The sequence below is a fragment of the Klebsiella sp. D-Nf1 genome, assembly GCF_002810515.1.
Taxonomy (GTDB): domain Bacteria; phylum Pseudomonadota; class Gammaproteobacteria; order Enterobacterales; family Enterobacteriaceae; genus Klebsiella; species Klebsiella variicola.
On the sequence record NZ_PIOK01000008.1, the window covers coordinates 1 to 54,641 of the forward strand.

General features: G+C 58.7%; 57 protein-coding genes and 2 rRNA genes (1 of these 59 running past the window's edge). 15 read left to right on the forward strand and 44 right to left on the reverse strand.

The features are described from left to right. The 4 genes from CWM54_RS23500 to CWM54_RS23520 all read left to right on the forward strand — a co-directional run. Window positions 1–115, forward strand: a 23S ribosomal RNA gene (locus tag CWM54_RS23500); the annotation flags it as partial. Window positions 116–212: 97 nt separating this feature from the next. Beyond that, window positions 213–328 (forward strand): 5S ribosomal RNA (gene rrf, locus CWM54_RS23505). Window positions 329–722: 394 nt separating this feature from the next. Continuing rightward, the gene (locus CWM54_RS23515) at window positions 723–998 is read left to right on the forward strand and encodes a DUF2574 family protein (RefSeq protein ID WP_087652867.1); all 276 of its coding nucleotides are present in this window, start codon (window positions 723–725) and stop codon (window positions 996–998) included. Window positions 999–1,321: 323 nt separating this feature from the next. Then, window positions 1,322–1,639 carry a hypothetical protein gene (locus CWM54_RS23520; RefSeq protein ID WP_061155912.1) on the forward strand — a complete coding sequence of 106 codons (318 nt, stop codon included), beginning with the start codon at window positions 1,322–1,324 and terminating at the stop codon, window positions 1,637–1,639. Window positions 1,640–1,679: 40 nt separating this feature from the next. Here CWM54_RS23520 and CWM54_RS23525 read toward each other — a convergent pair whose 3' ends face one another. The 3 genes from CWM54_RS23525 to CWM54_RS23535 are packed head-to-tail and all read right to left on the reverse strand — an operon-like array spanning window position 1,680 to window position 6,612. Beyond that, entirely contained in the window at window positions 1,680–2,804 is a 1,125-nt protein-coding gene (locus CWM54_RS23525; RefSeq protein WP_012969040.1) for an ABC transporter permease, read from the reverse strand. Continuing rightward, on the reverse strand, window positions 2,804–5,548 hold the full coding sequence (rbbA, locus tag CWM54_RS23530) for a ribosome-associated ATPase/putative transporter RbbA (RefSeq protein WP_100698659.1): 2,745 nt from the start codon (window positions 5,546–5,548) through the stop codon (window positions 2,804–2,806). The genes CWM54_RS23525 and rbbA overlap by 1 nt, the downstream gene beginning before the upstream one ends. Then, on the reverse strand, window positions 5,545–6,612 hold the full coding sequence (locus tag CWM54_RS23535) for an HlyD family secretion protein (RefSeq protein WP_100698661.1): 1,068 nt from the start codon (window positions 6,610–6,612) through the stop codon (window positions 5,545–5,547). The genes rbbA and CWM54_RS23535 overlap by 4 nt, the downstream gene beginning before the upstream one ends. A 404-nt stretch (window positions 6,613–7,016) precedes the next feature. Between CWM54_RS23535 and CWM54_RS23540 the strand changes: the two genes are divergently transcribed. Further along, window positions 7,017–8,411, forward strand: coding sequence for a diguanylate cyclase (locus tag CWM54_RS23540; protein WP_100698663.1), 1,395 nt, complete (start codon window positions 7,017–7,019; stop codon window positions 8,409–8,411). A 48-nt stretch (window positions 8,412–8,459) separates the two neighbouring features. On the opposite strand, the gene trpS is transcribed toward CWM54_RS23540, so the two are convergent. The 18 genes from trpS to CWM54_RS23630 form a co-directional block, all read right to left on the reverse strand. Continuing rightward, complete coding sequence (gene trpS, locus CWM54_RS23545) at window positions 8,460–9,467, reverse strand: tryptophan--tRNA ligase (protein WP_100698665.1); 1,008 nt, start codon at window positions 9,465–9,467, stop codon at window positions 8,460–8,462. A 200-nt stretch (window positions 9,468–9,667) separates the two neighbouring features. Next, on the reverse strand, window positions 9,668–9,997 hold the full coding sequence (locus CWM54_RS23550) for a DMT family transporter (protein WP_004204123.1): 330 nt from the start codon (window positions 9,995–9,997) through the stop codon (window positions 9,668–9,670). A gap of 17 nt (window positions 9,998–10,014) precedes the next feature. After that, window positions 10,015–10,428, reverse strand: coding sequence for a DMT family transporter (locus CWM54_RS23555; protein ID WP_047043812.1), 414 nt, complete (start codon window positions 10,426–10,428; stop codon window positions 10,015–10,017). Between the two features lie 31 nt (window positions 10,429–10,459). Beyond that, entirely contained in the window at window positions 10,460–11,128 is a 669-nt protein-coding gene (locus CWM54_RS23560; protein WP_100698667.1) for a hypothetical protein, read from the reverse strand. Window positions 11,129–11,140: 12 nt separating this feature from the next. Beyond that, the gene (locus CWM54_RS23565) at window positions 11,141–11,761 is read right to left on the reverse strand and encodes a phosphate propanoyltransferase (protein WP_100698669.1); all 621 of its coding nucleotides are present in this window, start codon (window positions 11,759–11,761) and stop codon (window positions 11,141–11,143) included. After that, window positions 11,761–12,174, reverse strand: a complete 414-nt coding sequence (locus CWM54_RS23570) for a BMC domain-containing protein (RefSeq protein WP_074387182.1) — start codon at window positions 12,172–12,174, stop codon at window positions 11,761–11,763. Before CWM54_RS23570 ends, CWM54_RS23565 begins: the two co-directional genes overlap by 1 nt. A 12-nt stretch (window positions 12,175–12,186) precedes the next feature. Further along, window positions 12,187–13,134, reverse strand: coding sequence for a choline TMA-lyase-activating enzyme (gene cutD, locus CWM54_RS23575; RefSeq protein WP_032731573.1), 948 nt, complete (start codon window positions 13,132–13,134; stop codon window positions 12,187–12,189). Window positions 13,135–13,219: 85 nt separating this feature from the next. Further along, the gene (cutC, locus tag CWM54_RS23580) at window positions 13,220–16,606 is read right to left on the reverse strand and encodes a choline trimethylamine-lyase (protein ID WP_100698671.1); all 3,387 of its coding nucleotides are present in this window, start codon (window positions 16,604–16,606) and stop codon (window positions 13,220–13,222) included. 133 nt (window positions 16,607–16,739) lie between these two features. Further along, entirely contained in the window at window positions 16,740–17,921 is a 1,182-nt protein-coding gene (locus CWM54_RS23585) for a 1-propanol dehydrogenase PduQ (protein ID WP_100698672.1), read from the reverse strand. Window positions 17,922–17,938: 17 nt separating this feature from the next. Beyond that, window positions 17,939–18,196: a EutN/CcmL family microcompartment protein gene (locus tag CWM54_RS23590; RefSeq protein WP_004146127.1), complete on the reverse strand. Its 258-nt coding sequence runs from the start codon at window positions 18,194–18,196 to the stop codon at window positions 17,939–17,941. Window positions 18,197–18,220: 24 nt separating this feature from the next. After that, on the reverse strand, window positions 18,221–19,822 hold the full coding sequence (locus CWM54_RS23595) for an acetaldehyde dehydrogenase (acetylating) (protein ID WP_100681830.1): 1,602 nt from the start codon (window positions 19,820–19,822) through the stop codon (window positions 18,221–18,223). A 53-nt stretch (window positions 19,823–19,875) separates the two neighbouring features. Then, window positions 19,876–20,154: a BMC domain-containing protein gene (locus CWM54_RS23600; protein ID WP_004146125.1), complete on the reverse strand. Its 279-nt coding sequence runs from the start codon at window positions 20,152–20,154 to the stop codon at window positions 19,876–19,878. A 12-nt stretch (window positions 20,155–20,166) separates the two neighbouring features. Further along, a complete protein-coding gene (locus CWM54_RS23605) occupies window positions 20,167–20,451 on the reverse strand; it encodes a BMC domain-containing protein (RefSeq protein WP_002442227.1) in 285 nt (94 codons plus the stop codon). Window positions 20,452–20,468: 17 nt separating this feature from the next. Beyond that, window positions 20,469–20,747: a BMC domain-containing protein gene (locus CWM54_RS23610; protein ID WP_012542984.1), complete on the reverse strand. Its 279-nt coding sequence runs from the start codon at window positions 20,745–20,747 to the stop codon at window positions 20,469–20,471. Between the two features lie 446 nt (window positions 20,748–21,193). After that, a complete protein-coding gene (locus tag CWM54_RS23615) occupies window positions 21,194–21,712 on the reverse strand; it encodes a FidL-like protein (RefSeq protein ID WP_100698674.1) in 519 nt (172 codons plus the stop codon). Next, the gene (locus tag CWM54_RS23620; RefSeq protein WP_100698676.1) at window positions 21,709–22,512 is read right to left on the reverse strand and encodes a winged helix-turn-helix domain-containing protein; all 804 of its coding nucleotides are present in this window, start codon (window positions 22,510–22,512) and stop codon (window positions 21,709–21,711) included. The genes CWM54_RS23615 and CWM54_RS23620 overlap by 4 nt, the downstream gene beginning before the upstream one ends. A 21-nt stretch (window positions 22,513–22,533) precedes the next feature. After that, on the reverse strand, window positions 22,534–23,118 hold the full coding sequence (locus CWM54_RS23625) for a TetR/AcrR family transcriptional regulator (RefSeq protein ID WP_023322005.1): 585 nt from the start codon (window positions 23,116–23,118) through the stop codon (window positions 22,534–22,536). A gap of 141 nt (window positions 23,119–23,259) precedes the next feature. Next, window positions 23,260–24,042 carry an NAD(P)H-dependent oxidoreductase gene (locus CWM54_RS23630; RefSeq protein ID WP_100681831.1) on the reverse strand — a complete coding sequence of 261 codons (783 nt, stop codon included), beginning with the start codon at window positions 24,040–24,042 and terminating at the stop codon, window positions 23,260–23,262. A gap of 86 nt (window positions 24,043–24,128) precedes the next feature. On the opposite strand from CWM54_RS23630, the gene CWM54_RS23635 reads away from it, so the two are divergent. The 4 genes from CWM54_RS23635 (at window position 24,129) to CWM54_RS23650 (ending at window position 26,194) form a co-directional block, all read left to right on the forward strand. After that, window positions 24,129–25,037 carry a LysR family transcriptional regulator gene (locus CWM54_RS23635; protein ID WP_100698678.1) on the forward strand — a complete coding sequence of 303 codons (909 nt, stop codon included), beginning with the start codon at window positions 24,129–24,131 and terminating at the stop codon, window positions 25,035–25,037. Continuing rightward, window positions 25,031–25,450 (forward strand): FosA5 family fosfomycin resistance glutathione transferase, encoded by a 420-nt coding sequence (gene fosA / locus CWM54_RS23640; RefSeq protein WP_100698680.1) that lies wholly within the window; start codon window positions 25,031–25,033, stop codon window positions 25,448–25,450. The genes CWM54_RS23635 and fosA overlap by 7 nt, the downstream gene beginning before the upstream one ends. A 167-nt stretch (window positions 25,451–25,617) precedes the next feature. Next, window positions 25,618–25,905, forward strand: coding sequence for a BrnT family toxin (locus tag CWM54_RS23645; protein ID WP_012542979.1), 288 nt, complete (start codon window positions 25,618–25,620; stop codon window positions 25,903–25,905). Beyond that, window positions 25,892–26,194, forward strand: coding sequence for a BrnA antitoxin family protein (locus CWM54_RS23650; RefSeq protein WP_012542978.1), 303 nt, complete (start codon window positions 25,892–25,894; stop codon window positions 26,192–26,194). The genes CWM54_RS23645 and CWM54_RS23650 overlap by 14 nt, the downstream gene beginning before the upstream one ends. Before the next feature lie 78 nt (window positions 26,195–26,272). On the opposite strand, the gene CWM54_RS23655 is transcribed toward CWM54_RS23650, so the two are convergent. Further along, window positions 26,273–27,685, reverse strand: a complete 1,413-nt coding sequence (locus CWM54_RS23655) for a PLP-dependent aminotransferase family protein (RefSeq protein ID WP_008807600.1) — start codon at window positions 27,683–27,685, stop codon at window positions 26,273–26,275. A 177-nt stretch (window positions 27,686–27,862) separates the two neighbouring features. Here CWM54_RS23655 and CWM54_RS23660 point away from each other — a divergent pair, with 177 nt between their 5' ends. The 4 genes from CWM54_RS23660 to CWM54_RS23675 all read left to right on the forward strand — a co-directional run bounded on the left by CWM54_RS23660 (window position 27,863) and on the right by CWM54_RS23675 (window position 30,785). Then, window positions 27,863–28,027: a DUF1127 domain-containing protein gene (locus CWM54_RS23660; protein WP_008807599.1), complete on the forward strand. Its 165-nt coding sequence runs from the start codon at window positions 27,863–27,865 to the stop codon at window positions 28,025–28,027. Between the two features lie 165 nt (window positions 28,028–28,192). Then, entirely contained in the window at window positions 28,193–28,657 is a 465-nt protein-coding gene (locus CWM54_RS23665; RefSeq protein WP_100698682.1) for a MarR family winged helix-turn-helix transcriptional regulator, read from the forward strand. A gap of 6 nt (window positions 28,658–28,663) precedes the next feature. Further along, window positions 28,664–29,731, forward strand: a complete 1,068-nt coding sequence (locus tag CWM54_RS23670; RefSeq protein WP_008807597.1) for an HlyD family secretion protein — start codon at window positions 28,664–28,666, stop codon at window positions 29,729–29,731. Then, window positions 29,721–30,785, forward strand: coding sequence for a DUF2955 domain-containing protein (locus tag CWM54_RS23675; RefSeq protein ID WP_100698684.1), 1,065 nt, complete (start codon window positions 29,721–29,723; stop codon window positions 30,783–30,785). The genes CWM54_RS23670 and CWM54_RS23675 overlap by 11 nt, the downstream gene beginning before the upstream one ends. Here the strand turns inward: CWM54_RS23675 and CWM54_RS23680 are convergent. From CWM54_RS23680 to CWM54_RS23715, 8 genes are all read right to left on the reverse strand, one after another. Then, window positions 30,782–31,036, reverse strand: coding sequence for a DUF3343 domain-containing protein (locus tag CWM54_RS23680; protein WP_061155890.1), 255 nt, complete (start codon window positions 31,034–31,036; stop codon window positions 30,782–30,784). The genes CWM54_RS23675 and CWM54_RS23680 overlap by 4 nt on opposite strands. Further along, window positions 31,033–31,800, reverse strand: a complete 768-nt coding sequence (gene yjiL / locus CWM54_RS23685; RefSeq protein ID WP_100698686.1) for a putative 2-hydroxyacyl-CoA dehydratase activator YjiL — start codon at window positions 31,798–31,800, stop codon at window positions 31,033–31,035. Before yjiL ends, CWM54_RS23680 begins: the two co-directional genes overlap by 4 nt. Window positions 31,801–31,809: 9 nt before the next feature. Beyond that, on the reverse strand, window positions 31,810–32,961 hold the full coding sequence (locus tag CWM54_RS23690; RefSeq protein ID WP_100698688.1) for a double-cubane-cluster-containing anaerobic reductase: 1,152 nt from the start codon (window positions 32,959–32,961) through the stop codon (window positions 31,810–31,812). Window positions 32,962–33,058: 97 nt separating this feature from the next. Then, a complete protein-coding gene (locus tag CWM54_RS23695; protein ID WP_025713129.1) occupies window positions 33,059–33,298 on the reverse strand; it encodes a DUF2164 domain-containing protein in 240 nt (79 codons plus the stop codon). Between the two features lie 25 nt (window positions 33,299–33,323). Then, on the reverse strand, window positions 33,324–34,571 hold the full coding sequence (gene mdtM / locus CWM54_RS23700; protein ID WP_100698690.1) for a multidrug efflux MFS transporter MdtM: 1,248 nt from the start codon (window positions 34,569–34,571) through the stop codon (window positions 33,324–33,326). A gap of 53 nt (window positions 34,572–34,624) precedes the next feature. Further along, window positions 34,625–35,917, reverse strand: a complete 1,293-nt coding sequence (locus tag CWM54_RS23705; protein WP_008807587.1) for a DUF445 domain-containing protein — start codon at window positions 35,915–35,917, stop codon at window positions 34,625–34,627. Continuing rightward, window positions 35,910–36,572, reverse strand: coding sequence for a LysE family translocator (locus CWM54_RS23710; RefSeq protein ID WP_100698694.1), 663 nt, complete (start codon window positions 36,570–36,572; stop codon window positions 35,910–35,912). The genes CWM54_RS23705 and CWM54_RS23710 overlap by 8 nt, the downstream gene beginning before the upstream one ends. Before the next feature lie 47 nt (window positions 36,573–36,619). Then, complete coding sequence (locus CWM54_RS23715) at window positions 36,620–37,435, reverse strand: AraC family transcriptional regulator (RefSeq protein WP_100698696.1); 816 nt, start codon at window positions 37,433–37,435, stop codon at window positions 36,620–36,622. A gap of 217 nt (window positions 37,436–37,652) precedes the next feature. Between CWM54_RS23715 and CWM54_RS23720 the strand changes: the two genes are divergently transcribed. After that, window positions 37,653–38,603, forward strand: coding sequence for an Rpn family recombination-promoting nuclease/putative transposase (locus CWM54_RS23720; protein WP_100698698.1), 951 nt, complete (start codon window positions 37,653–37,655; stop codon window positions 38,601–38,603). Window positions 38,604–38,761: 158 nt separating this feature from the next. Further along, the gene (locus CWM54_RS23725; RefSeq protein ID WP_100698700.1) at window positions 38,762–40,132 is read left to right on the forward strand and encodes an NAD-dependent succinate-semialdehyde dehydrogenase; all 1,371 of its coding nucleotides are present in this window, start codon (window positions 38,762–38,764) and stop codon (window positions 40,130–40,132) included. Between the two features lie 96 nt (window positions 40,133–40,228). Here CWM54_RS23725 and CWM54_RS23730 read toward each other — a convergent pair whose 3' ends face one another. The 14 genes from CWM54_RS23730 to CWM54_RS23795 all read right to left on the reverse strand — a co-directional run. Beyond that, window positions 40,229–40,774 carry a YfaZ family outer membrane protein gene (locus CWM54_RS23730; protein ID WP_004204167.1) on the reverse strand — a complete coding sequence of 182 codons (546 nt, stop codon included), beginning with the start codon at window positions 40,772–40,774 and terminating at the stop codon, window positions 40,229–40,231. A 393-nt stretch (window positions 40,775–41,167) separates the two neighbouring features. Continuing rightward, a complete protein-coding gene (yjiA, locus tag CWM54_RS23735; RefSeq protein WP_100681839.1) occupies window positions 41,168–42,124 on the reverse strand; it encodes a GTPase in 957 nt (318 codons plus the stop codon). Between the two features lie 11 nt (window positions 42,125–42,135). Continuing rightward, a complete protein-coding gene (locus tag CWM54_RS23740; RefSeq protein WP_004204171.1) occupies window positions 42,136–42,339 on the reverse strand; it encodes a YbdD/YjiX family protein in 204 nt (67 codons plus the stop codon). 109 nt (window positions 42,340–42,448) lie between these two features. Further along, window positions 42,449–44,599, reverse strand: a complete 2,151-nt coding sequence (locus CWM54_RS23745) for a carbon starvation CstA family protein (RefSeq protein WP_012542965.1) — start codon at window positions 44,597–44,599, stop codon at window positions 42,449–42,451. A gap of 295 nt (window positions 44,600–44,894) precedes the next feature. Continuing rightward, window positions 44,895–45,407 carry a 4-hydroxyphenylacetate 3-monooxygenase reductase subunit gene (locus CWM54_RS23750; protein ID WP_012542962.1) on the reverse strand — a complete coding sequence of 171 codons (513 nt, stop codon included), beginning with the start codon at window positions 45,405–45,407 and terminating at the stop codon, window positions 44,895–44,897. Window positions 45,408–45,426: 19 nt separating this feature from the next. After that, window positions 45,427–46,989, reverse strand: coding sequence for a 4-hydroxyphenylacetate 3-monooxygenase, oxygenase component (gene hpaB / locus CWM54_RS23755; RefSeq protein WP_002887473.1), 1,563 nt, complete (start codon window positions 46,987–46,989; stop codon window positions 45,427–45,429). A 225-nt stretch (window positions 46,990–47,214) separates the two neighbouring features. Beyond that, entirely contained in the window at window positions 47,215–48,105 is an 891-nt protein-coding gene (gene hpaA / locus CWM54_RS23760; RefSeq protein WP_061155881.1) for a 4-hydroxyphenylacetate catabolism regulatory protein HpaA, read from the reverse strand. A gap of 9 nt (window positions 48,106–48,114) precedes the next feature. Then, window positions 48,115–49,491: a 4-hydroxyphenylacetate permease gene (hpaX, locus tag CWM54_RS23765; RefSeq protein ID WP_100681840.1), complete on the reverse strand. Its 1,377-nt coding sequence runs from the start codon at window positions 49,489–49,491 to the stop codon at window positions 48,115–48,117. A gap of 118 nt (window positions 49,492–49,609) precedes the next feature. Beyond that, on the reverse strand, window positions 49,610–50,401 hold the full coding sequence (gene hpaI / locus CWM54_RS23770) for a 4-hydroxy-2-oxoheptanedioate aldolase (protein ID WP_100698702.1): 792 nt from the start codon (window positions 50,399–50,401) through the stop codon (window positions 49,610–49,612). Between the two features lie 10 nt (window positions 50,402–50,411). Continuing rightward, window positions 50,412–51,215, reverse strand: a complete 804-nt coding sequence (gene hpaH / locus CWM54_RS23775) for a 2-oxo-hept-4-ene-1,7-dioate hydratase (protein ID WP_071033992.1) — start codon at window positions 51,213–51,215, stop codon at window positions 50,412–50,414. 163 nt (window positions 51,216–51,378) lie between these two features. Continuing rightward, a complete protein-coding gene (locus tag CWM54_RS23780) occupies window positions 51,379–51,759 on the reverse strand; it encodes a 5-carboxymethyl-2-hydroxymuconate Delta-isomerase (protein WP_008807573.1) in 381 nt (126 codons plus the stop codon). 9 nt (window positions 51,760–51,768) lie between these two features. Beyond that, on the reverse strand, window positions 51,769–52,626 hold the full coding sequence (gene hpaD, locus CWM54_RS23785; RefSeq protein ID WP_061155878.1) for a 3,4-dihydroxyphenylacetate 2,3-dioxygenase: 858 nt from the start codon (window positions 52,624–52,626) through the stop codon (window positions 51,769–51,771). A 1-nt stretch (window position 52,627) separates the two neighbouring features. Next, window positions 52,628–54,094, reverse strand: coding sequence for a 5-carboxymethyl-2-hydroxymuconate semialdehyde dehydrogenase (hpaE, locus tag CWM54_RS23790; protein ID WP_100698704.1), 1,467 nt, complete (start codon window positions 54,092–54,094; stop codon window positions 52,628–52,630). Then, a protein-coding gene (locus CWM54_RS23795) for a fumarylacetoacetate hydrolase family protein (RefSeq protein WP_100681843.1) crosses the window boundary here: on the reverse strand, window positions 54,091–54,641 show its 3' portion. Its footprint extends 214 nt past the window's final position; only the last 551 of its 765 coding nucleotides appear in the window; the start codon falls outside the window, past its right edge; the stop codon is at window positions 54,091–54,093. The genes hpaE and CWM54_RS23795 overlap by 4 nt, the downstream gene beginning before the upstream one ends.

Sequence of the window (54,641 nt, forward strand, 5' to 3'; positions counted from 1 at the left end):
TGAGACTATAAGTCTCCTGAAGGAACGTTGAAGACGACGACGTTGATAGGCCGGGTGTGTAAGCGCAGCGATGCGTTGAGCTAACCGGTACTAATGAACCGTGAGGCTTAACCTTACAACGCCGAAGGTGTTTTGGCGATTTGAGAGAAGATTTTCAGCGTGATACAGATTAATCAGAACGTCTTTAAGACGGGCTGATAAAACAGAATTTGCCTGGCGGCACTAGCGCGGTGGTCCCACCTGACCCCATGCCGAACTCAGAAGTGAAACGCCGTAGCGCCGATGGTAGTGTGGGGTCTCCCCATGTGAGAGTAGGGAACTGCCAGGCATCAAACAAAGCAGAAAGCTCAGTCGAAAGACTGAGCTTTTTGTTTTTGCGTTTTAACAAGAACCCCGTCCCGAAAGGTGCGGGGTTTTTTGCTGTGTGGGGTATATCTCCCCGGTGGCGCTGCGCTTACCGGGGCTACGGATTCGCACCCGCCCTGCACGACCTGTAGCCCGGACAAGGTGCGCTGCACCGCCTCCGGGGAAACATCCGGCCCGACCGCCGGGTTCGTTAACATCAGTAATACCTATCACATTAATAGGTTATCCTGCAATTGTCCTTACTAATAATATGGATTATCTTCCCTGCGTGATGAATCAACGCATCATCTCTCCCGAGGGAGAAAAATAGAAAGCAACTCGCTTATTTCTCATCCTGTTAACTGGTTATAAATTCAATGAAAAAACCGCTAATTGGGATTCTGGCTTTCGCTTATGGACTAAGCTTACCTCTGTTTGCTGCTGATACCGCCACATTAACGCTCTCCGGGCGGGTGGTTTCAGAAACCTGCAGCACCGATATCGTCAATAAACAACCTCAGCAGCGTTGCGGAAAGAATACCTATCTTATTGCTTCGCAAAATAGCGTGACGAATGCTCGTGGCGTGGTCACCCGGACGGTGAATTTACCGGATGATGCAAGTCGGAAAATAATTATCAGCAGCTACGATTAATATCATTTCTCTATTTCAGCGCCATTATATTGTATGTCGGCGAAATAATGGCGCTGCCTCTTCCTCCCGCAAAATAACGCACTTGCGATTCAGAAAAAATATTTCCGTGACTGAATACTTCGCTCCCGGATGTATTGTGCCAAACAGTATGCTTCTTCCCTGTTTTTGTCTTAATGAGCTACATCATTAACACTTTGTTAACTTGATCTGGTTTATATGGCGGAAAATTTGTTATACAAAGAGGGATGATTGCCTGTATGGATGCTGCCCGAAATACCTTGCGAGACATATGCAGGTTATCGGCTGGCAATATGAGAATAGAAATGAAAATCCTGCTTAACTGGTCGCCACTGCGCCAGCTCTTCACTTACATTCAGGAGCGCTTTACCTTTCTGGTGCTGCTCTGCTGGCCAGCGATTATCTGGCTGTTCTGCCGGGTCGGGGTGTGGCTCACCGATAAGGTGTACGAGCTGTTGGGGAAATCACCCGCGGAGTCCTTCACCGTCTATCTGCAGCCGTTTATGACCCCCGGTACGTTGCTGCGCATCTCCATCAGCTGGATTGTCTTATTGTTTATCCTGTTTAGTATGGCGATGGCCTTCACCTGGGGTTTACGTCGCTTTATGAACCGCCACAAATAAATCCCAGGGCCGCCGTCAGTCGACGGCCCTTCTTAAGCCCTTACGCCATCTCGCCAATAGTCTTACGAAAACGCAGCAACGCGATAGTAAAGAACACCCCGCCGATAGCCAGCAAGGTTAAGAACTGCGGCCAGACGATGGCGAAGCTGGCGCCACGGTACAGTATCGCCTGCGCCAGACTGACGAAGTGGGTGGTCGGCATGGTCAACATAATATCCTGTACCAGCTGCGGCATACTTTCCCGCGGTGTGGATCCGCCGGAAAGCATCTGTAGCGGCAGCAGCACCAGAATCATCAGCAGCCCCAGCTGCGGCATCGAGCGGGCGAGGGTGCCCATAAAAATGCCGATTGAGGTAGTAGCGAACAGGCTGAGCGCCACCCCCAGCATAAACAGTGGGATCGACCCCTCAATGGGCACCTGCAAAATCCCCTGCACCATCAGTATCAGCGACAACCCGGAGACCACCAGCACCACCAGGCCCATCGACCAGATCTTGGCCATCATGATTTCAAACGGCGTTACTGGCATCACCAACAAGTGCTCTATGGTGCCATGTTCCCGCTCGCGGATCAGCGCCGAACCGGTGAGGACGATCGCCAGCATGGTGATGTTGTTGATGATTGCCATCACCGCGCCAAAGCGCTCCTGCTCAAGGTTAGGGTTAAAACGCATCCTTACCGCCAGCTCTACCGGCAGCACGCTGTTATCCCGATAACGGGCGACAAAGCTGTTGACTTCGCCACTGATAATATTCTGGATATAGCCGTTACCGGTAAAGGCCTGACTCATTCGCGTGGCGTCAACGTTGACCTGGACTTCCGGCTGCCGACCGGCCAGCACATCGCGCTGGAAGTTAGGCGGGATGTTGATGGCGAAAGTGTAGCGCCCGGCATCCAGCCCGGCGTCCATCTCATCAGCGGTGATCAGCTCCGGCTCGAGAAACCAGGGACGGTAGAAAGCGTTAATAATGCGTGAAGAGAGCTGGGATTTATCCATATCAGCAACCGCGATCGGCGCCAGGTGCAGCGAACCGGGCATCACCGTGGCCGAGGAGTACACCGACACGGTAAAAGCAAACACGATCAGCGCCAGCATTGCTTTATCGCCGAGCAGGCTGCGCAGCTCTTTGACGCCAAGATTATAAATATTGCGTAATCCGCGCATCATCCCTCCTGTTTCTTCAGCAGCAGCACGCTCAGCCCGAGCACCAGCGGCACCGCAAGCAATAGCGGAATGAAGGAGCCCCACAAATCACTGAGATTCAGCGCCTTGGAGAAGGTGCCGCGAGCGATAGTCAGGAAGTGGCTGGTCGGATAAATTTGCCCAATCCAGCGCCCGGGCCCTTCCAGCGACGCCACCGGATCGATCATCCCGGAGAACTGGGTTGCCGGGATCAGCGTAATGATCGCGGTACCGAAAATGGCGGCGATTTGGCTCTTCATAAAGGTTGAGATCAGCAGCCCCAGACCGGTGGCGATGGTGACATACAGCAGCGCCGCCAGGGTCAGCGTCAGGAAGCTGCCCTTATGCGCGACGCCAAAGACAAAGACCGACAGCGCGCACAGCAGGAAGAAGTTAAACATCCCCAGTACGATGTAAGGCAGCTGCTTGCCGAGCAGGAATTCGCTGCGGGTAGTTGGCGTCACGTACAAGTTGATAATCGATCCGAGTTCTTTCTCACGGACTACGCTCAGGGCGCTAAGCATCGCCGGGATCATCATCAACAGCAGCGGGATCACCGCCGGGACGATGGCCGGCAGGCTCTTCACGTCCGGATTATAGCGATAGCGGGTCTCGATGGAGATGAGTGAGGTATCGCGCTGTGGGCTGCTCTGCCGGCCGGCCATCTCCTGCAGCCAGGCGAGATGCATCGCCTGCACGTAGCCGCGCACGGTTTCCGCGCGGTTGGGCATCGCGCCGTCCACCCAGACGCCGATTTGCACCGGTGTGCCGCGGGCGATATCGCGACCAAAGTTCGGCGGGATCTCTATTGCCACCGCCAGTTCGCCGTCGCGCATCCGGCGGTCCAGTTCGTCATAACTGTGCAGCGGCGCCTGTTCGATAAAGTAGCGTGAGCCGGCGATATTCTGCGACCAGCCCTGGCTGCTGATGGTTTGATCGCGGTCGAGGACGGCAAAGCGCAGATCCTCAACGTCCATGCTGATCCCATAACCCATAATAAACATCAGGATCACCGTCCCCAGCAGCGCCAGCGTCGATCGCACCGGATCGCGGCGCAGCTCCAGCGCCTCGCGGCGGCTGTAGCTAAACAGGCGGCGTAGACTGAAGGCCTGCCGTGGGGCCGTGTGTTCCGAATGCGATGCGACAGCAGACGTGGGTTCATCTGGTACTGGAGAGGACGGTTGGGCCTCTTTAAGCCAGGCGATAAACGCCTCTTCGAGGCTGGCGGCTCCGCGCTGCTCGACCAGCGCCTGTGGCGTATCGCTGGCCAACACCTTGCCAGCATGCATCAGGGAGATGCGATCGCAGCGTTCCGCCTCATTCATAAAGTGGGTGGAGATAAATATAGTAACGCGATCCTGGCGCGCCAGGTCTACCATCAGCTGCCAGAACATATCGCGCGCCACCGGATCGACGCCGGAGGTCGGCTCATCGAGGATCAGCATCTCCGGGCGGTGGATGACCGCCACCGCTAACGACAGGCGCTGACGGATCCCCAGCGGCAGATCGGCGGGAAGCGCGTCTTCAACCTCGCTCAGCATAAAGCGCTCGCTCATCTCAGCGACCCGGTTGGCTATTTCGTCGTCCGGGATATGAAACAGGCGGGCGTGCAGCTCGAGGTTTTGCCGAACGCTCAGTTCGCTGTAAAGCGAGAAGGCCTGTGACATGTAACCGACCCGCTGGCGGGTGGCGATATCCTTCGGGTCGACCGGCTGGCCGAACAGCCAGGCTTCACCTTCGCTGGCGGGCAGCAGGCCGGTGAGCATCTTCATGGTGGTGGATTTGCCGCAGCCGTTAGATCCAAGGAAGCCAAAGATTTCGCCGCGGGCGATGCGAAAGTTAACGTGGTCGACGGCAACAAAGTTGCCGAAGCGCATGGTCAGGCCGCGCGCTTCGATGGCGATCTCTTCCTCGCGGCTGTCGCGCGGCGGGATAACTACCGCCTTATGCGCCCGGCGCTGCGCTTCTAGCAACAGGGCGATAAACGCCTGCTCCAGGGTCTGGCTGCCGGTCTGGGCTTTGAGCTCCGCGGCGCTGCCGGTCGCCAGCACCTCGCCGGCATTCATCGCCACCAGCCAGTCAAAGCGCTCGGCCTCTTCCATGTAGGCGGTAGCCACCAGCACGCTCATCTCCGGCTGGCGCTGGCGAATACTGTCGATAAGCTCCCAGAACTGCGCCCGGGAAAGCGGGTCGACGCCGGTGGTCGGTTCATCAAGGATTAGCAACTGCGGGTCGTGGATCAGCGCGCAGCACAGGCCGAGCTTTTGCTTCATCCCACCGGAGAGTTTACCGGCGGGGCGATCGCGAAACGGCGCCAGCCCGGTGCTCTGCAGCAGCTCGTTGATGCGCAGTTCGCGCTCGGCTTTATCGTGGCCGAACAGGCGGGCGAAGAAGTCGACGTTTTCATACACCGAGAGAGTGTGATAGAGGTTTTTCCCCAGCCCCTGTGGCATCCACGCGATTTTCGGGCACACGTCGCGGCGGTGATGCACATCACGCATATCGCCGCCAAGCACCATCACGTTACCCTGTTCAATGGCCCGCGCCCCGGCGATCAGCGAGAGCAGGCTCGATTTGCCGACGCCGTCCGGGCCAATCAGACCAACCATACGCCGTGCCGGGATGGCCAGGCTGATATCCCGCAGCGCGATGGTGGCGCCAAACTGCTGGCCAACGTTTTCCAGCAGGGCGACGGGGGGCGAGGTATCCTGCGGCGTCAGTTTCATTGCGGCAACCTCACCGTTAGCGCCTCAGGCCAGGGTTGTTGTTTATCCAGCCGTACGTAAGCCATGCCGGGCAGGCCGGTTTTGACATATTCCAGATGCTGCGCCAGCAGCTCCGGCGGGATGCGCGCTTTGACGCGGAACATCAACTTAAGACGTTCGTCGCTGGTTTCTACCGTTTTCGGCGTGAACTGGGCGACGCTGGCGACAAAGCTGATGTTGGCCGGGATCACCAGATCCGGCGCGGCATCAAGGATCAAGCGCGCTTCGCTGCCGAGCGCCAGCAGACCTGCCTGCTCGGTTGGCAGAAAGAAGGTCATATAGACATCGGCGAGATCGACCATGTTCAGCACCCGGCCACCGGCGGCCAGTACTTCGCCTGGCTCAGCGACGCGATACTGAATGCGGCCATCACGCGGTGCTTTCAGCTCGCTATCGTCAATATCGGCAAGGATCCGCCGTTCGGTCGCCTGGGCGGCTTCGACGCGGGTTTGCGCCTGAATAATGCTGGTGCGGGCAGCTTCGATGGCGGCGTGGGCGGCAGAGACCTGGGCTTTTGCCGATTCCAGCGCCGCGCGGGCGCTCTCTGCTGCCGCGCGGTCGTCATCCAGCTGCTGGGCGGAGACGGCGCCGCGCTGCGACAGGGCATTCGAGCGGACATGGCGTTTCGCCGAGGAATCCAGCTCCGCCTGGCGCTGCTTCACGACTGCTTCGCTGGCGCGCATTTCACTCTGCCGCTGATCGAGCAAGGCTCTGGCGGCGAGCACCGCGCTTTCCGCCTCCTTGATTTGTGCAGCGGCTTCAAGACGCTGCTCATTCAGTACGCGGGTATCCATCCTCGCGAGGACTTCTCCCTGACGCACAAACTGGCCCTCTTTGACCAAAATCGTGTCGATACGCCCGGCGATTTTACTGGCAATATCGACTTCGGTGGCTTCGATTCGGCCGTTGCTGCTGGCAAAACCGTCCGGGAGGCCTGGCGGGCGCAGCAGCCACCATGCGGCGGCGGCGAGCACCACCAGTAAGCCGACAAGATACCCTGCCCAACGTTTCTTTAATTTGTCCATACGCGACTCGCTTGATTCCCTTTGCTGAGTGGTGCGCGTGTTTCCTCCGCCGAGCGGAGCGTCCTCCTTGCGAGGGACGAAAAGGTGGGGGTAAAGGCCGCTGACGCAGCGCTCTGCCGCGTCGATGCGCAGCCGATCGCTGTGCTACTTATGTGGTCATCATCAGCGATCCAGGCCTTAATGAAACACGCATAGTGAGAGCTATCGTCATCGCGATAGTAACATTCGTGGCGATGTTGTCCATATGAAGTGCGTGGTCTTGTCGGTGCGTTAACAGAAAACCCCAATGTCAGGATAAAACAGCGAAAACAGGCTGGTCCGTTTTGTTATCTGGTTGCCCCCCGGTAACTACGATATGATTCCGCTCCTGGCATTAAGAAACATCCGACGAGTGCTTTAATTTCATGAATGAAGAAAGCCAAAAATATATCGCCGTGATTTTTAAGGAATGGCTACCGCTGTATGACAGCCTGACGCCGGACGTCCGTGCATTGCTTAAAAAAATGGCTGATGAGCGATCGTCGATGTTAGCGACCCGCTTTTACGATTTTATTTTTCAGGATCCGGATATCGCCAGGCACCTCTCTTATGAGCTGGTTGAGGAACGTCTGAGCCGCTCTCTGGCGGGATGGGTGCAGCAGATCCTTACCTGTGAAAAAGAGGAGCTTCAGGCCCTCGCGGAGCGCCAGTATCAGATCGGCAACATTCATTCGCGGATTGGCATCCCGGCTGAGGCGGTGCTGCGCGGCGCGCGGCAGATAAAAGCCGGGCTGGTGGAGGCGATTCGTGACAGCCAGGTGGAGCGGGACACCGGGATAGCGGCTATCCATTACGCGATCATGGCGATAAATATGGCAGTGGAGATGATGTGTCACGCCTATACGCTGTCGCATTATCGGGCTACCAAAAATGAAGAAGCCTTTCGTCTGTACAGCCTGATGGATAACGTCCCGATGGAGTATGGCAAGCAGCAGGCATCGCTTTCGGGTTGGGAAAATAGTGCGATTTTTAATATCGTCAGCGAGAACAGGACGGACCTTAACGCAACGTTATTATCTGAATCCGAATTTGGTTTGTGGTTTCGCCATAAATGCGTTCGCTATTTTAACCACAATCCGCAGATGGGGGAGATTACTGAATTAATCGGTCAGGTGGATGCGTTGATTACCGAATGGCGTACCGCGGAACAGGATGCTGGTTATAAAAATACTCAGAGCTTGCTGCAAAGGATCCATATCCATTGTCAGCACATCAGCAGCCAACTGGGGGTATTGTTCAGTAGTCTGTCGCAGATGCAAAACGGCAAAGACGCGCTAACCAGCCTGCTTAACCGTCGCTATCTGCCGGTGGTGCTCAAGCATGAAGTCACCCTGGCGATTGAGTATGACCTGCCGCTGACGGTGGCAATTATCGATATTGATTTCTTTAAAGAGATCAATGACAAATGGGGCCATCTGGTCGGCGACCGCGCCATTAAGCACGTAGCCGATCTGCTCAGCGATAATATTCGCTCCAGCGACTATCTCTTCCGCTACGGCGGTGAGGAGTTTCTGCTGGTGCTGGTGGAGACCCGTGCGGCAGAGGCTTCCCCTCTCCTTGAACGTCTGCGTAAAAAGATTGGCCAACTGGCGTTTAACGTTGGCGGCGACACGCAGATCCCCATCACCGCCAGCATTGGCTTTGCCGTCCACACGGGGCACCCCGATTACAACCTGCTGCTGCGTGACGCTGATAACGCGCTGTATGCCGCCAAGCGCGATGGACGCAACTGCGTGAAGATGCACAAAGGTGGGGGATGAAACCGTAGCCCCGGTAAGTGTAGCGCGACCGGGGAAAGGATCTGAAGCTCAGAACAGCACCGGCAGCCCCAGCCCGCGCTTCACTTCATGCAGCGTCTGCTGCGTGAGCTGGTGGGCGCGTTCGCTGCCCTGACGCAACAACTCCAGCAGCATTCCTTTATCCTGACTGTAAGTGGCCCGGCGTTCGCGGATTGGCGCCAGTAGCGCCTGCAGGCAGGTTTCCAGTTCATTCTTACACTGGCGATCGCCCAGCCCACCACGCTGATAGTGGGCTTTCATCTCAGCAACCAGCGCCTTATCGCTATGGAAAGCGTCGAGATAGGTGAACACCACGTTGCCGTCGACATGCCCCGGATCGCTGACTCTCAGGTGCGTCGGGTCGGTGTACATCGCGCTGACCGCGCGGTGGATCTCCTCTTCACTGGCCGATAACGTCAACGTATTGCCCAGCGATTTCGACATTTTGGCGTTACCGTCGACGCCTGGCAGGCGGCCCACTTCGCTGAGTAGCGCTTTGCAGTGGCGCAGCACCGGTTCGCCGGTCAGGCTATTCATTTTGTGGACGATCTCGTTGGTCTGCTCAATCATCGGTAGCTGATCGTCGCCCACCGGCACCAGCTCGGCTTTGAAGGCGGTGATATCGGCGGCCTGGCTAATCGGATAGGCGAGAAAGCCCACCGGCAGCGAGCGGGCGAATCCCTTCTGGGCAATTTCATTTTTGACCGTTGGGTTACGCTCCACGCGGGCGACGGTGACGATATTCATATACAGCGCGCTGAGCTCCGCCAGCGCCGGCAGAGCGGACTGCAGGCAAATAGTGGTGAGCCTGGGGTCGATGCCGACGGCCAGATAATCGGCCATGACTTCGAGGATATGGTGGCTGATTTTTTGTGGGTTGCTGCCGTTATCGGTGAGCCCTTGCAGGTCGGCGATCAGGATAAATTGCTGGTGGTCGTGCTGCAGCGCGACGCGCTGGCGCAGCGAGCCGACGTAGTGGCCAAGATGTAGTTGGCCGGTCGGGCGGTCGCCGGTGAGGATGGTTTGTGGATGGTTCATCAGGGACTCCTTATCAGACTGTTCAGCCGAAAGACGTCCTGAAAACACCAAAGCCGCCTTCCGGCGGCTTTGAAAATGGAAACGTGTATCGTGCCGCCTGTTATGCAGGCAGCCACCAACGACGGGGGTAAGTAACGATAACGTTTCTGTTCATCTTTTTATCCTGCCACGAAATCACGGCGGGGTAAACCCGCCTCGTATTACATGGTCGAGAAGACGTTCATGATCACGCCGCCGGAGATAATCAGCGCCATGGCGATAATGGCCGCCAGGTCTGGTTTCTGCTTATAGAGGATCATGGAGCAGATAGTCACGCCGACGATACCGAAGCCGCACCACAGCGAGTAGGCCACGCCCACCGGAATAGTGCTCATCGCGCGGGTGAGGGCGAAGTAGCACAGGCCGTAGGCGCAGACCACCAGCACGGAAGGCGCCAGTTTGCTGAAGCCGTTGGTTTTTTTGATCATCGAGGTGCCGGTGATTTCGGAGCCGATAGACAGCGCCAGCCATAAAAATCCGAGATTAAACATAGGGTATTCCTTTCCTGTTAGTTGGCGATTTTCTTATCCATGGAGGCGACTGGCGTGACGGGGGCGGCCTCTTCGCTCTCTTCCGAACCCATTTTCGAGAACAGGTTCATGATAACGATGCCGCTGGCGATCACTGCCATGCCGATGATGGCGGCGGTATCCGGGTGCTGGCCGTAAAACGCCATTCCCAGCGTCGAGACCACCAGGATACCGGTGCCGGACCAGGTGGCGTATGCCAGACCGACCGGAATATCTTTCACCGCCCGCGACAGCGAGTAATAGCAGGTGCAGTAGAGCGCAATCAGCAGCCCGAGCAGCAGCATTTTGGTGCTGCCTTCGCTGCTACCGAACATTTTTAACGTCGAGGTTGCCGAGGTTTCGGAGAGGATAACCAGCAACATCCATAACCAGCATTTTGTTTTCGAAGACATCGTTAAGCTCCAGGTTTATCGTTGGGTAAGGTCATATCTTTCTGTTTTTTAAGTAATCAATGGCCGCATCGGTCAGCTGCGCGTGCGGAGTCGCTGCCAACGCTGGATTATTCACCACGTCTGTGACGGTGAGATAACGGCGCGGTTCGCTGTTGGCGGTGGCAGGCGCGGTGGGTGCGTCCAGCTTCGCCAGCAGCTCATTCATGGTGCCGAGGAAGACGCCGCAGGCTTCCAGACGGGCGAGGGTGGCCTGCAGGTGTCCGGCATAAGCGCTGTCGGCCTGCGCCCCGCGCAACTGGTTGAGTTCGCTGAGCGGATCGCAGTGGTAGCGCAGCGCCAGCACTGGAATACCCGTCAGCAGCGCCTCGTGCGCGCAGCGGGCGAGCGGGCTGCGCAGCGTGCCGTTCAGCAGATCCGAGGCCAGCGTATAATCGAGAAACGGTAGCAACACCGCCCGCCACGGCGCTGACGGCAGGGCATCCTGCCACGCTGACGGAGCGAGAATTTCGCCCGTCTCCTGCCACGCGGCGGCGTCGGCGAGGCCCTCCTCCAGCGCGAGGCGCAGCGGGTAGCCGCAGCCGGCCAGGCGCTGGCGGATTGCCGCGCGGTAGCCGTCAGCGGCGGTCACCATCACCAGTACTGGTGGCCGCAGGCGTTGCAAAATCCGCGCAACTACACCTTCAATCTGTTCATCGGTCATGGTGAGCCTCCGTTAGCCGATGAGCGTCACCTGCGCGCCGTTTTTCAACCCGGCGGCATTGGCTTCTTCGGTATCGATATGGAACTCCAGCGCGAAGTCATCGCGCACGCGCACCACCACTTCATCGAAGGTCAGCTGGCGTTCGCCGTTGCTGCGCACGCTGACCTTCTGGCCGTTGCTGACGTTGAGCTGGCGTGCGTCCTGCGGCGACATATGAATATGCCGCCAGGCGCAGATCACCTGCGAATGGAGTTCAACGTGGCCAGCGGGCCCAATCAGCAGCGCGCTGCCGGCATTCTCCAGTTGCCCGGACTCACGAACCGGCGCCTTAATCCCGAGCGTGAAACAGTCGGCGCGCGATACTTCCAGTTGCGATACCGGGCGGGTCGGCCCGAGGACGCGGACGTTGGTCAGCGAGCCTTTCGGCCCGACAACGGTCACGCACTCCTGGGCGGCGAACTGCCCCGGCTGGCGCAGCGGTTTGAACGGCGTCAGGCTGTAGCCTTTGCCGAATAGCGCCTCGACGTCCTGTTGCGCGAGATGGACGTGGCGGTTGGAGATCCCCACCGGGATCGCCGGCGCCGTTGCGTTCAGGCGGGTGGTGATTTTTTCGCGAAGCAGGGTGTCGATCATCACTTCTTCCCTTTCTTCAGCGTTGGGTTTTTATCTTCCGTTGCCTGCGGGGCGGCCTGCGGCGCGGAGGGAACGATCGCTTCTGGCGCGGCGGCGACAGCGACAGCTGCTGGGGCGGTGGGCTGCTTCGCGCGCGGTGGGTTGCCTTTGAGGTTGCTTAACGCTTCAACCACGCAGCGCTCAGGGCGGGCAATCACCAGCGACTTCACGGTGTGCTCGGCGCCAGCTACCGCTACGCCGCGCTCGATAGCAGTGTGAATGGCGCTGATCTCCCCTTCAAAGCAGACGCTCACCAGCCCGGAGCCTGGTTTGCGATAGCCAATGCAGGTCACTCCCGCGGCTTTACAGGCGGCGTCGACGGCCTGAATGGCGGCGACCCATCCTCGCGTTTCAATTACGCCTAAACTTTTCATGGTCGGCTCCTGTTAATGGCGGACTAAGCGAATATCAAAATCAAATTGCCGGAAGAAGGTTTCCAGCCGGTCCAGTTCGTCCGGTGAATAAGACGGGTCCTGGGTAATCGGGTAGGGCATATCCAGGCGTTCGTACTTTTTGCGCCCTAACTGGTGGTACGGCAGCATGTCGATGCGGCGGATATTTCCACGCTTCGCCAGCTTTTGTACGTAATCAATGGCGCCGGTAATGGCGTCGAATGAGTCGTTGTAGCCGCGGATAAGCGGCATGCGCACAATGACGTTGGCGCCGGAATCCACCAGCCATTCGAGATTGCGGCGGATCCCTTCGTTGCCGATGCCGAGCATCGCCCTGTGGTGATCGCTGTTGATCTGTTTGATGTCGAATAAGAAGGTGTCGGTGACCGGCGCCAGCTTCTGATAGTTGGCAAGCGGGGTGGTGCCCTGGGTTTCGACGGCGGTGTTAATCATCATCTTTTTGCATTCGCTGAATAAGGCAACGGCAAAATCGGTCTGCAGGCTCATCTCGCCGCCGCCGATGGTCACGCCGCCGCCGGAGGAGATGTAGAAGTCGTAGTCCTGCATGATGATCTCCATCAGCTCGCTGACGGTGACGTCCTTGCCCATAATGTCCAGCGCGTTCTGGGTGCAAATCTCTTCGCATTTGCGACAGCCAATGCAGTCTTTATTGCGGTCGACGAAGTGCTTCATTTCGCCGTTCTCTTCCGCCCGATAATGAATACCCGCCGGACAGACGCTGACGCAGTCGCCGCAGTTGATGCATTTGTCGTGCGAGAACATCACCTGGAACTGGCTGCTCAGCCCTTCCGGGTTGGCGCACCACGGGCAGCGAATGTTGCAGCCCTTAAAAAACACCAGCGTGCGAATGCCATCGCCGTCATAGATCGAATATTTCTGGATATTGAAAATTCGGCCCGTTAATTCTTGTTTTGCGATCACGCTTGCCTCCCGCTCCGTCCCGTTACGGGACGGAGAACTTCCGGTTATTTCTCAAATACAGCTCATTTAATTCTCTTTAAGAGAACTAGAACTTCTCAATCACCGTACGGCTGATGATCTCGTCCTGGACCTCTTTGCACAGCTCGACGAAGTAAGCGCTATAGCCGGCGACGCGAACGATCAGGTCGCGGTATTTCTCCGGCTCCTGCTGCGCTTTCTTCAGCACTTCGTTATCGACGTAGCTGAACTGCATCTGGCCGTTGCCGAGAATCGAGGCGGTACGCAGCAAGGTAATCAAGCCGTGGCGACCTTCCGGGGTATCGAGCAGCCCTTTGAGGAACTTGAAGTTGTGCACCATGCCGATGTTCATGGTTTCCACGTTCATCTTGCTGACCGACTTGATAATCGCCGTCGGGCCTTGTTTATCCGCACCCTGGGTTGGGCTGATGCCGTCGGAGAGCGGCATCCACGCCAGGCGGCCGTTCGGCGTGGCGTTGGTCAGCTCGCCGATTGGTGTGTTGTTGGAGATAGACAGGGTGCCGTGGCTGAGGGTCGAGTAGAGCATCTTGTACTTACGGCACTCTTTCTCGGTCCATTCGGTAATATCCAGCGCGTACTGGTCGACGTAGTTATCGTCGTTACCGTATTTCGGCGCGTTCAGGCAGTCACGGCGCAGCGCTTCGTAACCTTCGAAGTTGGCCAGCAGCGCATCGCGGATCTGCTCAAGGGTGTATTTCTTCTCTTCGAACACCAGCTTGCGGATCGCCGCCATCGAGTCGACGTAGGTCGCCAGACCGGAGAAAATCAACCCCGGCCCGTGGTTGACCATCGCCCCGCCGGCGGCGACGTCTTTACCGCTTTCCATACAGCCTTCAACCAGCAACGACATCAGCGGCTTCGGCGCCACATCGCGGTGGACGCGCTGGCTGATGACGGTACCGATGGCCGACAGGCGCACGATGTGGGCGATCTGCTGTTTCACCGCCGCGTCGAAATCGTCGAAGGTGCGCAGGTCGCGCAGGTCGCCGGTATCCAGCCCCTGATAGCTATCGAACAGCACCATCCGCCCGCGGTTGAGCACGAACTCGATAGCGATAGGCCACTGGGTGTAGCCGGTGGAGGTCCACTGGTAGATGCGCCCGGATTTCTGCGGCTCAACGCAGCCCATCAGGCAGTAATCACGGGCGTCTTCAAAATCGAAGCCCTTGCGCAGCATCATCTTGATGTGGGAGTCATCGAAGTGGCAGGCCGGGAAGCCCATTCCCGCTTTCACCACGTCGACGATTTTTTCCATGTATTTCTGCGGCGACTGGTTGTGGATACGGCAGGCCAGCGACGGCTGATAAACCTTCACAAAGCGCACGGCGTCCATAATCAGGTAGGTCAGATCGTTACAGGCGTCGCCGCCGCTGCGTTTCTGGCCGCCAACGGTGAGGTTGATAAACGGCTGATAACCGGCGAAATATTTCGCGCCCAGCTCGCTCGACATCCACATCAGTTCGGCACATTTGATGATGAACGCCTGCAGCAGCTCCAGCGCGCTGTCGTGGGTCAGGCGGCCTTCGCGGATATCGGCTTCGAACATCGGGTAGCAGTACTGGTCTACGCGCCCCAGCGACAGCCCGGTCTGGTTCTCTTCGATTTCAAACAGTGATTCGACGGTCCAGATGCTCTGCAGCGCTTCCTGCAGGGTCTTTGGCGGGTTGGCCGGTACGTTTTCATTGACATCGGCGATGGTCAGCAGCTCGGCGCGGCGCTGGGCGTTTTGCTCTTTAGCCGCCAGCTCGCGGGCGCGGTCGGCGATACGGCGGGCATAGTTGACCACCCCTTCACAGGTTTCGATTGCCGCTTTGTAGTAGTAGATACGGTCGATATCTTCCGGGTTTTCCATGCTCAGGCTGGCCAGATGCGCCTCGGCATCGGCTTTAATCCCATTCATCCCTTTGGTGAACAGCAGCACGTCGTAGCCCGGGCAGGTATCGCCGCCGCCGTTAATCTGGTGATAGGAGAGGTCGCTGACGAAGGTCTCGCCGCTGAAGGCCCAGACGCCGGCTTCACGGTATTGCGCTTCGCAAATCTCATCCAGCGAACGGCCTTCCCAGAACGGGACGATCTCTTCGCGAATGGTTTTTTTATCTGCTTCGCTGATCTCAAACGGATCCTGCGGGCGGGTGCTCATGGTGTCGAGCTCGTCGCGCACCCAGCGCCAGGCGATATCCGGCGAGAAGGCGCCCGCGCGCGGCTTGCCGCACGGATGGCCGACGATCAGCTCATCGTCCTGAATCAGAATCGGCGCGGTTTCGCAGGCGTGGCGGAAGGCTTTTGCCCGCAGCAGAATGGTCGGCATGCCAGGGTTGGCTTTGACCACTTCGGTAAAGGCCAGCGCGCGATAGATAGAGACGCTCGGGCGTACCGTCAGGTAGTGGTTACGCAGGCGCTGCATACGCGGGGTTAAGCCTTCCATCACCGGCGTGTCGGCGCAGGCGGCGAACGGCACGTGGCTGACCGGCTGTACGCCGCTAAACAGGCGCACCGGCAGATTCAGCGCGCTGAGGTTGCGTTGGGCGCTGATAAACATCGCCGAAAGTTCGTTCACTTCAGCATGGTCAAAAGCGGCGCCGTGCAGCATGGCGTCGAGCATCGGATAGCCGTCAATGGCGCAGGCGGCGCGGACTTCGCTCAGTTCCGCCAGCTTGAACCACAGGCACTCCACGATCTCATACGCCTGTTGGGCATTGAGCGCGCCGCTGTTGATATCGCGCTGATAATAAGGCAGCAGCGCGATATCCGCCCCTTGCGGGTTAACCGCATAGCTGCCGTTATCCAGCTGTAGCGCCAGCTGGAACAGATAGAACGCCTGGCAGGCTTCTTTGAAATTACGCGCCGGATGGGCCGGAACGTGGTGCAGAATGGCCGCGCTATCGAGCAGCTCGGCTTTGCGATAAGCATTGGTTTCCGCGGCCGCCAGCTGTTCGGCGCTGTTGGCCAGATTTTGCGCCAGCGCTAACAGAGCGTCACAGGCGTAGATGGCGGCGCGGCAGCCATTGACTTCATCCATACCGCTGCGGCTGACCGCGCTACCGAGGGCGCGGGTTTTCTCTTCTAACTGGTGCTTAATCGCCAGCACGCCTTTTTCGACCACCAGTTTGTAATCCGGCGAGTCCAGCTCGCTATTGAGGTTGAGGAACTGGAAAACCGATGGACGACGGGTCGCGTTTTCGTCATGGAAAATCGCCCCGTGCGGTTTACGGGTCTGGTTGCCGACGATCAGCTCGTCGGCGCTGATGGTCAGCGGCAGCTGGCGCATCAGTTCATAGAAGCGGCGCGCCGGTTTAACGGCGGCGGGAACGCCCGCGATGTCGCCATCAAGAGCGTTCAGTGTGGTGGCATGTTCGGTGCACAGAGTGCTTTTCTGGGCGAGTAAACGGTCTGCCAGCACTTTTACGCGCGGCGTTAAGTTGTAGTGTGCCATGAAGTATTCTCCAGATGTTCTTTTTCCGCGGCTGATGACAACCCGGTTGTGGATACAGTGTCCGTATTCCTGCCGGGTGGCGGCTGACGCCTTACCCGGCCTACAAATAATTCAGCGATCACCCGGTTATCTGTTACCCGTAGGCCCGTGCAAGCGGAGCGCCGCCGGGTGATTCCGGGCAACCGGACCACGCCTGGCGATAAAGTTCGGTTAACGCGTTAGCGTCTGGCGCGCGTGGGTTGGTCGGGGTACAGCTGTCGCGCAGCGCCTGACCGACCATCTCCAGCAAACGGCGGTCGAATTCAGCCGCCTCGATGCCGGTTTCGCTGATGCCGGAGGGCATGCTTAGTTCGTCTTTTAACGCCTGAATGGCGACCAGCAGGCTGGCGACGCCCTGGCGTGGCGAGGCGGCAGGCAGATCCAGCAGATGCGCCAGCCGGGCATATTTCGTTGCCGCGAGGGTGTCGCACTGGCCGTGGAAATCGGCGTTCCAGGCGACGACGTGCGCCATCAGCAGGGCGTTGGCGCGGCCATGGGGCACACGGAAGACGCCGCCGAGGGCGTGCGCCAGGCTGTGGGTTATCCCCAGCGACGCGTTGGTGAAGGCCATCCCCGCCATGCAGGAGGCGTTATGCATCTTTTCGCGCGCCTGCAGGTTGTCGCCGCTGCGCCAGCAGGTCGGCAGGTAGCGGAACACCTGCTGCACCACTTTCTCCGCCAGCGCATCTGAAAAGTCGCTGGCGGCGCGGGAGACGTAGGCTTCAAGGGCGTGACACAGCACGTCCATGCCGGTGTCGGCGGTAATCGCCGGCGGCACTGAAGCCACCAGCGCCGGGTCAAGAATGGCGATATCCGGCAGCAATGACGCATCCACCAGCACCAGTTTTTCCGCGTTGGCTTTCACCACCGAAAAGGCGGTGACTTCCGAACCGGTGCCGCTGGTGGTGGGGATGGCGACAAAGCATGGACGCGGGCGATCAGTCTGCGGACGGGTTTGCGCCAGGGAGAAAATAACCGCTTTGGCGGCATCGATGACCGAACCGCCGCCGAGCGCGATAACCAGATCCGGATAGTGGCTATCCATTAACTTCATGCCGCGCACCACGGTGGCGATATCCGGATCCGCCACCACGTCATCCCAGACTTGGCAGGCGATCCCGCGCTGGCGCAACAGGGCGGTGACGCGCTCGGCGAGGCCAAACTTCACCATCGCTTTATCGGTCACTAGCAGCACGCTGCGGGCGGAGAGTTCGTTCAGCACCGAGAGGGCGTCCTGACCGAAGCAAATCCGCGGTTTCAGTAAAAATTCACTCATTGGGCTATTCACTCCTGTTAGGCGTCCCGAAACACGTTCTCGACAATGGCGACCACCGACATCGCTTTGTAGCGCTCTTTATTGAGCGCGAAGTACTCTTCCGCCAGCACGATGTCGTGCATGCCGGCGCCGACGTTATCGACGGCGACCCAGGTCTGGTCCTTCATCGGCTGCTGATTGTCATCCAGTCGGGTGACCAACAGCAGGTTGCTGCCGCGTAGCTCATCGCATTTCTGCGTGGCGACGACATGGCCGGTTACCTTTGCGAGAATCATCGTTTATCGCCTTATATCAGTGCGTTACTTAGCAAGGCGCTCCAGCACCTGGCGGATAACGCGTTCCACGTTTTGCTCGTTGATTTCGCCTTCCATGCTGGCGGCGCCTGCGCTGGCGAAACGGTCATCGCTGCCTGCGGAGCGCGCTGGCGCGGCGCTGGCCGGGGCGTTGAAACGCACGTCATCAAGAATGCTGCGCTGCGGATCGCTCGCCGGAGTGACGATGGTCGGCTGTGGTTCAGGGCGGCTGCCCGGCGCGCGAAGCTCGTCAATCGACCGCACGCCGTAGCCGACTTTGCGGATATTGAGCAGGTTCATCGGGCCGACGTTGTCGGAGCTGGATCCGCCGCCGACTGCGCCGCAGCCGAGGGTCAGCGCCGGGGAGATGTTAGTGGTCGCGCCGATACCGCCGAGCGCCGCCGGGGTATTAATCAGAATACGGTTGACCGGTTTTTCGAGGCTGAACTGGCGGATGACGTCCTGATTACGGGTGTGGATCACCAGCGTATGGCCGAGTCCTTCGTTGGTCAGCAGCTCCACCACGCGGTGGCAGGCGGCTTTCCAGTCCTCTGCCACGTACAGGCCGAGCACCGGGCACAGTTTTTCACGCGAGTAGGGGTTTTTCGGCGACACGGTGGTCTGTTCGGCGATCAGCACTTTGGTGCTGGCCGGAACACAGAAGCCCGCCATCTGGCTGAGGTACAGCGCGGTTTTGCCGACCACTTTCGGGTTGATGGTGCCGTTCGGGCGCAGCAGCAGCGCCGCCATTTTCGCCGCTTCATCTTCATTCATGAAGTAGGCACCCTGCGCTTCCAGCTCGCGGTGAACCTCGTCGTAAATACAGCCTTCGACGATGATCGACTGCTCGGAGGCGCAGATCACCCCATTATCGAAGGTTTTGCTGGTGATGATATCTTTCACCGCGTGGTGGATATCGGCGCTGCGTTCGATAAACGCCGGGCCGTTGCCCGGGCCGCCGCTGATGGTTGGGGTGCCGGACGCATAGGCCGCACGCACCATGCCTTCGCCGCCGGTGGCGAGGATCAGCGACACGTCTTTGCTGTGCATCAGCTCAGAGGTGGCTTCGAGCGTCAGTTGGGTGATGCCATCGACGCAGCCCTCCGGCGCACCGGCCGCTTCCGCCGCGCGTTTGACGATTTCAATCGCCTTCCAGCTGCACTGACGCGCGCCCGGATGCGGGGAGAAGATAATGGCGTTGCCGGCCTTGAGGGCGATCAGCGCTTTGTAGATAACCGTAGAAGTTGGGTTAGTTGAGGGGACCAGCGCGCAAATCACGCCGAGCGGCACGCCCACGTCCATCACTTTTTTTACCGGGTCGTCATGAATGATGCCAACGGTCTTCATATCTTTGATGGCGTCGTAGACGCGCAGCGAGGCGAAACGGTTTTTCAGCACTTTGTCCTGCCAGTTGCCAAAACCGGTCTCTTCCGCGGCCATTTTCGCCAGCGCTTCGGCGTGGTGCGCTGCTTCCTGGGCCACGTTTTTCACGATGGCGTCGATTTGCTGTTGCGAAAAGGTGGCCAGCATCGCCTGCGCCTTTTTGGCGTTGCGCACCAGTTCCCGCGCGTTCTGCCGGGATTGCAAATCGTTATCCAGTTCAATCATGAGTCTATCCTTCATCAGACGAAAAGAGTGGAGACGGGGCGCGCCCTGTCAGGTCATGCTTTGTGCTGCGCCGCGATTTTTTCGATGTCGTTATGTGGACGCGCAATGACGCGAGAACTGACGACTTCGCCAATGCGTTTCGCCGCTTCCACGCCGGAATCGACCGCTGCGTTGACCGCGCCGACGTCGCCTTTCACCATTGCGGTGACGAGGCCGGAACCGACGTTTTCATAGCCGATAAGCTCGACGTTGGCGGCTTTACACATCGCGTCTGCGGCTTCAATGCAGGCCACCAGACCTTTGGTTTCGATAAGACCAAGCGCTTCTTTCATCAGGATTCTCCGTTAGTCCGCAATCTTGTAATGCGAGACGATTTTGTTGATGTCGTTATGCGGACGGGCGATAACCAGCGAGGTCACCACTTCGCCGATGCGCTGCGCCGATTCCACACCGGAATCCACCGCCGCTTTCACCGCGCCGACGTCGCCTTTCACCATCGCGGTGACCAGGCCGGAGCCGACGTTTTCATAGCCGATCAGCTCGACGTTGGCGGCTTTACACATCGCATCCGCCGCTTCAATGCAGGCCACCAGACCTTTGGTTTCAATCAGACCTAATGCATCACCCATTTGCGTTCTCCTGGCCTTCAGGCCTTGTGTTTAATGACGATTTTGTTGATGTCGTTATGCGGACGCGCGATGACCAGCGAGGTCACCACTTCGCCGATGCGCTGCGCGGATTCCACACCGGAATCCACCGCCGCTTTTACCGCGCCGACGTCGCCTTTCACCATCACGGTGACCAGGCCAGAGCCGACGTTTTCATAGCCGATCAGTTCGACGTTGGCGGCTTTACACATCGCGTCCGCTGCTTCAATACAGGCCACCAGACCTTTGGTTTCGATAAGCCCCAATGCATCACCCATCGTGATTTCCTCCAGAACAGGTTTTGTTATTCGGGAAAACCGTCCGCGTAACGGCATCAACACGCGGAAGCGGCGTTCGGGGTTCACTATAGGGAATGGGGAGGGAAGTGAAATTTAAATCCGTGTAGATGAATATTTTAGGTTTTTACTCTGTGATTTAGCCTTATTTAGCCTTCCATTTATATTTTCGTTCTGTTTTATGCGTGTCGATTTTTATGATGATATGGCGCTTTTTTAGACTATTTATCGGCGAGAGGTGAATGTTAATAAGATGCTAATTACTTGCCAGCAGGCGGTAATATAGCCGCGTGATAATTGTGGGTATGCGCAAGTTTTGGCGTCGAAGCTAAATGCAAAACGTGCGCTTTTAGCATCGTGGAAAGAGGGGGCAATAACGGAGCGTGAGCGAGGGCGCATTTTCCTCGCGGCGGTTCAGGGGTGACGGGTTAGTTAAGCGTGCTGCCGGACTTCAGCGTGCAGATGTAGAGCGGTGAGTTGATAGAGCTCAGCAGGATAGCTTTGTCGTTAAGCTTCTGCGCGTTGAGGAACAGGCCATCGTGGCTGTCGGACATCTCGCGCATGAAGTAGTCAAAGATGACATTCGGCGATTCGTCGATGGACGAGGCGCTGGATTCCCATTTTTTAATGCGGTAGTGGCGTTCGGTTGCCGAGATACGTTGGCTGGTGTAGCTGAATTTGACGTAGCGCTGCAGGTAGAGCCAGCCGGCGGCAGAATCGGTATAGCCTTCCACCACCATCGAACCGTTGCCGTTAGCGGCAAAGTTAAAATGGATATTGCCGTTCACATTCTCTTTTTCCATGTTTTCAAAACGCATGATCGCTTTGGTGGAACAGCTCATCACGCCGTCGCTGGCATCTGGCAGCAGGCGCCAGAGGCTAAACCCGGCGGCAGCGATAAACGCCAGAGCGGAAAGAGCGAAAAAGGTGCGGGGCGCGAGTCTCATTGCGGCTTCCAGGAGTAGTAAAAGTAGTTATCGCAATAGCTGAACGGGTTGTCTTCGTGCATCGCGCAGTGGGCGAGGAACACCCGGCCCAGGCCGTTGGTTTCCAGTCGGTCGCCATAGAAAAAAACAAAACGTTCGCCCGGCTTGCAACTGAGCTTCAGCCGCTGACGCACCTCATCAAAATTCTTTCCGTAGGCCGTTGCGGAGACCGAACGCAGCATCTCATCGCTGGCCAGCAGTTCGCACTGGCTGTGGTTCATCAGCGTCAGATTAATTGGCCGGGCGACGTGGGTACCGGCGAGACTAAACGCCACCAGCAGCAGGGTGATGAGCAGCAGACAGCCGCCGGCCAGATACCAGCACATCCCGCGCGCATGTCGTGAATCGGTGAGCGGCGTTGTCGCCGCTGGGGGGACGGTTTCATCAGCCCTCTCGGGTGGGTTAGCGGCCTCGGTAAGCGCCGGCCCGGCATCGAGCAGTTCAATGCTCAGATCCTGGTTCAGCTGCAGCATCCCGCGCGACACGGTGACGATAATGTTATCGATATCGTAGTGGCGGAAGGTTTTGCGCAGCATACTCAGGTATTGATTGAGGTTGCTGTTGGAAGAGGTTAAGCCGTTATCATCCCAGACTTTTTTTAATACTTCATCGCGGCTGACGACGCCGGTATGGCGGAGAAAAAAATAGAGTAGCGCGCTGGCGGTGATGGATAGCTGGCTATCCGGTTCATCGCTGCCGGGCAGGGTTAGCGTGCCGTCCGTTGCATCATAAATGAGACGGGCATTGATGTTGTAGCGCATCGCGGCCTCACTCTATTCGCTTCACGCGGGAAGCGTCATTTTGGTCAGATCGTTTACCAGCGACTGTCGGTGATCGCTGCTCATGGTACGCCCTTCGGTGAGTTCCGATAACCAGATGCCGTCGGCCGCGTAGCGTACCAGCGTGCCGGTCGGGCCGTTATCCAGCGCATCGCCCTGCGCCAGGTGATCCAGCATCCAGTCGCGCCAGCATTTTCGCAGCACCGGCTCGTCCGGCATCGCCAGCGACAGCACCATCAGCTGGCGGCTTTCGTGGGTATCCGTCAGCTCCGGGTTGGACAGATAGCGCAAATAGGCGCGGGTAAAGCGTCCGTAAGCGATGTTATCGGCGGCCATCAGTTCGCTAATCGCCTTTTCCATGATCGCCAGCAGCCGGGCGAACAGGGCGAAAATCAGCGCCTGCTTATTGGGAAAGTGATGCAGGAGGCCACCTTTGCTCACGCCAGCCTCGCGGGCGACGGCGTTCAGCGACAGGGCGGCGATACCGTCCCGGCCGGCAATCATCGCCGCCGATTCAATCAGCTGACGGTGGAGACGGACGGGATCTTTTTTACGATGCTGGGCTTCCATATTCATGGCCGGAATCATACCGACCAGACGGTATGATTATTCTTGATCGCTATCAATATGAACGGCGGCTTCGTGTGACGAGATGCTGTTAATGCGTGGAGGCTCACAAATTGTCATATTAATGAACGCGATAACCCGGATGGGCTATCGCGTCGAGGTTTATTTCGTTGCCAGATGCACCCCCAGACCGCTTTTCCCGGGCGCCAGCTCCGGGCGCAGCGTCAGCGACGGGATCAGATAATCGCCATAATTCTGCCGGCGGAATGGAATGGGCTCGGTTTGCCACAGCGTATCCAGCCGCTCGGCCAGGGTGGTGCACTGGTCGGCGAACTGGCCGGCGTCGATTTTGTCTGTGCGGTAGAACACCAGCGGCGGGAGTACCTCGAAGCCGGGATAGAACAACATGCCGTGCTGAATGGGGAACAGGATGTCGTTGATGGGGCCGTTGATCCCGCGCGGTGAATAGTGTTCTGCCCAGCCGCCGGCGGTGACGATCAGCATCGCCCGCTTGCCAGCGAAGGTGCCTTCTCCGTAACGGTCACCCCAGTGGCGGTCGCTTTGCTCGCCGACGCCATAGGCAAAGCCCCAGGCGTACACCCGGTCGATCCAGCCCTTCATGATGGCAGGCATCGAGAACCACCACAGCGGGAACTGGAAAATTACCGTATCGGCCCACAGCAGCTTTTCCTGCTCGGCTGCGATATCCGCACTTTGGGTGCCCTGGGCAAAGGCCTGTTTGGAATCGAGGGTCGGCCGCCAGAACTCGCCGACCGGCGGGGCGCCGCTGTCGTCGGCGTCATATCCGGCCTTCCAGCGCATGGCGTAGAGATCGGAGACCTGGACTTCATGCCCGGCCTGCTGCAGGTGGTGGATGGCGAAATTTTTGAGTCCGCCATTAAGCGAGCGCGGTTCCGGATGGGCGTAAATCAGCAGTACTTTCATAACATCACCTCTGGAGTGGGGAGAGCTGCAGAGTAGGAAAGCTGACGCTATAGTAGAAATTAATTACTTAAATTCCAGGTATAGCCGTGATTAATTTACATCGTCTGGATCTTAATCTGCTGCACACGCTCGACGTGCTGCTTAGCGAAAACAACGTCACCCGGGCGGCGCAGCGGCTGAATCTGTCGCAGCCGTCGGTCAGTATTCAGCTCGCCAGGCTGCGGGAGATTTTCGCCGACCCGCTGCTGATGCCGGGTCCGCGCGGCATGCAGCCCACCGCCCGCGCCGATGAGCTTCGCCAGCCGCTGCGCGCAGCGTTAGCCGCACTGGAGCAGGCAGTGGCGCCGGTGGCGCCCTTTAATCCGGCGACGGCGGCGGAGACCTGGCGGGTGGCGGCGACGGACTATATGGCCTCGGCGATCCTCCTGCCGATGCTGGGCAGGCTACGGCTGGCCTCTCCCGGCAGTCGGCTGGCGGTATTCGAGCTACAGCCAGCGCGGCTGGAGCAGCAGGCGGCCAGCGATGAAGTGGATCTCTGCTTCCATACCCGCGAGGGCGCGCCGCCGGGGCTACATCAGCGCCTGCTGTTTCGCGAACGCTACGTGCTGGCAGGCCGGGCGGAGCATCCGGCGCTGCGGCCTGGGCTTAGCCTGGAAACGTTCTGTCAACTGGAGCACGTGATCGTCTCCCCGGACGGAGGCGGCTTCAGCGCGGCGACCGATGTCGCGCTGGCGAACCTCGGACTGACGCGGCGGGTTGTCCTTTCCGTGCCACATTTCCTGTTTATGCTGGAGACCCTGCGCAATAGCGATCTGGTGGCGGTCCTGCCGGAGCGGCTGGTGCACGGGCAGAGCGGGCTGGTGATCGTCGAGCCGCCGCTGGCGGTCGCCGGCTTTGAGATGCTGATGCTGTGGCACGAGCGCTGGCACCGCGACCCGGCGCATCAATGGCTGCGCCAGTTCATTGTGAATTCACTGGAGGAACAGACATGCTGAGTGGACTGAATCACCTGACCCTGGCGGTCAGCCAGCTGGCGCCGAGCGTGGCGTTTTATCAGCAGTTGCTGGGCATGACGCTGCACGCCCGCTGGGACAGTGGCGCCTATCTCTCCTGCGGCGATCTGTGGCTGTGTCTGTCACTGGATCCGCAGCGGCGCGTTACTCCGCCGGAAGAGAGCGACTACACCCATTATGCGTTTAGCATTAGCGAAGCCGATTTTGCCCGCTTCGCCGCCCGCCTGGAGGTTGCCGGCGTGGCGGTCTGGAAGCTAAACCGCAGCGAAGGCGCCTCGCACTATTTCCTCGATCCCGATGGCCACAAGCTGGAGCTGCACGTCGGCAGTCTCGCCCAGCGGCTGGCCGCCTGCCGTGAGCAGCCGTATAAGGGGATGGTGTTTTTTGATGAGTGAAACGGCCTTGCAGACGCGGGGTAACCCGTAGCCCCGGTAAGCGCAGCGCCACCGGGGAGATGCCTTTACAAATTACTCACTCAAAATGTGAGGTTTTTTCCAACGCTGTCACTATTATCACCGGATAATCGTATATACTTTTTTGTATATACAAAAGGATGAATAGTATGCCAATGGAGTTTGAGTGGGATGCAAACAAGGCATTAAGTAATCTACGAAAACATGGAGTCCGGTTTGAAGAAGCGGTATTAGTCTTTGACGATCCGCGGCACCTTTCCCGCCAGGAGCGGTTTGAGAATGGTGAATATCGCTGGCAAACCATCGGTCTTGTGCATGGGATCCTTGTTATCCTGGTGGCGCATTCGGTCCGTTTTGAAAGTGGAACTGAGGTTATTCGTATTATCAGCGCCCGGAAGGCGGACAGAAAAGAGAGGAATCGTTATGAGCATGGTTAAACATAAACGCGACAATACGGCGGCGCTTACCGCTAAGCGTGATGCCGAACTCAAAGCGCTAGCGAGCAAAGCCGATGAGGACATTGATTACAGCGATATCCCCGCTACAGACGATGCGCAATGGTCAGATGCCGTACGCGGCAAATTTTTTCGACCGCTAAAAACACAGGCTTCTGTGCGCATTGATGCCGATGTCATGGAGTGGCTCAAACGTCCAGGAAAAGGCTATCAAACTCGACTGAATGCGATTTTAAGAGAAGCGATGATTCGCGATCTTAATAAGAAATAGTTGCTGGTAGCGGCGCTACCTATTTTCGGAGCCCGTAGCCCCGGTAAGCGCAGCGCCACCGGGGAAACAGGTTCAACTTCACTCCATCGCCACCTTCACCGCTTCTCCTAGCTTCACCATCACCGCTTTATGTTTCTCGGTCGGCGGCAGGGCACAGTTGATCCTGACGCAGTTGCGATACTTGCCCGCTGCCGAAAACAGCGAGCCCGGCGCGACCTGGATCTTCAACCGGCACAGCTGTTTGGCGACGCAGACCATATCCACCTGCTCCGGGAGCTCCACCCACAGCATAAAACCACCTTTTGGCCGGGTGACGCAGATCCCGCACGGGAAAAATTCCCGCAGCCAGCAGGTGTAGATCTCCATATTACGCTGATAGATCTGCCGCATCCGCCGCACGTGGCGGTGATAGTGGCCTTCGCGAATAAAATTACAGGCCGCCAGTTGAGTGGAGGGGACGTTAGTGCCGCTGGCGGCGTACTTCATCTGTAGCAGCTTGTCGTAGTAGCGCCCGGGCGCTATCCAACCGATGCGCAGGCCGGGGGCGATGGTTTTGGTAAAAGAGCTGCAGAGCATCACCCGGCCGTCGATATCCCAGGAGTGAATGGTGCGCGGGCGAGGGTACTCGGTGGCCAGCTCGCCGTAAATATCATCCTCGAAAATCACGATATCGTGGCGCTGGGCCAGGTTCAGCACCGCGCGCTTGCGAGCGTCCGGCATGATAAAGCCCAGCGGGTTATTGCAGTTTGGCACGAGGATCACCCCTTTGATCGGCCACTGATCCAGCGCCAGCTCCAGGGCCTCAATGCTGATCCCGGTTTCCGGATCGGTAGGGATCTCAATGGTCTTTAATCCCAGTCCGCGCAGCATCTGCATCGTGCCGTAGTAGCAGGGAGATTCCACCGCCACGATATCGCCAGGCTGGCATACCGACAGCAAGGCCAGAGACAGCGCGCTATGGCAGCCGCTGGTGAGCACCAGATCGTCAGCCGTCACTACCGAGCCGCCGTCAAGCATCAGACGGGCGATCTGCTCCCTCAGCTCGCGGCGCCCGGCCAGCTCGTCATAGTTCAGCACTTCGCTGAGGTTATGCTGGATCGCCCGGCTCAGTTCGCGCCAGATAGGCTTCAGGCTTGGCTGTGTGACATCCGGCGAGCCGCCGCCGAAGGGGATAATCGATTTATCGTAGCGGGCGTCGAGCATGGTCAGCACCTGATCCCACTGGGTGATCTCCACCGGGCGCTGTACCGGACGCGACATCGGCGGCACCGGCGGCTGGGCCTTGCGCGGGGCAACGAAATAGCCCGATCGCGGCTGCGGTACGATCATCTGTTGCTGCTCAAGCAACTGATAGGCCTGCTGGACGGTGCTGATGCTGACGCCGTGCTCCTGGCTCAGGCTGCGCACCGACGGCAGTTTTTCGCCGTGGCGATACAGGCCCTGTTCGATGCGTTCGGCCAGCAGCGTAGCGAGATGTTGGTAGCGGGTCATGCTGTATCCTTAATTGCAGCCATACAGATGGAATAACCAGTACAGATTGGCGTAAAAATTGGGCTCTGGTGTACGTTTTAGCTAATCTGTATGTTAAAGAAAAGCGTTTTGTGAATCTGTATTCCTTGGCCCCAAATCCGTGAAGATAAAGCCTCTGGCAAGGTGAGGAGGTAGAGGATGGAATTTCACGAGAACAGGGCAAGACAGCCATTTATCGGTTTCGTACTGCTGGTGCGGTTTATCAAAAAATGGTGGCTTCAGGAGCAAACGCGCAGAGCTTTGCAGCGAATGAGCGACGAACAGCTGAAAGACATCGGCCTGCGTCGGGATCAGATCAATTAAAAAGTGCGGTTTTTTTCAGGCATCATTCCTTCTTTGCCCCGGTAAGCGCTGGCGACGCCGGGGAATACATTCACGAAATTTATCAATTGATGCGGCGCGATCGTCCGTTTCTTGATACTTACCCTGATAAGTATTATTTTCTTCTCAACAATGAGAGGAAAACCTGTGACCGAAGACGACCTGTTTGCCCGCCGCCCGTTGGGGATGAGAATGGCCATGGTGGTGCGCCAGTGGCGCGCCATTATTGACTCCGCTATCACCGATACCGGACTCACCCAGTCCAGCTGGACGGTGTTGATGCAACTGCATCAGCTGGGAGACAACGTCTCGGTCAGCGAACTGGCGGAGGTGCAGGGAATTGAACTGCCGCCGCTGATGCGCACCCTCTCGTTACTGGAAAAGCAGGGCTATCTGGTGCGTTCTACATCGCCATATGACAAACGCATTCGCCTGCTGACGCTGACCGCCGAGGGGCGGGCGATTCTGGAAAAACTGAGCTGCGTGATCGAGACCTATCAGGAACGCGTGACTCAGACCATCCCGGAGGCCGACCTCGCCACCTTCAGCGACACATTAAATCAAATCGCCTGCCGTTTGCGGAATATCCGCGAAGAAGATAACAAGATCTAACACACTATGATGACGCCTGAACAAAAATTTGCCCGCTGGGTACGGGTGAGTATTGCCGCTTTTCTGGGAATATTCGCCTGGTTTATCGTTGCCGATATCTGGATCCCGCTGACGCCGGACTCCACCGTGATGCGCGTGGTGACCCCGGTATCGTCGCGGGTCTCCGGCTATGTCTCGCACGTTTACGTGCACAACAACAGCCAGGTTAAAAAGGGCGACCTGCTGTATGAGCTCGACCCAACGCCATTCATTAATAAAGTTGAAGCGGCGCAGATTGCCCTTGAGCAGGCGAAACTGAGCAACCAGCAGCTGGATGCACAAATCGCCGCCGCCCGCGCCAACCTGCGCACCGCGCAGTACACCGCCCGTAACGATAAGGTCACGCTCGATCGCTACCAGCGCCTGAGCACGATGCAGAACGTCTCGCAGTCCGACCTCGATAAGGTGCGTACCACCTGGCAGACCAGCGAGCAGTCGGTCTCGGCGCTGAATGCGCAGATCCAGAACCTGCTTATCCAGCGCGGCGAGCGCGACGATAAGCGCAACGTCACCCTGCAGAAATACCGTAATGCGCTGGAGGAGGCGCAGCTGAACCTGGCCTGGACCCAGGTGCGTGCCGAAACTGACGGCATGGTCAGCAACCTGCAGCTTAACCCGGGGATCTACGCCACCGCGGCGACGGCTGTGCTGGCGCTGGTCAACAACAATACCGATATCGTCGCTGACTTCCGTGAAAAGAGCCTGCGCCACACCGCGGTGAATACCGATGCAGCGGTGGTCTTTGACGCCCTCCCGGGGCAAGTCTTCCCGGCGCACGTCACCAGCAGCGATGCCGGGATTCTGGCGGGGCAGGAGGCGGTGAACGGCCAGCTGTCGCAGCCGGAGCAGTCCACCCGCTGGGTGCGCGACGCACAGCGCATGCGCATTCACGTCGCGCTGGATCAGCCGCTGGCGAAACCGCTGCCGACCGGCGCCCGCGCCACGGTGCAGTTGTACAATAGCGAGGGTCCTTTCGCCCGCACCTTTGCCGGCCTGCAGATCCACCTGGTGAGCTGGTTGCACTATGTCTATTAATACCCTGGCGCACGTCTTTACGCCGCACGGCAATATCGTCTATACGGCGAATGATTTTCGCCAGACGGTGCGTATCGCCGTGGCCGGGACTATTGCGCTCAGCATCTCCACTTTCTACGACGTCCAGTACGGTGTGTTTTTCGTGGTTTATCCGCTGATGCTGATGTCGCTGGTGCCGTTCTTCAACCGCCATGTCGCCCGCCAGTTTGTGTTTAGCGCGGCGGTGAACTGCGTCGAAATGGTATTGATTGTCGGCTATCTTTCACAGTGGCCGGTGATCATGACGTTAGTCGTCTTTGGCCTGTACGTCATGCGCTTTCGCTTTATGAGCCAGGGACCGTTGTTCCTGCTGGGATCGATGGGGGTGGTGTGCCAGAGCACGATGCTCAACTTTATGAGCTATCCCACCAGCAACTGGCACACCCTGATGTTCTCCAATATGGAAGCCTGCGTGCTGGCGGTGGCGCTGAGCGCGCTGCTACATTACTTGATCCCGGACGTCGAGCCGCGCAAGCCGCCGCCGCGGATTGAGAAAGACGCCGCCCGCATCCGCCATGAATCACTGCTCTCCGGTACGGTCGCGACGATCATCTTCGTGGTATTTCAGATCTGCGATCTCAGCGACTCGCTGTCGGCGCTGATGGCCGGGATCCTGATCCTGTTTCCGATGCACTATCGCGGGGCGGTGATCAGTTCGATCTGGCGCGTGGTAGGGGTGATGCTGGCCTGTCTTTATATTCTGGTGGTGCAACTGATTATCTATGATTTCAGCAACCACATGATCCTGATGATGCCGCTGATTGGTCTCGGATTGGCTTTCAGCGCCCGCCTGCACGTGATGGAGAAAGTGGGCGCCGGGGTGGGCTTTGCCAGCATTACCACCATCGGCATTATGTTCGGCCAGAACCTGCATCCCTATCAGGATCTGGTGTTCAGCGACCTGTACCGTATCACCTCGGTGACGGTTTCGCTGGTGGTGACGCTGACTCTGGTCTTTCTCATGCACCGTCTGCTGAACTGCTTTGCGGCGACGCGCTTTGTGATCACCCATTAACCCGTCTGTGGGAAGGTAGCGAGGCAGCGCCACGCTTCCCCATCCTGCTGATACAGCGCCGCCGTCTGTTCCGGCAGGATCCAGCTGCGCGCTGCGTCTTCCGTCCCCTCCAGCAGTACGCACAGTCCGCAACCGCTGCGCAGCTGGCGGGGAATATCTTTGACCTCGAAGGTCATCCCCGCCGCCTGCAGGGCTTTGCGCATCCGTACCACCCCCACCGTGGAATGAAATAAAAACAGAAAGGTTGTCATCCGCGCCTCCGCTGGCGCAGGCCGATCAGCGCCGCGCCGATCGCCCCGGCAAACTGGGCATCGGGGTGGGTTGTCACCGCCATGCCGACATGGCTTTCCAGCATCCGGGCAAAGGTGGCGCAGTGGCTGACGCCGCCGGTAAACAGCAGCGGCCCCTGCGGCGATAAGCGGCCAATAAAGTTCGCGCTGCGCCGGGCCATGGCGTTAATCACCCCGGCCAGAATCGCCTCCGGCGCGACGCCTGCCGACCGCAGGCTAATGACCTCCGATTCGGCAAACACCGTGCACATGCTGGTAATCGCATGCGGCTCGACGTCTGCAGTGATGCTGTCGAGTTGTTCGACGCTGGCGCCAAGCGTCCGCGAAATGATGTCCAGAAAGCGGCCGGTGCCGGCGGCGCATTTATCATTCATCAGGAAGTCGCTGAGATTACCCTCGGCGTCCAGCTGGATGACTTTGCTGTCCTGGCCGCCGATGTCAATCACCGTGCGGGTGTCCGGCGCCAGCAGGCGAGCGCCGAGGCCGTGACAAGAGATCTCCGTCACCTGCTTATCGGCAAAATCCACCAGCTGGCGACCATAGCCGGTGAGGGTTAAAAAAGGCGTCTCCGTGAGGCCAGCGCGTAGCGTTTCCCAGGCCTTATGGATGGCGTCGGCGGGGCGAAAGGGAGTGGGGCAGAGGAATCGGCGTACAATGACGCCGTCCGCCAGCAGGATGCCTTTTGTGGCGGTGGAGCCGGAATCAATGCCAACCGTATAGTTCACGCGAGCTCCTTACAGCATTTCGATAAAGGCGGCGACGCGGGTGCTGAGCTGGCCGAGGTCCGCCGTCGAATAGTCTGTTTCTATCGCCATATAAGGAAGGTCGTGCTGCTGGCGCAGATGGCGTTTAATCGCCAGCGATTCCACGGCATAGGTATGGCAGGCCTGCAGAATGACGTCGATCACCCCGTCGGCCTGATACTCCTCCACCATCTGGCTCAGCAGCTGCAGACGCTGGTCGTTGGGAGAAATACAGGAGCAGCCGATGGCGAGATATTTTTCGGTTAAGGCGTCGTAGACGTCGCCCTCTTCCGCCACGCAGCGCTCGGTCGCTTTCGCGCCGGTGCAGTTTTCATAGCCGACCACCCAGCCGCCGTTTTCCTCGATGGCGCGGACCACTTTTTCCGCCGCGCCGCCGATCGGGCAGCCAGTGATCAGGATCCGCGGACGTGGCTCGAGCCGTTTACCCTGCAGCCACTCCTGATGGATGCGCTCCGCCATGGCATGAAGTTCATCAATCAGGGCGGTTTTGTCGAAACGGAAGGTGGCGCCATACACCACTTTCAGGATGTCGCTGCCGCTGAGCGCCGGCGGATTGAGTTGCCCGAGACGATAAAAGTGGGCCAGCGCCCGGCGCTCGCGATTTTTCAACACGATGGCTTCACGCAGCGCCGCTTCGCTAATCGGCGTGCCAAACCGGGCCTCAATCACCTGCTGCAGGCGCAAGATCTCCGCTTTCCACAGCGCGCGGGAAGCCGCGTCGCTGGCGCTGTTCGGCAACTGCATGACGTGGACCGCCTTGAACTCGGCCATGTACTCGTACATCTTCTTTTTACCGTCGCAGGTGGTTTCCCCGACCACCAGGTCAGAGAAATAGAAGTACGGACATTTATCGGTTTTGCCGAAGCCGTAGCTGCTTTTGATCAGCGGGCAGAGGTTGCGCGGGAGATCTTTTTCCGCTTCCTCGATGGTTTCATCGGAGGTCGAGCATAGCGAGACGACAAGGGCGCCCGCTGCCATGGCGATCTCCTGAGGCATAAAGGTGCAGTAGGTGCCCACCAGCGGCACGTTCTGCTCTTTAAGATCCATGACGGTGAGAAAGCCCTTCTGGCGAGCTTCTGAGAACTGGTCAAAAATGGCGGGTAGATCGGTGATAAGCGACATGATTTTCCTTCCCCGTACACGGGAGATGCTGAAAGAGTCGCCATTATAGCCCTGTTGTTTGTGTGCTTTTATTGATCTCCTGCGTCTGCGCGCGGCGTTAATAGACCTTCTTCAAATCCATCTCTTCCTGGATCCGCTCGCTCCACGCCAGATGGGTGCGGATGGCCTCTTCGATACCGGCGTTGTAAAACAGCGGCCCCAGCTCTTTGGCGATAAAGTCGACAAAAAACTCGGCGTCAAACTGCTCCAGCTCGAGGTTGAAGGTCTCTTCGCAGTACTTGCTGAGCTTGTCGCGCAGCAGGTCGCGCTGCGCCTGGCTGAGTTCAATGTCGTTCATGATGGAGCTTTCTCCGTAAAAGGGCTCACGACTGCCGGGCTTCGATAACCGCTTGCCTACGCTGGCGCTGGTGGCGTAACAGTCCGGCCAGGCAGCAGGCGGCGACGATCCCGGCGGCCACCGCCAACAGGTGGAAGGGGAGTCTGCCGCCATGGAACCACAGCCAGCGCGCGCCTTCAATCGATAACGCGCTGACGCTGAGGATCACGATATTCAGCGAGGCGGAGACCGTGCCTTTCGGCAGGTCGTTGGAAAAGAGGGTAAAGCGAAACAGCGTCGGGAAAATCAGCCCGATGCCGAAGGCGTAGAAGCAAGTGCCGAGCACTGACCACAGCCAGACGTGCGGCCATGCCAGATTTCCAACGATCAGAATGGCCAGGCCGAGCATCTGTACCGGCACCGCGCTGAGCACAAAGCGCGGGCGGGTGGGATCTTTTACCCAGCGCGCCACCGACAGGTTAGCGATGATGACGGCGCTGAAGACCGGCACCTGGCTCCAGGCGAACTCGCTGGTGGTCAGTCCGCCGGCGTCCATTAAAATCACCGGCGAGACCGCCACCCAGCTCATCAGCGGAATATAGCTCAGCGACAGCGTGGCGGCGCCGAGCAAAAAGATGCGGTTACGGAAGACGTTGCGAAAATCGCGCAGCACGCCGGCCAGGCTGAACGGCACATCGCCGCGGTGCACCGTCTCCGGCATGGTCAACAGCAGGCCGAGCCAGGCCACCAGCCCCATGGCGGCGATAATGCCGAACAGCGCTTTCCAGTGGATGAAATGCATCAGCGCCGCGCCGGAGAGCGGGCCGACGATCGGCGCCACCAGCACGACGGAGGTGATCACCGCCATCAGCCTGATCGATCTTTTTTCCTCAAAGGCCTCCTGCACGGTGACGTAGCCGACGGTGGCGATAAAGCAGATGCTGGTGCCCTGCACGAAGCGGGCAATCAGGAACTGGGTCATGGAGGTAGTGAACAACGTCGCCAGGCACGCGAGGGTGAAAATCAGCGCGCCGGTGAGCAGCACCGGACGCCGTCCGATCCGGTCAGAGAGCGGCCCCAACAGCCATTGCAGCGCCATGCCGCCGGCCATGTACAGGCTCACCGAGGCCGGAGCCAGCGCCACATCGGCATTGAAATCCCGCACCACGTGCAGGATCCCCGGCTGGATCAGGTCGGTAGTGAGATAGGCGGAAAAATCATACAGGATTAGCGCCGCCGGGAAGAACAGCGCGGCGGCGTGGCGGGTCAGCCAGTGGGAAATCTGGTGCATCATTTCGCCCTCCCTGTGGAATATTTATCAGCGCTATTGTTCGGATAGTATCATTGCTAACCAATATGCAGATGCAGCAGCGAGGGGATCTGCGAGAACAGCCACAACATCAGGCCGATGGTCCCTCCCACCAGGGTGCCGTTGATGCGGATAAACTGCAGATCTTTACCGATATTGAGCTCGATCTGCCGCGACATATCGCGGGCGTCCCAGCTCTTCACCGTGTCGCTGATATGGCGGGTGAGGAAGGCGGCGAACTCCGGCGCCACCCGGTGCGCCGCCTGTTCCAGGTGTTCGTTAAGCGATTCGCGCAGGGCGTCGTCGCGGAGTAAGGTTTCACCGAACCACTGGCCGGCCTCGGCGATGCGCTGCTTAATGCGTGAGTCGTCGCTGCTGATATCGTTTTTTACCCAGCTGCGCAGGTCGCCCCACACTTCACCGAGATAGCGGTTAAAGGTCTCATCATTTTTCAGATATGCTTTGATGTTCTCGGCCTTCTGCGCCATGAGCGGGTCGGATTTCAGGTTGTCGATAAGCTTCTGCACCGCGTGGTCGAAGGCCTGGCGGATCTGGTGGGTACGGTCATGGCTCACCTCGTCCAGCAGGGTATTCACCGCGTCGGTGACCATCTCGGCGCTGTGCTCGCCGAGCCACTCGGTGGGCAACAGTTTGGCCTTCAGCGGGTGCTCGGTCTCCAGCCAGCGCACGATGCCACGAGCGATAAAGGCGCGGGAGTTGTCGCGCTGCAGCAGGGCGATAAGCTGGCTTATCAGCGAATCCAGCAGCTTCTGGTGGCGATTGTCGCGGGTCATCCCCTCCAGCATCATGGCGCTGGTCTGGGTCAGGTCGACTTTATCGATCGCCTTATGTACCGCGCGGCGCAGCAGGCGCTGAATGCGCGCGTCGTCGGTCAGTTCAAGAAAACCGCTCATCACTTGCAGCAGGTGCTGGCCGACCCGGCGGGCGTTCTCCGGCTGGCTGAACCAGTTGCCGAGCATCAGGGCTGGCTCATAGCGGCGGATCAACGCGACCAGCGAAGGGGTGTCGAGGAACTTCTCCTCAACAAAGCGGCCAAGATTATCGGCGATGCGGTCTTTGTTGCGCGGGATAATCGCGGTATGTCGGGCGACAAAGGGCAGCGGAATACGGCGAAACAGAGCGACCACCGCAAACCAGTCGGCCAGCGCCCCGACCATTGCCGCTTCGGAAATGGCCTTTAGCGCGCTGACCCACGGCGTCGGCGGCAGCAGCAGGGTGGTGATAAATAGCGCGGCGGCGATCAGCAGCAGCGACAGCGCCAGCAGTTTGGCGCGTTTGAGTTCAGCGAGTTTTTCCATAAACTTAAGCATATAACCTGACGGCGAGGTCGTGCAAAAATCGCCAGATAATCCACAGACCGAAGATCATCAGGACCGCCCCTGCCGCCCGCTCGACCTGCCAGACGATGGCGCCCAGGCGGCGCTGTATCTGCGGCAGCGCCATCGCGCTCACCAGCAGTAAATCCCAGAAGAACACCACGCTGACCATCCACAACCCGCTCACTGTTTGCTGAAGCAGGGTGACCGCCGGCCCGAGCAGGGAGGTCATCAGCGCCAGATAAAACAGGGCGTTTTTGGGGTTGAGCAGCGATGACCCCAGCCCGAGCAGTAGCTGTTTACCGATCCCCGGGAGCGGTGCGCGAACGCTCTCCACCGCCAGCGTCGCGGGACGGCTGCGTATCAGCAGGCTGCCAATCCACAGTAAATAGCCCGCACCCAACAGCTCGATGAGCAAAAACAGCAGCGGCGCCTGACGCAAAAGCCCCCAGCCGACGATGGCGAGAACAATATATAGCGCATTGCCGGCGGCGATGCCGAGACATAGCCCGATGCTGCCGCGGATCCGGTAGCGCACGGCGTAGCCGACCAACAGAAAAAAATCAGGACCTGGGCTGAGCAGGGCGACAAAGTGAGACAAGGCTAACGCCGGGAAGGCGGCGGGGAAGAGAGTCGATAAGGTATTCATAGTGGCCTCGATAATGGTGCTGAGGCCACCCTACGCTAGGTGGCGTATTACTTATTGTCGGATATTGATCTGCTTTGCGCATATTGCCGCGGCGTGGCGGCGGTATAGCTGACAAAGGTTTTATGGAAATGGCTCTGATCGGCAAAGCCAGCCTGATAGCCGACATCGGCAATAGGGTCCCCGGCGCGTAAGCGCGTTTTCGCATATTCGATGCGCGCCATATTGATCAAACTGGCAGGCGTCAGGCCGGTATCCTGTTTCACGGCGCGGATAACGGTCTCTTTACGAAGCGCGCTGTCGTGGGCCAGCTTATCCAGTGATGGCGGTGTCGGCAGCGTGCTTGCCAGGCGCTGAAACAGCAGGGCGCTGGCGTGATGTGGCGCCTGCGGCGCGGCGGCGCACAGCGGCAGTGCGTGCAGAAGTTGTGCCAGCCGGGCGGGCAGTTGTTCAAGGCTCCCGTGGCTCATCAGGGCGACAATCTGCTGGAAATCGGCAAAGAGAGGGCTGTCGCGCAACAGCGGCTGCGGCGAGGTGATACTGGCGCCAGGGGGAATATCCGGGCGCTGCGCGTGGCACCATGCCGCCTCCAGGTACAGCATATGGTAGCTGCGCGGCCTGTCATGCAGCGGATTACAGCTATGCGGCACGTGCGGCGGGATCACGATCAGATCTCCGGGCTGCAGGAGATATTCCTCACCATTGCACAGGCAGCGCGTTTCCCCCTCGATAATCGCCCCCACCGAGAGCTGCGGGTGGCTGTGGCGTTTGTAGGCCTGGCGGCTGTGCCAGGTACTGCGCAGCTCCAGCCACGGTAGACGATCGTCTCGCCAGAAGGTTTGGGGGATATCTCGGGTATGGTTCACCGCATCGACCTTTGCTGAGGAGGGAGAGGTCGTTTATAGCATGCTGCGCGGAGGTTGTCGCCCGCCTGGATTTGCGTACAGCCTCGAAAAAGGATGTCGCGCTTGCAGTCCGGGGAAATCTATTTTCGTGGCGGCGCGTACAGGTTGTATTGCCCGGGTGTCAGAGACATTCCGAGCGCGTAGAGTCCCTGCAGGATAAGCAGGCAGGGATGAGCCGATGGCAAAGGGCACCACCTCGACGCCGCATGATGCGGTGTTTAAACAGTTTCTCACTCAGGTCGACACCGCGCGTGATTTCCTGGCGATCCATTTACCGCCTGCGCTGCGTCAGCGCTGCGACCTCGATACCTTACAGCTGGAATCGGCAAGCTTTATCGAGGAGAGCCTGCGGGCCTGGTACTCCGATGTGCTGTGGTCACTCAAAACCGCGTCTGGCGAGGGCTACATTTATGTGGTTATCGAACATCAGAGCTCGCCGGACGCGCAGATGGCTTTTCGCCTGATGCGCTACGCCATCGCCGCGATGCAGCGCCATCTTGATGGGGGTCATACCAGACTGCCGCTGGTGGTGCCGATGCTGTTCTATCACGGAGCGACCACGCCATACCCGTGGTCGCTCAACTGGCTGGACTGCTTTACCGATCCGCAGCTGGCGAGGGAGCTTTATATCTCGCCCTTTCCGCTGGTGGATATCACGGTGATCCCCGACGATGAGATCGTTCGCCACCGGCGCGTGGCATTACTCGAGCTGATACAGAAGCATATTCGCCAGCGCGATTTAATGAACATCGTTGAGCAACTGACGACGATTTTACTTAGCGGGGATGCTAATGACAGACAGCTAAAAACGCTGTTTAATTATTTGCTGCAGACTGGCAACGCGCGCCGCTTTGGCCGGTTTATCCACGAAGTGGCGCAACGGGTTCCTCAGCACAGGGAGAGATTGATGACTATTGCTGAAAGATTACAGGAAGTGGGCCGCAGAAAAGGCAAACGGGAAGGCCGGCTTGAAGGATGGCAAGAAGGCAGACAAGAAGGCAGACAAGAAGGACAGCATGCCGAGGCGCTGCGCATTGCACAGAGGATGCTGGACGACGGTATTGCCCGCGAGACGGTGGTGAAAATCACTGGCCTGGCCGCCGACGAGATCGCCACGCAGGAACATTGATAACGCCGGGGCGGCCTGAGGGTAGCCCCGGTTAGCCTCTTTATGGAATATTCCGGATATACCTAACTTTACCCGCATCGCCAGCCATCTCGACTACCCTTAATATCCTTGACGGCATTTTTGACTGCCTTAATAGCGATAACAAGGAGACATGCGATATGGCCTATCAGACGGTGAATCCTGCGAATAATCAGCTTATTAAAACGTACCCGGCGCACAGCGACGCGGACGTGGAGGCGGCGCTGCAGCAGGCGGATGCGCTCTACCATTCAGCCTGGGCAAAAGGCGATATTGAACCGCGGCTGGCGGTACTGCATAAGCTGGCGGATCTTATCGACAGCCGGGCGGAAGAGCTGGCGAAAATCGCCAGCCAGGAGATGGGGAAACTCATTAAGCAGAGCCGCGGCGAAGTGAAACTTTGCGCGCAGATCGCCCGCTATTACGCCGATAACGCCAAATCGTTGCTGGCGCCGGTGAAATATCCCTCCGAACTCGGCGACGCCTGGGTTGAGCATCATCCTATCGGCGTCTTAATGGCGGTGGAGCCGTGGAACTTCCCCTATTACCAGCTGATGCGCGTCCTGGCGCCAAACCTGGCGGCCGGCAACCCGGTTATCGCCAAACACGCCAGCATTGTGCCGCACTGCGCGGAGACCTTTGCCCATCTGGTGCGTGAGGCCGGCGCACCGGAGGGGGCGTGGATCAACCTGTTTATCTCCCAGGATCAGGTGGCGAAGATTATCGCCGACGATCGCGTGCAGGGCGCCGCGCTCACCGGGTCGGAGAAAGCCGGCAGCGTGGTGGCGGCGCAGGCCGCGAAGCATATTAAGAAATCGACGCTGGAACTGGGCGGCAACGATGTGTTTGTGGTGCTGGACGATGCCGACCTGGAGCGCGCGGTGAAAATCGGCGTCCAGGCGCGGCTGAATAACGCCGGCCAGGTGTGTACCGCCGCCAAGCGCTTTATCCTGCACGAAAATATCGCGGATGCGTTCCTGACAAAATTTAGCGAGGCGTTTCGCCAGGTGAAAATCGGCGATCCGCTGGATGAAAGCACTACACTGGGGCCGCTCTCTTCCAAAGATGCGCTGGAAACGTTAAGAAAGCAGGTGGACGAGGCGGTGAAAAACGGCGCTACGCTGCATCTGGGCGGCAAAGCGGCGGCGCGAGAAGGCAACTTCTTTGAACCCACCATCCTGACCGGTATCACTCGTGATAACCCGGCGTACTTCGAAGAGTTCTTTGGCCCGGTGGCGCAGATCTACGTGGTGAAAAACGATGAGGAGGCAATCGCGCTGGCCAATGATTCCCACTATGGTCTGGGCGGCGCGGTGTTCAGTCAGGATATCGAACGCGCCAAACGGATGGCGTCGGCCATTGAAACCGGGATGGTTTACATCAACTGGCTCACCGATACCGCGCCGGAGCTGCCGTTTGGCGGCGTGAAGCGTTCCGGTTACGGACGGGAGCTCTCCGATCTCGGCATCAAAGAGTTTGTGAATCAGAAGCTGGTGGTGGTGCGACGCTAAGCCCTTAACCCGGCAATAAAAAACCTGCCATCCGGCAGGTTTTTTATGAATAGACCTTATTGCATGTCAATCTTATTGCAGGGACGTTGGCCGCTATCAGAAGGTGACCCCGCCGCCCACGTAGGCGCCATCAATCAGGGTGTGGTTTGGGCGACCCTCCTTGCCGTCAACGCTCACGTGACGGTAACCCACTTTCAGGGTCAGTGGACCCACCGGAGACCAGCTCACGCCGCCGTTCGCCTCAACATAGTTTTTCACGCTGTTGTTCAGGCCGTCCGGCGCGACATACCCTTCGCCAAACACGTGGATGCTGTCGGTCAGGGCCACGTTCACCCCGCCGCCGACCGGAAACGCGACGCCGTTATCGCCTTTTTTCGGCCCGAGGTAGATAGCTTTCGCGCCAGCGTTGAGCATAACCGGACCTACTTCCAGATTGTAACCCGCGCCAACGCCGCCGGTCTGGCTACCATCATCGGTATTCTTCAGCCAGTGGCTTTCGGCGTACAGGCCAGAAGAGGATTTACCCATTTCCATATTCAGATTGGTGAAGTTTTTACCTTGTTCAACGGTAAATCCCATCGCCATGGCGGAACCAGAGACCGCGGTCAGGGCAGCAACAATCAGGATGTTAAGCTTTTTCATGGTTTGCTCCTCGTCATTAAATTTGTCTGAGCGCACCTTAACAATCGATGTTTACCTCTGCAAATGTGACTTACGTCAATTTTTTATGCTGGGTTTGTCAGGGCGGTGTTTTGAAAATGTTGTAATGACGTTGGGTTACGACGAGGTCAATCATCAAATTTGGTCTGTTTAGCCGCGGTTTAATGGGTGGGCTAAACAGAAACTGAACAGGGCGGGCATTAATTATTAAGGATCCTATTCATTTAGTTTCTTATTATTTCCAAAAGTGTTTCTGCTGTTACTTATTAAAACGTTGCTTTACATTTTTCGACGCGCTGCCGACGTTTGGTCCCTGTTTTTGGCGAGGTGTCAGAGAGAGAACGGTGCCTGCGCCTTAGCGCGCAGGCGGGCAGGTTAGCGTCGTAACCCGGCAAATGCCGCGCGAATCTCTTCTTCCGGCAGCTGAATGCCGATAAACACCAGCGTGCTGTGCGGGCGCTCATCGCCCCACTGGCGGTCCCAGTCGGCGCTGTAGAGGCGCTGCACGCCCTGGAACAGCAGGCGATTCGGCTCGCCATCGATCCACAGCATGCCCTTATAGCGCATCAGCTGTTCGGCAAAGGAGAGCAGCAGATTTTCCATCACCCGTGATACCTCGCTGATGTCCACTGGATAGTCGAGCTCGACCACAATCGACGAGACGTCGTTCTGCTTTTCTGCAACAAAATGAAAACGCGGTTTGGCGCTGACAACCTTTTCTTCCAGCATAAAGCCGCTGGTGTTAAACAGCTGGCTTAGATCAATATCACCGTGTATGACGGTATAAACCGGCGCCCGCGCATTGATGCGCGCCAGCCGTTCGCGCAGCTTCTCGGTGTCGCCGGCAACGTCGGTTTTGGTTAGCAAAATGCGGTCCGCATAGCCGACCTGCGACTGGGCGATGGTGAACTGATCCATCTGCTGGTCGGCATGGACAGCATCCACCAGGGCGATCACGCCGTCCAGCAGATAGCGCTCGCAGAGCACCTCATGGGAGAAAAAGGTCTGGATAATCGGCCCCGGGTCGGCCATGCCGGTGCACTCAATCACCAGCCGGTCAAACTCGATTTCGCCGCGATCGCGACTGTCGAGGAGATCGAGCAGGGCGTCTTCCAGTTCGTTGGAGCGCGTACAGCAGATACAGCCGTTGGTCAGGGTTTTGATCTGCGTGGCGCGGTCGCCGATCAGCTGATCGTCAACGGAGACTTCGCCAAATTCATTTTCAATCACGGCGATTTTGAAACCGTGCTGCTCATTAAGGATATGGCGCAGGAGGGTGGTTTTTCCTGCGCCGAGAAAACCGGTGAGTAGGGTGACTGCAATCGGTGCCATTATTGCCTCCATTAACAACAGCGTACGCCGCCTTTGCCATCGCCGCCGTAGCGGGCCTGCTGGCGCTCGCGGAAGAATTCTTCATAAGTCATGTACGGCTGATCCGGATGGTTGGTTTGCATATGCGCGACGTAGTTGTCGTAATCCGGAATGCCAATCAGCATTTTTGCCGCCTGACCGAGATATTTTTTTGCCTGACCTAAGTTACCAAACATTATAAGTTCCAGATAACGAATAAAGCCGGATGGCGGCTAGCGCCTTATCCGGCCTACGTTAATGCACTTTTTGTAGGCCGGATAAGCGTAGCGCTATCCGGCATCAGAGTTAATGATGTGACGAGGTCTTCACGCCGCCTTCCGGTACCGGCACGTACGGAGTCTCTTTGTCGGTACGCACCTTATTGTTGCGCACGTTGAGCCAGGTTTTGATGCCGTAGAAGATGATGCTGTACACCACCACCAGGAACAGAATACTCAGTCCGGCGTTGGTGTAGTTGTTGACCACGATATGGTTCATGTTGGCAATCTGCTGCGCGGTCAGCTCGCCGCCGGCGGCAATCTTCTCTTTATACTGCTGAGCCATAAAGAAGAAGCCTTCCATCTGCGGGTTGGTGCTGAACAGCTTCAGACCCAGCGCCCAGGTGGTGCACAGCAGCAGCCACGCTGCCGGGATAACGGTGACCCAGATATATTTGGTGCGCTGCATTTTGACCAGCACCACGGTGCCAAGCACCAGCGCCACGGCGGCCAGCATCTGGTTAGAGATACCGAACAGCGGCCACAGGCTCTTCACACCGCCCAGCGGGTCGACCACGCCCTGATACAGCAGGTAACCCCACAGGCCGACGCAGCCGGCGGTACCGATAATCCCGGCGACCAGCGAGTCGGTTTTTTTCAGGAACGGCACGAAGTTACCCAACAGATCCTGCAGCATAAAGCGGCCTGCGCGGGTACCGGCATCCAGCGCGGTGAGGATAAACAGCGCTTCAAACAGGATACCAAAGTGGTACCAGAAGCCCATATCCGCCATCGGGATGATTTTATGGAACACGTGGGCGATACCGACGGCCAGTGTCGGCGCGCCGCCGGCGCGGTTCAGTACCGAAGGTTCGCCGATATCTTTCGCCGTCTGCAGGATCTGCTCAGGTGAAATCACGAAGCCCCAGGAGCTGACGGTCGCCGCCGCGTGGACGGTGACTTCTTTCAACTGCGCAGCGATCATCGCCGCGTTTTCACCGCCCATTTCATGCAGGTTTGGCATGACGATGCCCAGGCCCGCCGGCGGGGTGTTCATCGCGAAGTAGAGACCCGGTTCGATAATCGAGGCGGCGACCAGCGCCATGATGGCCACGAAAGACTCCATCAGCATCGCGCCGTAGCCGATAAAGCGGGCATCGGTTTCGTTGGCCAGCAGCTTCGGCGTGGTGCCGGAGGCAATCAGCGCGTGGAAGCCGGAGACCGCGCCGCAGGCGATGGTGATAAACAGGAACGGGAACAGGGCGCCTTTCCACAGCGGACCGGTACCATCAATGTACTGGGTCACTGCCGGCATTTTCAGGTCCGGGTTGAGGATAACGATCCCCAGCGCCAGGCCGACGATTACGCCGATTTTCAGGAAGGTGGCCAGATAGTCACGCGGCGCCAGAATCAGCCATACCGGTAGCAGCGCGGAGATAAACGCGTAGCCAATCAGAGTAAAGGTGATGGTGGTGTCTTTAAAGGTCAGCGCCGGGCCCCAGTACGGGTCGTGGGCAATGATGCCGCCAAACCAGATGGACGCCACCAGCAGCACGATACCGATAACCGAGACTTCACCCACGCGGCCAGGGCGCAGGAAGCGCATGTAGATCCCCATAAACAGGGCGATAGGCACCGTCGAGCAGACGGTAAAGACGCCCCACGGGCTTTCCGCCAGCGCTTTCACCACGATGAGCGCCAGCACCGCGAGGATGATGATCATAATCAGGAAGCAGCCGAACAGCGCGATAGAGCCCGGAACCGGCCCCATTTCCTGCTTGATCATCTCACCCAGCGAGGCGCCGTTACGCCGCGAGGAGATAAACAGCACCATGAAGTCCTGTACCGCACCTGCCAGCACCACGCCGGCCAGCAGCCACAGGGTGCCCGGCAGATAGCCCATCTGCGCGGCCAGCACCGGGCCAACCAGCGGGCCGGCGCCGGCAATGGCGGCAAAGTGGTGGCCAAACAGCACGTAGCGGTTGGTTGGCACGTAGTTCAGGCCATCGTTATTAATGACCGCCGGCGTCGAGCGCGTCGGGTCAAGCTTCATCACCTTCTGCGCGATATACAGGCTGTAATAACGGTAGGCGACGAGGTACACGGAAACCGACGCCACCACGATCCACAGGGCACTGACGTGCTCACCGCGGCGCAATGCGACGACTGAGAGGCAAAATGCCCCGATGATTCCCAGAATCACCCAGGGTATGTGCTTGAATAGTTTTTTGGTATCCATAGTAAAACCTGGCGTTAATTAGATGAATAATTGGCCGAAGCCGTCTGGTTTTAAGTAAGGGTTGATGGAGGTATTGATTAGCTAGGCTGCCTTCGATCTTGCCAGAACAGCGCACGCGTAAAGTTGGGTAAATGGGTGAGTGGTTGTATAGGGGGTTAAGCGGTTACTGGAAGGCGTAAGCGGTGGGTTGTGAAGTGAGCAGGTGGAGATTATGTGATTGAGATCACAGGGTATTGCGGCCAGTTCCCTTGTTGGGAAAGGCTCCTCCCCAGCCGGAGAGGAGCAGACGAGGCCATTACACCGCGACTTCCATTTCCATCATCACCGGGTGGAAACGGCGTTTAAAGTAAATCAGACCGTGCCCTTGCGGGCTCAGGGTAATATTCCTGATCTCCACCAGATACACCAGGTGGGTACCAATGGTTTGCACCTGGCTAATCTCGCCTTCGAGACTGGCCAGCGAACCCTTCAGCACCGGCTGTCCGAGCGCGCCCTGCTGCCAGCCGCTGAGGGCGAACCGCTCTTCCATCGTCACCCCGGTCATCCCGGCGAAATGACGGGCCATGATTTCCTGTTCGTGGTTCAGCACGTTGATGCACAACTTGCCGTTACCCTGAAACACCGGGTTCATCGCGCTGTTGGCGTTGATACACACCATCACCGACGGCGGCGTATCCGTCACTGAGCACACCGCCGTGGCGGTAATGCCGCAGCGACCGGCTTCGCCTTCGGTGGTGACAACGTTAACCGCAGCCGACAGGCTGGCCATGGCATCGCGAAAACGCAGGCGTTGTTCATCTAATTGCATTATGACCTCCCGCTGTGAATTACTTCAGCAGCTTATCCAACATGTTGATATCAGCGTTATTGTGCAGATGCGGCACCGTCCAGCCGTTCTGGTCGTACTCGGACAGGCAGCGGTCGACCATCGCCATCATCTTGTCCATATTGCCGGAGCTCTGCGCCTGGCGCAGACACTGCAGGCGGATTTCATCCTGGCTACCGGAGTAGTTGATCTCATACAGTTCATGGCGGCCGCCGAATTCGCTGCCGATCGCGTCCCACATCAGTTTGAGGATCTTGATGCGTTCAACGTGATCCATACCGTTGGAGCCGCGCACGTACTTCGCCAGATACTGGTCGATCTGCGGGTTGTTCAGATCGCGGGCGCTGGAGGGCAGATAAATCAGGCCGCTGGTGACGTTACGCTCGATGATGTTCTTGATCTTGGCGTAGGCCATCGGGGCCATCACGCGATAGGTCTGCAGCGCGGCGTGATCCGGCAGCCATGCGCCATTGACCCACGGCGTCGCTTCCGAGCACATGGAATCGCTTAACGCCCAGAACATGTTGCGCCATGCGACTACTTCGCCGAGGTCGGCCTGCACGCCGCGGAATTCGAGGGTGCCGGTACATTCCAGAGAACGCTTCAGCAGGGCAGTGATAAAGTCCAGTTTTACCGCCAGGCGCACGCAGGCCTGCAGCGGGTACATGCGGGCGAAACCGCCTTCCATGGTCCAGCGGCGGCAGCGGTCAAAGTCGCGATAAATCAGCACGTTCTCCCATGGGATCAGCACTTTATCCATTACCAGAATCGCGTCGTTCTCGTCGAAACGGCTGGAAAGCGGATAGTCGTACGGGGAGCCGGTCGCACCGGCGACCATCTCATAGGAGGCGCGGGAGATAAGCTTGACGCCTTCGGCATCCATCGGCGCGACGAACATCAGCGCGAAGTCCGGGTTTTCACCCATCACCTGCGCGGAGCCGAAGCCGATCATGTTGTAGTGGGTCAGCGCCGAGTTGGTGGCGACCACTTTCGCGCCGCTGACGATGATCCCGGCATCGGTCTCTTTTTCCAGCTTGATGTAGACGTCCTTCACTTCATCGGCCGGCTTGTGGCGGTCGATCGGCGGGTTGACGATCGCGTGGTTAAAGTACAGGCCGGTTTCCTGAATGCGGGTGTACCAGTTGCGGGCGTTCTGCTCGAACTGGCCGTAAAATGCCGGGTTGGCGCCCAGCGCACAGCCGAAGGCGGCTTTGTAGTCCGGGGTGCGGCCCATCCAGCCGTAGCTTAAGCGCGACCACTCGGCGATGGCGTCGCGCTGCTGGCGCAGATCGTCGGCGCTTTTCGCCACGCGGAAGAATTTGTGGGTGTAGCCACCGCTGCCGGTATCGGTGCCCCAGCACAGGGAATCCTGCATCTCCGGTTTGTGCAGCGCATCGTACAGCTGCGCGACGGAAGCGGCGGCGTTACGGAAGGCCGGGTGGGTGGTGACATCCTTCACGCGCTCGCCGTAGATATAAATTTCGCGGCCATCCTGCAGGCTTTTTAAATACTCTTCACCAGTTAACGGGCGTTTCGCGTCGGCGCGGAAATCTTCAGGTTTCATAGGGGCCTCTTCAGTATTTATCGGAAAAATAATGTTAAATATATGTTTTGTTTTTGTTGTTTAATTGAAGCGGTTATTGCGCTTGCCGTGAAGGGACGTTTGCGACAACGGCGGGTACTTTTCAGGCGGGATTAAATTTTGTGATCTCGGCAGCTTTTGGCGGGTGGCGCGGTGCTGACCCGTCCTGTGGACCGTAGCCCCGGTAAGCGCAGCGCTACCGGGGAATTACGACACCGGTACTTTTTGCGCCCGGTAGCTACTGGGTGAACAGCCGACCTGGCGGCTAAAAAAGCGCGCGAAATAGGCGGGGTCTTTAAACCCCAGCTGCCAGGCAATCTCATTCACCGCGCTATCGGAGAACAGCAGCAGCCGCTTTGCCTCGCGTAGCTGGCGGTCGAATATCAGCCGCTTTGGCGGGCGGTTGGCGAAGCGGCGGCAGATATCGGTCAACCGTGATTCGGTCAGATGCAGCTCCCTGGCGTAATCCGGTACCGTCCAGTGCTGATGAAAGTGGCTGTCGATCATCTGGTTAAAGCGCTGGAATAACTTCAGCTCGCCGCGCATCCCGCTGGCGGCATGATCGTCGAGCCTGGCGTTGCGCAGCAGCAGGGTAAATACCGCCTGCGCCAGCAGCGCCAGGGTGTGTTCCCGCCCGGGCAACTGGGCGGTGGATTCGCGGCGGATCAGCTGCCAGTAGTGGGCCAGCGCCGCCAGCTCGTCGGGTTTATCTGCCAGCGACAGACAGATCCCCGGCAGGCCGAAGGTCTCCCGTGTACCGGGATAGAGCACCTCCAGCAGCGGCCAGATCAGCTCCTCATGGACCGTCAAAACATGGCCATCGCTATCGGACTCGGTAATAAACGCGTGCGGCACCGAGGGCGGCGTTAACACAAACAGCGGCGCCTGCACCGAATAGCGATGGTCATCAAGCTGCAGCTCAATCTGCCCGGTATCAAGGTAGTGCATCTGGAAATAACGGTCGTGACGATGCGCCTGCATGTCGCGGCCAAAAAAGGCCGCCATGCGGGAAAACGACTGGTAGTGCACCTCTTCGGTGCCCAGACTCTCGTCGTAATCTTTATTGATATCGATATTGGCGATTGGGCTTTGGCACATAGCGGCTCCTTACGGTGTCGCGCGAGGGCGCGAGCCCTTCATCGGAATCGCCCAGATGATCACCGCGCCAATCACCAGCAGCGCGGCGACGAACCACAGCCCGCTGCTGAAGCTGCCGGTAATATCCTTCAGCCAGCCGATCATAAAGGGACTGAGCGCCGATCCGATATTGCCGGTGGCGTTGATCACCGCGATGCCGATTGCGCGGGCACGCAGACTGATGGACTGATCCGGCGTGGTCCAGAAGATGGCCATGGCGCTAAACGATCCGGTGGAGGCCATTACGATCCCGAGCAACTGGATCAGGTTGTGATCGGTGGCCGACGCCAGCAGCCAGCCCGCGGCGGCGAACAGGAACGGCAGGGCGGTGTGATGCTTCCGCTCCTGGTATTTATCGGAGTGGCGGCTCCAGTAGATCATCCCGAGAATGGTACAAATTTGCGGGATCGCCGCCAGCAGACCGATGGTGATATTGCTGCTGCTTTCGTTAAAGCTTTTGAGGATCTGCGGCGTCCAGATGCTGATCGCGCTGAGCGTATTGGTCAGACAGAAGTAGGCGAGGGTGTACATCAGCACGATCGGGGTGAAGACTTCGCGCCACAGGCTGCGTTGCTGCATGGAATGATGGCTGATGGCCCCTTCTGGCTGCACCAGGGTCAGACGATCGTTATCCATCATCTCCTGCAGACATTTCTTGTCCTCCGCCGTCAGCCACCTGGCCTTCGACGGTGAATCATCGAGCCAGAACCAGACCATAATGCCGAGCAGCACCGACGGGAAGCCTTCCAGCAGGAACAGCCACTGCCAGCCGTGCAGGTTCAGCAGACCGTCGAGGGACAAGATATAGCCGGAGACGATCGACCCCAGCGCGGTGGTCACCGGCATCGCAATCATAAACAACGCGTTGGCGCGGGCGCGGAAAAATGCCGGGAACCAGTAGGTCAGGTACAGCAGGATACCCGGCAGGAAACCGGCCTCGGTGATCCCCACCAGCATGCGCAGGATATAAAGACTGTTTGGTCCGGTGGCGAACATGGTGGCGGTAGAGGCGATGCCCCACAGCACCATGATGGTGGCGATCCAGCGTCGCGCGCCGACGATGCTGAGCATCACGTTGCTGGGAATGCCAAAAATGACGTAAGTGGCGTAAAACAGGGTGGTGGCCAGGCCAAACATGGTGGCGTTGAGGCCCAGATCCTGCCCCATGGTTAATCCGGCAAAGCCAATGTTGATCCTGTCTAAAAACGAAAAGATAAACAGGACGAATAAAAACACGATCAGACGGCGGAAGAGCTTGTTGATAACCGACTGCTGCTGCGCCGTCAGCTGTTTGTGCTGATTCGCCGGATCGAACTTTTCCGGGATGGCAGGTGATGTATCGCTCATTATTATTTTCCTCTAATGGGAATTTTGTAGGGTACTGCGGGTTGCCCGGTAGTGCTGCGCTTACCGGGCCTGCGATTCGCTGCTGCTCCGGGCCGGATGAGCGTAGCGTCACTCGGCGTTAGTAGACGCCTGACGAACCCAGGGCGGTTTTTTCCGCGCCAAACCGCGCCGCCAGCGCTTCTGCGCCGCGAGCCAGCAGGGTGGTATCGACGCCGACGGCGACGAACAGCGCGCCAAGCTCCAGATAGCGTTTCGCCAGCTGTTCATTGGCCATCAGGATCCCCGGCGCCTTTCCGGCCTGGCGGATTTGCTGGATGGCATCTTCAATGGCGGCCTGCACTTCCGGGTGCTGTGGGTTGCCGCCGTGGCCCATATCAGCGCTGAGATCCGCCGGGCCGATAAACACGCCATCCACCCCGTCGACATCGAGGATCTGCGGCAGATTTTTCAGCGCTTCGCGGGTCTCAATCTGTACCAGTACGCACATGGCGTCATTGGCCCGGTGGATATAATCCGGGACGCGATTCCAGCGTGAGGCGCGGGCCAGCGCGCTGCCGACGCCGCGGATGCCGGCTGGCGGGTAGCGGGTGGCTCTGACCGCCAGCCGCGCTTCTTCGGCATTCTGCACCATCGGCACCAGCAGGGTTTGCGCGCCGACATCCAGCAGCTGTTTGATCTGCACCGGATCGTTCCACGACGGACGCACCACCGGCTGGCTGGGGTAGGGCGCAATGGCCTGGAGCTGGGTCAGCACCGTTTGCACGTTGTTGGGCGCGTGTTCGCCGTCGATCAGCAGCCAGTCGAAGCCGGCGCCGGCCAGCAGTTCGGCGCTGTAGCTGCTGGTCAGCCCCAGCCACAGGCCGATTTGCGGACGCCCGGCCTTGATTGCCGCTTTAAAAGCGTTGTTCATCTTGCTCTCCTCAAACAAAGCGGCAGCTGATGGCGCCCATGTTGCCGTAGTCGACGTGGAAGGTATCGCCCTTGCGCGCCGGAACCGGGCGGGTGAAGGAGCCGCCGAGGATAATCTGCCCGGCTTCGAGCTGGACGTCATACGGCGCCAGTTTGTTGGCCAGCCAGGCCACGCCGTTCGCCGGATGATTGAGTACGCCCGCGGCGACGCCGGTCTCTTCAATCACGCCGTTGCGATACAGCAGGGCGGAGATCCAGCGCAGGTCGAGCTCGTCCGGTTTAATCGGTCGGCCGCCGAGGATCACCCCGGCGTTGGCGGCGTTATCGGAGATGGTGTCGAACACTTTGCGCGGACGCTGGGTTTCCGGGTCGATGTTGTGGCAACGCGCGTCGATAAGCTCCAGCGCCGGGATAACGTAGTCGGTGGCGTTGTAGACATCAAACAGCGTACAGTTCGGGCCGCGCAGCGGTTTGGCCAGCACGAAGGCCAGCTCGACTTCGATACGCGGAACGATAAAGCGGTCGGTGGGAATATCGCTGCCGTCGTGGAAGAACATATCGTCGAGCAGTGCGCCGTAGTCCGGCTCGCTGATCTGCGAACTGGCCTGCATCGCTTTAGAGGTCAGGCCGATCTTATGACCTTTGAGTACGCGGCCTTCGGCGATCTTCATGTCGACCCACTCGCGCTGGACGGCGTAGGCGTCCTCAATGGTGATCGACGGATAATCCAGCGAGATCGCACGGATCTGTTCACGCTGTTTTTCGGCCTGGTTCAGCCGCTGGGCGATCAGGGTTCGGGTCTGTTTATCGAGCATAGTGATTCCTGTGGCATTACCGGAAATGTGCACAATCGAGTAGCCCGGGCGAGGCGTTTACGCCGACCCCGGGGCGGCCCGGAGCAAACCCCGGCGTCGCGTTGCTCGGCCGGGCTACCTGCTGTAGGCCCGGTAAGCGCAGCGCCACCGGGCAATTTGCACGTTATTTAAATAACGCGTGCACGTTGTTCTGTTTGTAGTTCAGCGTCGGATCCAGCTCTTCCATGGCGAACGACAGCGCCAGATAGCGGCTCTCCATCAGCGCGGCAAAATGGGCTTTGATCAGCGCAAACAGCATATCTCCCACGTCCTGACGGCTCTCCAGGCTGCGCCCGGCGCCGATTTTCAGGGTCATATGCACGAAGGCGTAATCCTGCTTGCCGTCGGCCATCTGCCAGGTATCCAGCCAGTGGGCGCGGCTGCGAATACCGCCGATCGGGAAGATACCGGTGGCGGCCAGCGCCTCGTTGACTTTGGCAAACAGCCCAGGCAGATCGGCCTGCTCGCGGATGTTGTCGGTACACTCGGCGATAAAATGCGGCATGGGGCCTCCTTACGCCTGCGCCGGCAGCGGGAACACGGCGTTGACCTGGCCGGTGCCGGAGCTGGCGAATAGCTCGGTGATAAACTCCACCTTGCCGTCGTATTTATCCCAGCCCAGCAGGCCAAGCAGCATCACCGTGTCGTGCATGTTGCCTTCGCCATAGCAGTAGTCGGCGTACTCCGGCAGCATGGTGCAGAACTCTTTGAATTTGCCCTCCCGCCACAGCTTCACCACCCGCTCATCCATTTGATGGTCAAACTCGCGGGTATAGCTGTTCATGCCTTCTTCGGCACGCTGGTCGTCGATAAAGCGGTGCGACAGCGAACCGCTGGCCAGCACCGCCACGGTGCCATCATATTTCTCGATAGCGGTGAGAATGGCTTCGCCCAGCCTGCGGCTGTCGGCAAAATCGTGGACGGTACAGAAGGCGGAAATGGACACCACCTTGAAGTGCTTATCGCTGTTCATGTAGCGCATCGGCACCAGGGTGCCGTACTCCAGCTTCAGGCTCGGAATATTGTGTGCTTTGGCGCGCACCCCGAGCTTCACGGCCTCGTCGGCGATAAGCTGGCCCAGCTCCGGGTTGCCGTCGTAGTCGTAGGTCATGTCGCGAATAAAATGCGGCAGTTCGTTACTGGTGTAGACGCCCTGGAAATGGTCAGCGCAGTTGATGTGATAGGCGCTGTTGACCAGCCAGTGGGTGTCGAACACGATGATGGTGTCGACGCCCATTTCACGGCAACGCTTGCCAATTTCTTTATGCCCGTCGATAGCGCCCTGGCGGCAGCCGTGGTTTTTCCCCGGCAGCTCAGACAGATACATCGACGGCACGTGAGTGATTTTTGCTGCTAACGCTAACTTACCCATATCAGACTCCCCATTTCGGGATCGGATGGTCGCCCATCGAGATGCAGACGTTTTTCATTTCGGCGAACACTTCAAAGCTGTACTCGCCGCCTTCGCGGCCGGTGCCGGAGGCCTTCACGCCGCCGAACGGCTGACGCAGGTCGCGCACGTTCTGGGTGTTGACGAACACCATCCCGGCTTCAATACCGCGGGCCAGACGCAGCACTTTGCTGACGTCCTGGGTCCAGATATACGACGCCAGGCCGTATTCCACATCGTTGGCCAGACGCAATCCTTCCGCTTCGTCTTTGAACGGCAGCAGGCAGGCGACCGGGCCAAAAATCTCTTCCTGGGCGACGCGCATGCGGTTATCGACATCCGCCAGCACCGTCGGGCGCAGGAAGTTGCCGGATTTCAGATGCGCCGGCAGGTCGGACGGTTTATCCGGGCCACCGGCCAGCAGGGTGGCCCCCTCTTCGATGCCGAGGCGAATGTAGCCGGACACTTTCTCCCAGTGTGGCTTGCTAATCAGCGCGCCGACCTGGGTATTCGGATCGGTCGGGTCACCGACGCGCAGGCGGTTGGCGCGCTCGGCGAAGCGCTTGACGAACTCCGGATAAATACTCTGCTGAATGAAAATGCGCGAACCGGCGGTGCAGCGTTCGCCGTTGATCGAGAAAATGGTGAACAGCGCGGCGTCGAGGGCGCGCTCAATATCGGCGTCTTCAAAAATCAGCACCGGCGACTTTCCGCCGAGCTCCATGGAGTATTTTTTCAGGCCGGCGTTTTTCATGATGTTGCGTCCGGTGGCGGTGCCGCCGGTAAAGGAAACGGCGCGAATATCATGATGGCGCACCAGCGCATCGCCCGCGGTAGCACCATAGCCTTGCACCACGTTGAGCACACCTGCCGGGATCCCAGCTTCCAGCACCAGCTCGCCCAGGCGATCGGCGGTCAGCGGCGACAGTTCGGACATTTTCAGCACCGCGGTATTCCCCAGTGCGAGACACGGCGCGACCTTCCAGGTGGCGGTCATAAACGGCACGTTCCACGGCGACACCAGCGCGCACACGCCAACCGGCTGCACGAGGGTATAGTTGAGCATCTTGTCGTCGACCGGATAGGTCTTGCCGTTCATCTGCTGGCACACTTCGGCGAAAAATTCGAAGTTATGCGACGCCCGCGGGATCAGCACGTTTTTGGTCTGGTGGATAGGCAGGCCGGTATCGGCGGTTTCCATCGCCGCGATCTCCGGGACATTCTGATCGATCAGATCCCCCAGGCGGCGCATCAGGCGCGCGCGCTCTTTCATCGGCAGGTTAGCCCACTTCGGAAAGGCCTCTTTTGCCGCCGCTACTGCCTGGTGGACCTCGGCTTCACCGCCGGAGGCGACTTCAGCCAGTACCTCGCCGGTGGCCGGGTTGGTGGTATGAAAATAGTCTGCGCCGGCAACGTTTTTACCGTTGATCCAATGGTTAATCTTTTTCATGACAGTGTCTCCTCATACGCTTGCTGGCTGATGATATGGTTGACCAGGCGGCCCACGCCCTCGACTTCGACGATCACTTCGTCGCCCGGCACCACATCGGACAGCCCTTTCGGCGTGCCGGTGGCGATCATGTCGCCCGGTTGCAGGGTCATAAACTCGCTTAAATAAGCGATGAGAAACGGGATGCTGAAAATCAGATCGGCGGTGGTACCCTGCTGGCGCAGTTCGCCGTTGACCCAGGTGCGCAGAGCCAGATTATGCGGGTCCGGGATCGCCTCTTTGGCGACGATCCACGGGCCGATCGGCGTCAGGGTGTCGCGGCTTTTCACCCGCAGGTTCGGGCGGTAGTAGTTTTCCAGATAGTCGCGGATCGCGTAGTCGTTGCAGACGGTATAGCCAGTGACATAGTCCATGGCCTCGGCTTCGCTGACGCGGCGGGCGGTTTTGCCGATCACCACCACCAGTTCAGCTTCGTAGTGCATGTATTCGACGTTATCCGGGCGTACCGACTGCTGCTGGTGGCCAATAAAGGTGTTCGGCGCTTTGA

What these genes read in the sequence shown, in the direction of transcription:
- CWM54_RS23515 (WP_087652867.1), top strand. Translation starts at nt 723, where the DNA reads ATGAAAAAACCGCTAATTGGGATTCTGGCTTTCGCTTATGGACTAAGC.
- CWM54_RS23520 (WP_061155912.1), top strand. Translation starts at nt 1,322, where the DNA reads ATGAAAATCCTGCTTAACTGGTCGCCACTGCGCCAGCTCTTCACTTAC.
- CWM54_RS23525 (WP_012969040.1), bottom strand. Translation starts at nt 2,804, where the DNA reads ATGCGCGGATTACGCAATATTTATAATCTTGGCGTCAAAGAGCTGCGC.
- rbbA (WP_100698659.1), bottom strand. Translation starts at nt 5,548, where the DNA reads ATGAAACTGACGCCGCAGGATACCTCGCCCCCCGTCGCCCTGCTGGAA.
- CWM54_RS23535 (WP_100698661.1), bottom strand. Translation starts at nt 6,612, where the DNA reads ATGGACAAATTAAAGAAACGTTGGGCAGGGTATCTTGTCGGCTTACTG.
- CWM54_RS23540 (WP_100698663.1), top strand. Translation starts at nt 7,017, where the DNA reads ATGAATGAAGAAAGCCAAAAATATATCGCCGTGATTTTTAAGGAATGG.
- trpS (WP_100698665.1), bottom strand. Translation starts at nt 9,467, where the DNA reads ATGAACCATCCACAAACCATCCTCACCGGCGACCGCCCGACCGGCCAA.
- CWM54_RS23550 (WP_004204123.1), bottom strand. Translation starts at nt 9,997, where the DNA reads ATGTTTAATCTCGGATTTTTATGGCTGGCGCTGTCTATCGGCTCCGAA.
- CWM54_RS23555 (WP_047043812.1), bottom strand. Translation starts at nt 10,428, where the DNA reads ATGTCTTCGAAAACAAAATGCTGGTTATGGATGTTGCTGGTTATCCTC.
- CWM54_RS23560 (WP_100698667.1), bottom strand. Translation starts at nt 11,128, where the DNA reads ATGACCGATGAACAGATTGAAGGTGTAGTTGCGCGGATTTTGCAACGC.
- CWM54_RS23565 (WP_100698669.1), bottom strand. Translation starts at nt 11,761, where the DNA reads ATGATCGACACCCTGCTTCGCGAAAAAATCACCACCCGCCTGAACGCA.
- CWM54_RS23570 (WP_074387182.1), bottom strand. Translation starts at nt 12,174, where the DNA reads ATGAAAAGTTTAGGCGTAATTGAAACGCGAGGATGGGTCGCCGCCATT.
- cutC (WP_100698671.1), bottom strand. Translation starts at nt 16,606, where the DNA reads ATGGCACACTACAACTTAACGCCGCGCGTAAAAGTGCTGGCAGACCGT.
- CWM54_RS23585 (WP_100698672.1), bottom strand. Translation starts at nt 17,921, where the DNA reads ATGAGTGAATTTTTACTGAAACCGCGGATTTGCTTCGGTCAGGACGCC.
- CWM54_RS23590 (WP_004146127.1), bottom strand. Translation starts at nt 18,196, where the DNA reads ATGATTCTCGCAAAGGTAACCGGCCATGTCGTCGCCACGCAGAAATGC.
- CWM54_RS23595 (WP_100681830.1), bottom strand. Translation starts at nt 19,822, where the DNA reads ATGATTGAACTGGATAACGATTTGCAATCCCGGCAGAACGCGCGGGAA.
- CWM54_RS23600 (WP_004146125.1), bottom strand. Translation starts at nt 20,154, where the DNA reads ATGAAAGAAGCGCTTGGTCTTATCGAAACCAAAGGTCTGGTGGCCTGC.
- CWM54_RS23605 (WP_002442227.1), bottom strand. Translation starts at nt 20,451, where the DNA reads ATGGGTGATGCATTAGGTCTGATTGAAACCAAAGGTCTGGTGGCCTGC.
- CWM54_RS23610 (WP_012542984.1), bottom strand. Translation starts at nt 20,747, where the DNA reads ATGGGTGATGCATTGGGGCTTATCGAAACCAAAGGTCTGGTGGCCTGT.
- CWM54_RS23615 (WP_100698674.1), bottom strand. Translation starts at nt 21,712, where the DNA reads ATGAGACTCGCGCCCCGCACCTTTTTCGCTCTTTCCGCTCTGGCGTTT.
- CWM54_RS23620 (WP_100698676.1), bottom strand. Translation starts at nt 22,512, where the DNA reads ATGCGCTACAACATCAATGCCCGTCTCATTTATGATGCAACGGACGGC.
- CWM54_RS23625 (WP_023322005.1), bottom strand. Translation starts at nt 23,118, where the DNA reads ATGATTCCGGCCATGAATATGGAAGCCCAGCATCGTAAAAAAGATCCC.
- CWM54_RS23630 (WP_100681831.1), bottom strand. Translation starts at nt 24,042, where the DNA reads ATGAAAGTACTGCTGATTTACGCCCATCCGGAACCGCGCTCGCTTAAT.
- fosA (WP_100698680.1), top strand. Translation starts at nt 25,031, where the DNA reads ATGCTGAGTGGACTGAATCACCTGACCCTGGCGGTCAGCCAGCTGGCG.
- CWM54_RS23645 (WP_012542979.1), top strand. Translation starts at nt 25,618, where the DNA reads ATGCCAATGGAGTTTGAGTGGGATGCAAACAAGGCATTAAGTAATCTA.
- CWM54_RS23650 (WP_012542978.1), top strand. Translation starts at nt 25,892, where the DNA reads ATGAGCATGGTTAAACATAAACGCGACAATACGGCGGCGCTTACCGCT.
- CWM54_RS23655 (WP_008807600.1), bottom strand. Translation starts at nt 27,685, where the DNA reads ATGACCCGCTACCAACATCTCGCTACGCTGCTGGCCGAACGCATCGAA.
- CWM54_RS23660 (WP_008807599.1), top strand. Translation starts at nt 27,863, where the DNA reads ATGGAATTTCACGAGAACAGGGCAAGACAGCCATTTATCGGTTTCGTA.
- CWM54_RS23670 (WP_008807597.1), top strand. Translation starts at nt 28,664, where the DNA reads ATGATGACGCCTGAACAAAAATTTGCCCGCTGGGTACGGGTGAGTATT.
- CWM54_RS23675 (WP_100698684.1), top strand. Translation starts at nt 29,721, where the DNA reads ATGTCTATTAATACCCTGGCGCACGTCTTTACGCCGCACGGCAATATC.
- CWM54_RS23680 (WP_061155890.1), bottom strand. Translation starts at nt 31,036, where the DNA reads ATGACAACCTTTCTGTTTTTATTTCATTCCACGGTGGGGGTGGTACGG.
- CWM54_RS23690 (WP_100698688.1), bottom strand. Translation starts at nt 32,961, where the DNA reads ATGTCGCTTATCACCGATCTACCCGCCATTTTTGACCAGTTCTCAGAA.
- CWM54_RS23695 (WP_025713129.1), bottom strand. Translation starts at nt 33,298, where the DNA reads ATGAACGACATTGAACTCAGCCAGGCGCAGCGCGACCTGCTGCGCGAC.
- mdtM (WP_100698690.1), bottom strand. Translation starts at nt 34,571, where the DNA reads ATGATGCACCAGATTTCCCACTGGCTGACCCGCCACGCCGCCGCGCTG.
- CWM54_RS23705 (WP_008807587.1), bottom strand. Translation starts at nt 35,917, where the DNA reads ATGCTTAAGTTTATGGAAAAACTCGCTGAACTCAAACGCGCCAAACTG.
- CWM54_RS23710 (WP_100698694.1), bottom strand. Translation starts at nt 36,572, where the DNA reads ATGAATACCTTATCGACTCTCTTCCCCGCCGCCTTCCCGGCGTTAGCC.
- CWM54_RS23720 (WP_100698698.1), top strand. Translation starts at nt 37,653, where the DNA reads ATGGCAAAGGGCACCACCTCGACGCCGCATGATGCGGTGTTTAAACAG.
- CWM54_RS23725 (WP_100698700.1), top strand. Translation starts at nt 38,762, where the DNA reads ATGGCCTATCAGACGGTGAATCCTGCGAATAATCAGCTTATTAAAACG.
- CWM54_RS23730 (WP_004204167.1), bottom strand. Translation starts at nt 40,774, where the DNA reads ATGAAAAAGCTTAACATCCTGATTGTTGCTGCCCTGACCGCGGTCTCT.
- yjiA (WP_100681839.1), bottom strand. Translation starts at nt 42,124, where the DNA reads ATGGCACCGATTGCAGTCACCCTACTCACCGGTTTTCTCGGCGCAGGA.
- CWM54_RS23740 (WP_004204171.1), bottom strand. Translation starts at nt 42,339, where the DNA reads ATGTTTGGTAACTTAGGTCAGGCAAAAAAATATCTCGGTCAGGCGGCA.
- CWM54_RS23745 (WP_012542965.1), bottom strand. Translation starts at nt 44,599, where the DNA reads ATGGATACCAAAAAACTATTCAAGCACATACCCTGGGTGATTCTGGGA.
- CWM54_RS23750 (WP_012542962.1), bottom strand. Translation starts at nt 45,407, where the DNA reads ATGCAATTAGATGAACAACGCCTGCGTTTTCGCGATGCCATGGCCAGC.
- hpaB (WP_002887473.1), bottom strand. Translation starts at nt 46,989, where the DNA reads ATGAAACCTGAAGATTTCCGCGCCGACGCGAAACGCCCGTTAACTGGT.
- hpaA (WP_061155881.1), bottom strand. Translation starts at nt 48,105, where the DNA reads ATGTGCCAAAGCCCAATCGCCAATATCGATATCAATAAAGATTACGAC.
- hpaX (WP_100681840.1), bottom strand. Translation starts at nt 49,491, where the DNA reads ATGAGCGATACATCACCTGCCATCCCGGAAAAGTTCGATCCGGCGAAT.
- hpaI (WP_100698702.1), bottom strand. Translation starts at nt 50,401, where the DNA reads ATGAACAACGCTTTTAAAGCGGCAATCAAGGCCGGGCGTCCGCAAATC.
- hpaH (WP_071033992.1), bottom strand. Translation starts at nt 51,215, where the DNA reads ATGCTCGATAAACAGACCCGAACCCTGATCGCCCAGCGGCTGAACCAG.
- CWM54_RS23780 (WP_008807573.1), bottom strand. Translation starts at nt 51,759, where the DNA reads ATGCCGCATTTTATCGCCGAGTGTACCGACAACATCCGCGAGCAGGCC.
- hpaD (WP_061155878.1), bottom strand. Translation starts at nt 52,626, where the DNA reads ATGGGTAAGTTAGCGTTAGCAGCAAAAATCACTCACGTGCCGTCGATG.
- hpaE (WP_100698704.1), bottom strand. Translation starts at nt 54,094, where the DNA reads ATGAAAAAGATTAACCATTGGATCAACGGTAAAAACGTTGCCGGCGCA.